At 54.8% G+C, this 55,764-nt stretch carries 53 protein-coding genes, 9 tRNA genes, 1 rRNA gene and 1 other annotated feature; of the genes, 55 read left to right on the top strand and 8 right to left on the bottom strand.

Annotation, left to right across the window (positions count from 1 at the left end):
• Positions 1–8 precede the first annotated feature (8 nt).
• From rrf to QOX26_RS12305, 10 genes are all read left to right on the top strand, one after another.
• Positions 9–125 (top strand): 5S ribosomal RNA (gene rrf / locus QOX26_RS12350).
• 29 nt (positions 126–154) lie between these two features.
• Positions 155–230 (top strand) — tRNA-Asn (locus QOX26_RS12345).
• A 61-nt stretch (positions 231–291) separates the two neighbouring features.
• Positions 292–368, top strand: a tRNA-Ile gene (locus tag QOX26_RS12340).
• 12 nt (positions 369–380) lie between these two features.
• Positions 381–456, top strand: a tRNA-Trp gene (locus QOX26_RS12335).
• A 5-nt stretch (positions 457–461) separates the two neighbouring features.
• Positions 462–538 (top strand) — tRNA-Asp (locus QOX26_RS12330).
• A gap of 4 nt (positions 539–542) precedes the next feature.
• Positions 543–618, top strand: a tRNA-Thr gene (locus QOX26_RS12325).
• A 275-nt stretch (positions 619–893) separates the two neighbouring features.
• Positions 894–1,082, top strand: coding sequence for a hypothetical protein (locus tag QOX26_RS12320; protein WP_283675283.1), 189 nt, complete (start codon positions 894–896; stop codon positions 1,080–1,082).
• Positions 1,083–1,091: 9 nt separating this feature from the next.
• A complete protein-coding gene (locus QOX26_RS12315) occupies positions 1,092–1,964 on the top strand; it encodes a DegV family protein (protein ID WP_283675282.1) in 873 nt (290 codons plus the stop codon).
• A gap of 149 nt (positions 1,965–2,113) precedes the next feature.
• The gene (locus QOX26_RS12310; RefSeq protein ID WP_283675281.1) at positions 2,114–3,841 is read left to right on the top strand and encodes a polysaccharide deacetylase family protein; all 1,728 of its coding nucleotides are present in this window, start codon (positions 2,114–2,116) and stop codon (positions 3,839–3,841) included.
• Positions 3,842–3,858: 17 nt separating this feature from the next.
• Positions 3,859–4,542 (top strand): TIGR00266 family protein, encoded by a 684-nt coding sequence (locus QOX26_RS12305; protein ID WP_283675280.1) that lies wholly within the window; start codon positions 3,859–3,861, stop codon positions 4,540–4,542.
• A 77-nt stretch (positions 4,543–4,619) separates the two neighbouring features.
• Here the strand turns inward: QOX26_RS12305 and QOX26_RS12300 are convergent, their stop codons facing one another.
• Positions 4,620–5,591 carry an RluA family pseudouridine synthase gene (locus QOX26_RS12300; protein ID WP_283675279.1) on the bottom strand — a complete coding sequence of 324 codons (972 nt, stop codon included), beginning with the start codon at positions 5,589–5,591 and terminating at the stop codon, positions 4,620–4,622.
• A 147-nt stretch (positions 5,592–5,738) separates the two neighbouring features.
• Between QOX26_RS12300 and QOX26_RS12295 the strand changes: the two genes are divergently transcribed.
• From QOX26_RS12295 to ymfI, 12 genes are all read left to right on the top strand, one after another.
• A complete protein-coding gene (locus tag QOX26_RS12295) occupies positions 5,739–6,254 on the top strand; it encodes a YceD family protein (protein WP_283675278.1) in 516 nt (171 codons plus the stop codon).
• Positions 6,255–6,302: 48 nt separating this feature from the next.
• On the top strand, positions 6,303–6,485 hold the full coding sequence (gene rpmF / locus QOX26_RS12290; RefSeq protein WP_283675277.1) for a 50S ribosomal protein L32: 183 nt from the start codon (positions 6,303–6,305) through the stop codon (positions 6,483–6,485).
• Between the two features lie 63 nt (positions 6,486–6,548).
• Entirely contained in the window at positions 6,549–7,850 is a 1,302-nt protein-coding gene (locus tag QOX26_RS12285) for a DUF512 domain-containing protein (protein ID WP_283675276.1), read from the top strand.
• Positions 7,851–7,873: 23 nt separating this feature from the next.
• Positions 7,874–9,202 (top strand): ribosome biogenesis GTPase Der, encoded by a 1,329-nt coding sequence (gene der / locus QOX26_RS12280; protein ID WP_283675275.1) that lies wholly within the window; start codon positions 7,874–7,876, stop codon positions 9,200–9,202.
• Between the two features lie 23 nt (positions 9,203–9,225).
• Positions 9,226–9,873, top strand: a complete 648-nt coding sequence (gene plsY / locus QOX26_RS12275; RefSeq protein ID WP_283675274.1) for a glycerol-3-phosphate 1-O-acyltransferase PlsY — start codon at positions 9,226–9,228, stop codon at positions 9,871–9,873.
• Positions 9,870–10,883 carry an NAD(P)H-dependent glycerol-3-phosphate dehydrogenase gene (locus tag QOX26_RS12270; RefSeq protein WP_283675273.1) on the top strand — a complete coding sequence of 338 codons (1,014 nt, stop codon included), beginning with the start codon at positions 9,870–9,872 and terminating at the stop codon, positions 10,881–10,883. Before plsY ends, QOX26_RS12270 begins: the two co-directional genes overlap by 4 nt.
• A gap of 124 nt (positions 10,884–11,007) precedes the next feature.
• Positions 11,008–11,919 (top strand): UDP-N-acetylmuramate dehydrogenase, encoded by a 912-nt coding sequence (murB, locus tag QOX26_RS12265; RefSeq protein WP_283675272.1) that lies wholly within the window; start codon positions 11,008–11,010, stop codon positions 11,917–11,919.
• 19 nt (positions 11,920–11,938) lie between these two features.
• The gene (gene rapZ, locus QOX26_RS12260; protein WP_283675271.1) at positions 11,939–12,796 is read left to right on the top strand and encodes an RNase adapter RapZ; all 858 of its coding nucleotides are present in this window, start codon (positions 11,939–11,941) and stop codon (positions 12,794–12,796) included.
• A gap of 22 nt (positions 12,797–12,818) precedes the next feature.
• Positions 12,819–13,715 (top strand): DNA-binding protein WhiA, encoded by an 897-nt coding sequence (gene whiA / locus QOX26_RS12255; RefSeq protein ID WP_283675270.1) that lies wholly within the window; start codon positions 12,819–12,821, stop codon positions 13,713–13,715.
• 5 nt (positions 13,716–13,720) lie between these two features.
• The gene (locus QOX26_RS12250; protein ID WP_283675269.1) at positions 13,721–17,236 is read left to right on the top strand and encodes a DNA polymerase III subunit alpha; all 3,516 of its coding nucleotides are present in this window, start codon (positions 13,721–13,723) and stop codon (positions 17,234–17,236) included.
• An 88-nt stretch (positions 17,237–17,324) separates the two neighbouring features.
• Positions 17,325–18,299, top strand: a complete 975-nt coding sequence (pfkA, locus tag QOX26_RS12245) for a 6-phosphofructokinase (protein ID WP_283675268.1) — start codon at positions 17,325–17,327, stop codon at positions 18,297–18,299.
• A 59-nt stretch (positions 18,300–18,358) separates the two neighbouring features.
• The gene (gene ymfI / locus QOX26_RS12240; RefSeq protein ID WP_283675267.1) at positions 18,359–19,078 is read left to right on the top strand and encodes an elongation factor P 5-aminopentanone reductase; all 720 of its coding nucleotides are present in this window, start codon (positions 18,359–18,361) and stop codon (positions 19,076–19,078) included.
• Between the two features lie 39 nt (positions 19,079–19,117).
• Here the strand turns inward: ymfI and QOX26_RS12235 are convergent, their stop codons facing one another.
• From QOX26_RS12235 to aroF, 7 genes are read right to left on the bottom strand one after another with little or no spacing between them, the layout of a single operon-like run.
• Complete coding sequence (locus tag QOX26_RS12235) at positions 19,118–22,111, bottom strand: phosphodiester glycosidase family protein (protein WP_283675266.1); 2,994 nt, start codon at positions 22,109–22,111, stop codon at positions 19,118–19,120.
• Positions 22,112–22,127: 16 nt separating this feature from the next.
• The gene (locus QOX26_RS12230; RefSeq protein WP_283675265.1) at positions 22,128–23,513 is read right to left on the bottom strand and encodes a shikimate kinase; all 1,386 of its coding nucleotides are present in this window, start codon (positions 23,511–23,513) and stop codon (positions 22,128–22,130) included.
• Between the two features lie 4 nt (positions 23,514–23,517).
• Positions 23,518–24,789, bottom strand: coding sequence for a 3-phosphoshikimate 1-carboxyvinyltransferase (gene aroA / locus QOX26_RS12225; RefSeq protein ID WP_283675264.1), 1,272 nt, complete (start codon positions 24,787–24,789; stop codon positions 23,518–23,520).
• Position 24,790: 1 nt separating this feature from the next.
• Entirely contained in the window at positions 24,791–25,930 is a 1,140-nt protein-coding gene (pheA, locus tag QOX26_RS12220) for a prephenate dehydratase (protein ID WP_283675263.1), read from the bottom strand.
• Entirely contained in the window at positions 25,923–27,014 is a 1,092-nt protein-coding gene (gene aroC, locus QOX26_RS12215; RefSeq protein ID WP_283675262.1) for a chorismate synthase, read from the bottom strand. The genes pheA and aroC overlap by 8 nt, the downstream gene beginning before the upstream one ends.
• Before the next feature lie 12 nt (positions 27,015–27,026).
• Positions 27,027–28,070 carry a 3-dehydroquinate synthase gene (aroB, locus tag QOX26_RS12210; protein WP_283675261.1) on the bottom strand — a complete coding sequence of 348 codons (1,044 nt, stop codon included), beginning with the start codon at positions 28,068–28,070 and terminating at the stop codon, positions 27,027–27,029.
• A gap of 30 nt (positions 28,071–28,100) precedes the next feature.
• Positions 28,101–29,117, bottom strand: coding sequence for a 3-deoxy-7-phosphoheptulonate synthase (gene aroF, locus QOX26_RS12205; protein ID WP_283675260.1), 1,017 nt, complete (start codon positions 29,115–29,117; stop codon positions 28,101–28,103).
• Positions 29,118–29,204: 87 nt separating this feature from the next.
• Positions 29,205–29,460, bottom strand: a binding site (T-box leader).
• Positions 29,461–29,580: 120 nt separating this feature from the next.
• Between aroF and QOX26_RS12200 the strand changes: the two genes are divergently transcribed.
• From QOX26_RS12200 to QOX26_RS12040, 33 genes are all read left to right on the top strand, one after another.
• On the top strand, positions 29,581–30,474 hold the full coding sequence (locus tag QOX26_RS12200) for a stage III sporulation protein AB (protein ID WP_283675259.1): 894 nt from the start codon (positions 29,581–29,583) through the stop codon (positions 30,472–30,474).
• The gene (locus QOX26_RS12195) at positions 30,468–30,986 is read left to right on the top strand and encodes a stage III sporulation protein AB (RefSeq protein WP_283675258.1); all 519 of its coding nucleotides are present in this window, start codon (positions 30,468–30,470) and stop codon (positions 30,984–30,986) included. The genes QOX26_RS12200 and QOX26_RS12195 overlap by 7 nt, the downstream gene beginning before the upstream one ends.
• Positions 30,987–30,999: 13 nt before the next feature.
• The gene (gene spoIIIAC, locus QOX26_RS12190) at positions 31,000–31,194 is read left to right on the top strand and encodes a stage III sporulation protein AC (protein ID WP_283675257.1); all 195 of its coding nucleotides are present in this window, start codon (positions 31,000–31,002) and stop codon (positions 31,192–31,194) included.
• Positions 31,191–31,580 (top strand): SpoIIIAC/SpoIIIAD family protein, encoded by a 390-nt coding sequence (locus QOX26_RS12185; protein ID WP_283675256.1) that lies wholly within the window; start codon positions 31,191–31,193, stop codon positions 31,578–31,580. Before spoIIIAC ends, QOX26_RS12185 begins: the two co-directional genes overlap by 4 nt.
• Before the next feature lie 13 nt (positions 31,581–31,593).
• A complete protein-coding gene (locus QOX26_RS12180) occupies positions 31,594–32,679 on the top strand; it encodes a stage III sporulation protein AE (protein ID WP_283675255.1) in 1,086 nt (361 codons plus the stop codon).
• Positions 32,676–33,152 (top strand): hypothetical protein, encoded by a 477-nt coding sequence (locus QOX26_RS12175; RefSeq protein ID WP_283675254.1) that lies wholly within the window; start codon positions 32,676–32,678, stop codon positions 33,150–33,152. The genes QOX26_RS12180 and QOX26_RS12175 overlap by 4 nt, the downstream gene beginning before the upstream one ends.
• Positions 33,149–33,700 carry a hypothetical protein gene (locus QOX26_RS12170; protein WP_283675253.1) on the top strand — a complete coding sequence of 184 codons (552 nt, stop codon included), beginning with the start codon at positions 33,149–33,151 and terminating at the stop codon, positions 33,698–33,700. Before QOX26_RS12175 ends, QOX26_RS12170 begins: the two co-directional genes overlap by 4 nt.
• A 34-nt stretch (positions 33,701–33,734) precedes the next feature.
• Complete coding sequence (locus QOX26_RS12165; RefSeq protein WP_283675252.1) at positions 33,735–34,262, top strand: SpoIIIAH-like family protein; 528 nt, start codon at positions 33,735–33,737, stop codon at positions 34,260–34,262.
• A gap of 68 nt (positions 34,263–34,330) precedes the next feature.
• Positions 34,331–34,741: an Asp23/Gls24 family envelope stress response protein gene (locus tag QOX26_RS12160; RefSeq protein WP_283675251.1), complete on the top strand. Its 411-nt coding sequence runs from the start codon at positions 34,331–34,333 to the stop codon at positions 34,739–34,741.
• A gap of 119 nt (positions 34,742–34,860) precedes the next feature.
• A complete protein-coding gene (gene nusB / locus QOX26_RS12155) occupies positions 34,861–35,343 on the top strand; it encodes a transcription antitermination factor NusB (protein WP_283675250.1) in 483 nt (160 codons plus the stop codon).
• On the top strand, positions 35,340–36,275 hold the full coding sequence (locus QOX26_RS12150; RefSeq protein ID WP_283675249.1) for a DNA-binding protein: 936 nt from the start codon (positions 35,340–35,342) through the stop codon (positions 36,273–36,275). The genes nusB and QOX26_RS12150 overlap by 4 nt, the downstream gene beginning before the upstream one ends.
• Complete coding sequence (gene xseA, locus QOX26_RS12145) at positions 36,272–37,537, top strand: exodeoxyribonuclease VII large subunit (RefSeq protein WP_283675248.1); 1,266 nt, start codon at positions 36,272–36,274, stop codon at positions 37,535–37,537. The genes QOX26_RS12150 and xseA overlap by 4 nt, the downstream gene beginning before the upstream one ends.
• A 6-nt stretch (positions 37,538–37,543) precedes the next feature.
• Positions 37,544–37,777, top strand: coding sequence for an exodeoxyribonuclease VII small subunit (gene xseB, locus QOX26_RS12140; protein WP_283675247.1), 234 nt, complete (start codon positions 37,544–37,546; stop codon positions 37,775–37,777).
• A gap of 1 nt (position 37,778) precedes the next feature.
• Entirely contained in the window at positions 37,779–38,666 is an 888-nt protein-coding gene (locus tag QOX26_RS12135) for a polyprenyl synthetase family protein (RefSeq protein WP_283675246.1), read from the top strand.
• Between the two features lie 727 nt (positions 38,667–39,393).
• Entirely contained in the window at positions 39,394–39,993 is a 600-nt protein-coding gene (locus QOX26_RS12130) for a hypothetical protein (RefSeq protein ID WP_283675245.1), read from the top strand.
• A 20-nt stretch (positions 39,994–40,013) separates the two neighbouring features.
• On the top strand, positions 40,014–41,879 hold the full coding sequence (gene dxs / locus QOX26_RS12125; RefSeq protein ID WP_283675244.1) for a 1-deoxy-D-xylulose-5-phosphate synthase: 1,866 nt from the start codon (positions 40,014–40,016) through the stop codon (positions 41,877–41,879).
• Positions 41,876–42,673 carry a TlyA family RNA methyltransferase gene (locus QOX26_RS12120; protein ID WP_283675243.1) on the top strand — a complete coding sequence of 266 codons (798 nt, stop codon included), beginning with the start codon at positions 41,876–41,878 and terminating at the stop codon, positions 42,671–42,673. The genes dxs and QOX26_RS12120 overlap by 4 nt, the downstream gene beginning before the upstream one ends.
• Positions 42,670–43,524, top strand: a complete 855-nt coding sequence (locus QOX26_RS12115) for an NAD(+)/NADH kinase (protein ID WP_283675242.1) — start codon at positions 42,670–42,672, stop codon at positions 43,522–43,524. Before QOX26_RS12120 ends, QOX26_RS12115 begins: the two co-directional genes overlap by 4 nt.
• A gap of 19 nt (positions 43,525–43,543) precedes the next feature.
• Positions 43,544–43,999 carry an arginine repressor gene (gene argR, locus QOX26_RS12110; protein ID WP_283675241.1) on the top strand — a complete coding sequence of 152 codons (456 nt, stop codon included), beginning with the start codon at positions 43,544–43,546 and terminating at the stop codon, positions 43,997–43,999.
• 17 nt (positions 44,000–44,016) lie between these two features.
• Positions 44,017–45,747, top strand: a complete 1,731-nt coding sequence (recN, locus tag QOX26_RS12105) for a DNA repair protein RecN (RefSeq protein WP_283675240.1) — start codon at positions 44,017–44,019, stop codon at positions 45,745–45,747.
• A gap of 58 nt (positions 45,748–45,805) precedes the next feature.
• The gene (gene tyrS / locus QOX26_RS12100; RefSeq protein ID WP_283675239.1) at positions 45,806–47,026 is read left to right on the top strand and encodes a tyrosine--tRNA ligase; all 1,221 of its coding nucleotides are present in this window, start codon (positions 45,806–45,808) and stop codon (positions 47,024–47,026) included.
• Positions 47,027–47,127: 101 nt separating this feature from the next.
• A tRNA-Asp gene (locus tag QOX26_RS12095) sits at positions 47,128–47,204 on the top strand.
• 5 nt (positions 47,205–47,209) lie between these two features.
• A tRNA-Phe gene (locus tag QOX26_RS12090) sits at positions 47,210–47,285 on the top strand.
• Positions 47,286–47,448: 163 nt separating this feature from the next.
• Positions 47,449–47,524: transfer RNA gene (locus QOX26_RS12085), tRNA-Gly, on the top strand.
• A gap of 3 nt (positions 47,525–47,527) precedes the next feature.
• Positions 47,528–47,601: transfer RNA gene (locus QOX26_RS12080), tRNA-Cys, on the top strand.
• A 131-nt stretch (positions 47,602–47,732) separates the two neighbouring features.
• Entirely contained in the window at positions 47,733–48,428 is a 696-nt protein-coding gene (locus tag QOX26_RS12075; protein ID WP_283675238.1) for a response regulator transcription factor, read from the top strand.
• A gap of 1 nt (position 48,429) precedes the next feature.
• Positions 48,430–50,517: a sensor histidine kinase gene (locus QOX26_RS12070; protein WP_283675237.1), complete on the top strand. Its 2,088-nt coding sequence runs from the start codon at positions 48,430–48,432 to the stop codon at positions 50,515–50,517.
• A 114-nt stretch (positions 50,518–50,631) separates the two neighbouring features.
• A complete protein-coding gene (locus QOX26_RS12065) occupies positions 50,632–51,006 on the top strand; it encodes a GntR family transcriptional regulator (RefSeq protein WP_283675236.1) in 375 nt (124 codons plus the stop codon).
• A 2-nt stretch (positions 51,007–51,008) separates the two neighbouring features.
• Entirely contained in the window at positions 51,009–51,854 is an 846-nt protein-coding gene (locus QOX26_RS12060) for an ABC transporter ATP-binding protein (protein ID WP_283675235.1), read from the top strand.
• A gap of 1 nt (position 51,855) precedes the next feature.
• Positions 51,856–52,506 (top strand): ABC-2 transporter permease, encoded by a 651-nt coding sequence (locus QOX26_RS12055; RefSeq protein WP_283675234.1) that lies wholly within the window; start codon positions 51,856–51,858, stop codon positions 52,504–52,506.
• A gap of 280 nt (positions 52,507–52,786) precedes the next feature.
• Entirely contained in the window at positions 52,787–53,635 is an 849-nt protein-coding gene (locus tag QOX26_RS12050; RefSeq protein WP_283675233.1) for an AraC family transcriptional regulator, read from the top strand.
• A 591-nt stretch (positions 53,636–54,226) separates the two neighbouring features.
• Positions 54,227–55,369: an acyl-CoA dehydrogenase gene (locus QOX26_RS12045; protein ID WP_283675232.1), complete on the top strand. Its 1,143-nt coding sequence runs from the start codon at positions 54,227–54,229 to the stop codon at positions 55,367–55,369.
• A 22-nt stretch (positions 55,370–55,391) separates the two neighbouring features.
• Positions 55,392–55,764, top strand: a 373-nt coding sequence (locus QOX26_RS12040; protein WP_442870233.1) for an electron transfer flavoprotein subunit beta/FixA family protein, incomplete at its 3' end; no start/stop codon positions are given.

Raw genomic sequence — 55,764 nt, 5'->3', positions numbered from 1 at the left:
TCAATATAGTGCGTGGCTATGGTGATGAGGGTACACCTGTTCCCATTCCGAACACAGTAGTTAAGCTCATTTACGGTGACAATACTTGGCTGGTGACGGCCCGGGAAGATAACTCGTCGCGCACACTGACGGATCTCTTTGATCCGTCCGATATTCCTCAATAGCTCAGTTGGTAGAGCATGCGGCTGTTAACCGCAGGGTCGTTGGTTCGAGTCCAACTTGAGGAGCCATATTTGATAAGGCTTTGCCGCCACCTTAATTCGTGGCGGCAAAGTGCTATCTATCAACTGTGGGCCTTTAGCTCAGTTGGTTAGAGCAACCGGCTCATAACCGGTCGGTCCCGGGTTCAAGTCCCCGAAGGCCCACCATCTTTTTTGCATAGGGGTATAGCTCAGCTGGTAGAGCAGCGGTCTCCAAAACCGCGTGCCGTGGGTTCGATCCCTACTGCCCCTGCCATATTAGGCCCGGTAGCTCAGTTGGTTAGAGCGCTAGCCTGTCACGCTAGAGGCCGTGGGTTCAAGTCCCATCCGGGTCGCCAATATGCTGTTGTAGCTCAGTCGGTAGAGTACATCCTTGGTAAGGATGAGGTCGTCAGTTCAATCCTGATCAACAGCTCCAATTTTAATACCGCTTAGATAATCATTTGATTGTTTAAGCGGTATTTTGGCGTTTCTGCTCCTTTTGCCAATGAAGTCATATATACGAAGAACCCATCGTGTCCCTGATAATATAGGAAAAACTTGAATAACTGGAAACTCAAAGCCGATATTCTCTAAAATTCAGAATGTTTAAGATACAAATTCGCAATGTGATTCGACTTTTTATCGTTCCTGTGATATACTATTACTGCTAGTAAGCAAGGGGAAACCCTGCATGAAAAAGGAAGCGTAGACATGACGATTTTGACCTGTCAGTGTGGCGAAGAAATTTACATCATGGACGAGGAAGAAGCGACGGCGTGGCAGTGTGACAGCTGCGGGCAGCGGTATGATTTCTTTGGATGTAAGGTGGCGCATCCCAATGAAGAGCGCCCTATGCCACCCCAGTTGATTAACTGGAGTGCAGGTGAGGATCTTGATTAGGTGAATGAAATGAATCAACAAAAAATTGCTATTTTAACAGACTCTTGCGCGGATGTTCCCGCGCACCTCTTGAAGAAGTATGATATTCACGTAGTGCCGCTCAAACTGATCTTTCGGGACGGCGAATATGCGGATGGCGTGGAAATTCAGGCCAGCGAAGTGTACGCCCGGCTGAAAACTGAAATTCCGAAGACGACGTTGCCGGACGGCGCGACGGTCGAGGCGGCTTTTGCACGCATTCGTGCTGCCGGATACACCAAGGTGCTGGCTATTAATTTAGCGGGCGTTTTGAGCGGCACGTACAACATGGTACGCGTGATTGGTGAACAGACGGTCGGTCTTGAGGTGGCCTCCTTTGATACCTGCAGTGGCTCTCTCGGTACCGGCTTGACGGTGCTGCAAGCGGCGCACTGGATTGAGGAAGGGCGCTCTTGGCCTGAAATTCTGCGTGCGCTGCCACGCCTGATTCGCAGAACATGGGCAATGTTCTGCGTTGATACATTGGAGTACCTGCAAAAGGGCGGACGCATCGGAAAGGCCACTGCAGTTGCCGGAACATTGTTGCAAATCAAGCCGATTCTCTCCTTCGCGCAGGATGGGGAGCTCATCAATGTGGCGAAGGTGCGCGGGCGCAAGCAGGCGATGGAAAAACTGGTGCACCTGATTGCACAGAAAATACCACGCGGCGTGCGGTTTAATCTGGCATTGGCGCACGGCAATTCGCCGGATGAATTGAAAGAGCTGCGCGCTCTCGTACAAAAAACGATGCCGGATTATGAAAATCTGGTCGAGGCCGATATTGGCAGTACACTTGGCGCATATACCGGACCGCATCTGCTCGGCGTGGGGGCGCAGATTTTAGATGACGATCTGTTTGCGTAAGCAGTAATGGGATTGTAACCCAATTGCTGCACGCATGTGCTATAATGTAAAACGTAATATAAAGGTATGGACGGAAGGATGAGTGACAAATGGCATATCAATCAAGGTACAGACGCCGCCGCAGACGCCGCAACAGTCATTATGGCGTCTTGGCTGCACTGATACTTTTGATCGTGTTGGCGATCCCTGTTGGGATTAAAGTGGTAAAAAGCGTGATCGGTGGTTCTGTTGGCACAGCTAATCAAGCAGTTTTTCAGGTATATAACAGCAAAGCGTTGATTGGCAAGGAAATTGTCGATCTGGGGGGCGCGGCGCCGTTTATCGACCAAAGCGGCAGCACGGTGATTCCGTTGCGCACACTGAGCCAGGGCCTGGGGATTGCGGATGATCAGGTGGGCTGGGAACAGGTCACAAAAACAGTACAGATTAAACAGAAAAAGAATACGATTCGTGTGCAGGTTGGAAGCAAGACGCTGCGCATCAATGATGAATCAAAAGAAATGTCGACGGCGCCCGTCATGGTAGACGGCACGACTTATGTGCCTGTTCGCGATATTTGTGAAGCGTTTTCATGGAAAGTCGGCTTCGTAGGCCCGGAACAAGGGCATATGATTGTTGTTTCTAAATCCAAAAAGGATTTGACTGAGGATGCGGTGAAGGCCGCGGCAGTAGAGGCACTGACAGTGCTCGGCCCATCTCGTCAGCAGTTGATGGATGGCAGCGTGCTGATGCGCGTGGATTCGGATAAGCTGTACATGAACGACAAGTCTGAGTCAATGAAGGATCAGAACAAAAAGACGAATTCGGTTATTGAGGTCGAGAATGTGCGTTATGTGCCGCTGGAAGCTGCAATGGCGACGCTTGGCGGCAAGGCTGAGTATGACGGCAAGACCAAGTGGACGGTGCAATATCAGGATTTGGAATCTACTGTAACGGAAGACGGCAAGGCTACGGTTTCCAAAAAGCACATAAAGGGTGACGGCATTTCGGCATATAGAGACACCGATAAGAATAGATTTTATGTGTCGGCACAGCTGTTTGGTGCGATGATTGGGAAAACCTACAGCGATTTGGGTGAAGGAGCGTTTGCATATACTTCACAGTCGCTGGATGGATTTGATAGCCAAAAAGCCTATTTGATTTCTTTTAGCAGCAAGCTGAGCACAGCGGTAGAGGTAAACGTGCCGGAGGCCGACGTCTATGTAGCGCTGACCTTTGACGACGGACCGACCGGCAAGACTAAGGATTTCTCAAATGGGCTGACCGTGGAGCTGCTTGATGGATTGAAGGAGCGCGGCGTGCATGCGACGTTCTTCATGTGCGGATACCGTCTGAAAGATTTCAATTCCCATTGTGCGCGTTATTTGGCAGAGGGGCATGAACTCGGCAATCATACGATGAATCATCCGAGCAGCACACTGACCGGCCTGACGGCAGACGGCATTCGTGAAGAGGTGGACTCAAACAGCACGCTGATTGAGCAGTACTGCGGTCAAAAGCCCACGGTGATGCGTCCGGTCGGCGGTGCGGTGAACGACGATGTGCGTGCGGTGATGAAGGAACTGGGTCTGCCGATTATCAACTGGGATGTTGATACACTCGACTGGAAGAAACGTGACGCAGAGAGTGTGAAAACCAATCTTTTGAATATGGTGCATGACGGTTCAATTGTGCTGATGCATGATATGTATCCCACCACCGTGCATGGCGTATTGGCTGCCATTGACGAGCTGCAGAAGCGCGAGGATAAAACCTATGCGTTTGTAACCGTATCCGAGCTTGCGGCAATCAAAGGCGTGACGCTGGAGCCGGGCGTCGTGTATAACAAAATTGATACAAGCATGGCGAGCAGTACAGATGATACAACCGCCTCATAATGGAAGGATGACCTGACATGAAATATAGTATTCAGGGCGAGACATTGCCGGTAGTAATCTGCGAACTGGAAAATGGCGAGAGTATGATAACCGAACGTGGCTCCATGTGCTGGATGAGTCCCAACATGCGCATGGAGACCACCTCAAACGGCGGAATTGGCAAAGCGCTGGGTCGTATGTTTGCGGGGGAGGCCTTGTTTCAGAATCGCTACACCGCGCAGGGCGGTCCAGGCATGATTGCGTTCGCATCCAGTTTCCCAGGGACGATTCGCAAGATGGATATCGCACCGGGCCGCGGAATGGTCGTGCAGAAGGCTGCATTTCTGGCGTCGGAGGCAGGGATTGAGATGTCTGTGTTCTTTCAGAAGAAGCTTGGCGCAGGCTTTTTCGGTGGAGAAGGGTTCATTATGCAGCGCCTGAGTGGGCAGGGAACCGCCTTCATTGAGATTGACGGGCATACGGTTGAATATACGTTAGCACCGGGGCAAAAAATTGTCGTGGATAACGGCTATGTTGCAGCCATGAGCGAGACCTGCTCGATTGATATCGTTTCCGTGCCGGGCGTGAAGAATATTCTGTTCGGCGGAGAGGGACTGTTCAACACTGTGGTTACCGGACCGGGGCAGTTGCTTTTGCAGACAATGCCGATCAGTGCGGTTGCAGGGACGCTGCGGCCGTATTTCCCCTCGAGCAATACATAAGAAAAAGGCTTCCGGCATTGCTGCCGGAAGCCTTTTTACATGGCGATGAGCATTGGCGCGTCGTAGCCACGAAACCCTTATTTAAAGGTATAACCCGGAAAATACTTGGTTACAAAAGGTATATTGCGCACAAGAAACGTTTTATCATTTAAATAGGACAGTACGCCTGCATCCTCTTCAAAGCGGAAGGTAAGCGAATAAGAGTAGAGCGCCTGTCCCTTTTCACGGTAGGGGCGGTTTTGTTCGTTGCTGCCATACTTGCCGTCACCAAGCAGGGGACAGCCGATGGATGCCATATGCGCACGGATTTGATGGGTGCGGCCGGTCAGCAGTTCGCACTCGACGAGCGATAGTGCGCCGCTTCGGGCAAGCGTGCGATAACGCGTATGCGCAGTTTTGCTGCCGGGAACTTGCGCCGCGTGAACGGTGACCTGCTTATTCTTCTCATCGCGCCGCAAAAAATTCTGTATTTCTCCTGCCCCCGGACGCGGTGCGCCGTGGACAACACAGAGATATTTCTTTTCGAGTTCCCGATCCTTAATTTTATCGTTTAAGATGCGCAGCGCTTCCGCGGTTTTTGCAGCAATGACAATGCCGCCCGTATTGCGGTCAATTCGGTTGCACAGGGCGGGAGCGAAGCTGGCGGCGTCATCCGGCTTCCATGCACCGGACTGAAACAGATATGCCTGAATATTGGCAATCAGCGTGTTTGCATCGCCGTGCTCGTCGGCATGAACCACCATGCCGGGCGATTTATCCACCAACAAAATATGCGCATCCTCGTAGACGATATTGAGTTTTGGTGTTATAATATATCGGTATGCTTCTTCTTCGCGCACATCGTCAAAGTACTCGTCGTTCAGATAAAGCTGAACGGCATCTCCTTCGGTAAGCTTATAAGCGGCTTCTGCACGTTTGCCGTTGACTTTGATTCGCTTGAGACGCAGATATTTGTGCATCATACCGCCGGACAGGCGGGGAACGGCCTTTTCGAGAAACTTGTTCAGCCGTTGGCCGCTGTCGTTTTTTGTGATTTGATATTCTTTCAAGGCGTTTTTCCTTCCGTTTGCTGATTCTATACTAATAACAGTATACCGCATAATTCTGCAAAAGAAAATACGCGTTTTTGCGCATTTTTTGGTTGACAAACGCTGATTCGATATAGTATACTATACCATGTACCATGTGAGGTTGACATGAAGATTGATTTAAAAAAATTAACCGGTGCAAAGGTCACGAGTGTTCCGTTTTCCGAAACCATCGACCTGAGCGGTGAAGCGCTCTATGGAGCGCATCCATTCCAAAGTCCGGTGCACCTAACCGGTGAAGTGACGAACGACTCCGGCGTGCTGCGCCTGAAGGGTACGGTCAAGACGATTTATTCCACGTGCTGTGCGCGTTGTCTCAAACCGCTTGATATTCTGCTGACTGCGGAAACCGACACCATCCTTTCCGACGACCCAACCGCCGAGGAGGAAGAAGATCTCTTCGTGCTGACTGAAGACAGCGTTGACCCCGCTGATATTTTGGTTCCGGCGCTTATTTTACAGGTGGAAATGACCTACCTCTGCGCGGAGGACTGCAAGGGTCTTTGTCCCCATTGCGGTGCTGACCGAAACGTGACCCAGTGCGACTGCGAAAGCCGTCAAATGGATCCGCGTTTTGCCGCGCTGCGCGCGCTGCTCGATTCCAATCGGGACGAGCAGTCCTAATTTTACGTTCGCAAGATAATAGAAGAAAGAGTAGGAGGTGTATCCACCATGGCAGTACCTAAGAGAAAAGTTTCGAAAGCCCGCCGCGACAAGCGTCGTAGCTCGCACTGGAAGCTCTCTCTGCCCGGCATGACCAAGTGCCCTAAGTGCGGCGAGATGAAGCTGTCCCACAGAATGTGCAAGGCTTGTGGCTACTACAACGGCCGCGAGGTCGTATCGACCGAAGCGTAAGCTTGCAAAATGGAGAAAGCGCTTGGCTTTCTCCATTTTTTTTATGGAAAGGAGGTCGTTTGCATGGCGTCAAAAATCACATTGGTCGACCAAGACAGTCCGGCTGACCGCGCGGGACTGCGCGCGGGACAAATATTGCTCTCAATTGATGGTACGTCAATTCGTGATGTATTAGATTATAAATTTTACTCTTATGACGCAAAATTAGTATTGAAGATACAGGACGAGGACGGCGCGGTCTGCGACATTCCCGTTCACAAACACGAGGGAGAGCCGCTTGGGCTGACGTTTGAGCATTATTTGATGGATGGCATGAAGCAATGTTCCAATAAATGCGTGTTCTGTTTCATCGATCAGCTGCCCAAGGGGATGCGCGAGACGCTATATGTCAAGGATGACGATGCGCGCATGTCCTTTCTGATGGGAAACTATATTTCCATGACCAATCTGTCCGAAGCGGATGTCGACCGTATTCTGCGGATGCACATTTCGCCTGTCAACATTTCGGTGCAGACGACCAATCCCGAACTGCGTGTCAAAATGCTGCAGAACAAGCGGGCGGGTGAGGCGCTGCAAATCATGAACCGCTTTGCCGAAGGCGGCATCACGATGAATTGTCAGCTGGTCGTGTGCAAGGGATTAAATGATGGCGAGGAGCTGCGCCGGTCGCTTCGTGACCTTAAAGCGCTGTATCCGGCGGTCAGCACGATTTCCGTCGTGCCGTTCGGTATGACCAACCATCGTGAGGGCCTGTATGCCCTCGAACCGACCACGTCTGAAAGCGCAGGCGAGGTGCTCGACATCGTCGAACCCTTTGCAGACGAATGCCTGCAGGAGCTCGGCACGCGGTTGGTTTGGTGCGGAGATGAACTGTATCTCAAGGCGGGACGTCCGCTTCGGGACACCGAATACTATGAGGATTTCACGCAGTTTGAAAACGGTATCGGCATGCTGCCGCTTTTTATGGAGGAGTTCCGCCTCGCGTTGCCTGATTACAAGGGTCGAACCGCGCGTCCCTTCACCATTGCGACCGGACAGGCCGCCGCGCCCTCATTGGCGCTTTTGCTTGACGAAGCGGCCGCAAAATGCGATAATTTAAGAGGACAAGTTGTGGCGATTCGCAATGATTTCTTTGGGCAGCTGGTCTCTGTCGCCGGCCTTGTGACGGGACAGGATTTGGTAAAGCAGCTCAAGGGACGAGAACTGGGCGAGCGCGTGCTGATCTCCGCCAATATGCTGCGCGACGGCGGGGATGTTTTCTTGGACGACATGACGCCGCAGCAGGTATCGGTCGAACTCGGTGTGCCGATTGTGCCCGTTGAGATAGACGGCGCCGATCTGCTCTGTAAGATATTCGAGGACTGACCCCCGAAAAGGAGGTAACTTTTATGTCAAAACCCATTGTTGCTATCGTTGGACGACCCAACGTAGGCAAAAGTCAGCTTTTTAACCGACTGGCAGGCAAGCGCCTGTCGATTGTAGAGGATACACCCGGCGTAACCCGTGACCGTCTGTATGCAGACAGCGACTGGCGCGGCCGTGATTTCACGGTGGTTGACACCGGCGGTATCGAGCCGTCAAATGACAATGAAATTCTGAAATTCATGCGTTTTCAGGCGGAAACGGCGATTTCTAATGCTGATGTGATCATCTTTATCACTGATTTGCGTACCGGCATCACTGCGGCCGATCAGGACGTGGCTGCTATGCTGCAGCGTTCCGGCAAGCCGATTGTGCTGGCGGTCAACAAGTGCGACCGACCCGGTCAGCCAGAGGCCGAATTCTATGAATTTTACAACCTCGGTCTGGGCGAGCCGTGGGGCATTTCCGCGCTGCATGGTTACGGCGTGGGCGATTTGCTTGATGTGTGCTACGATTATTTCCCGCCCGAAGAGGATGGGGAACAGGACGATGAGCGGATCCGCGTGGCGCTGATTGGCAAGCCGAACGTCGGCAAGTCGAGTCTGCTCAACCGCGTATTGGGTGAGGAGCGCGTCATTGTCTCCAATATCGCCGGCACGACGCGAGACAGTGTGGATGCCGAGCTTGACAACGCGCACGGTAAATTTACCTTCATCGACACGGCGGGTATCCGCAAGAAGAGCAAGGTGGATGAGAAAATTGAAAAGTATTCGGTCATGCGTTCGCTGCTCGCAGTGGAGCGTTCCGATGTCTGTGTCATCATGATTGACGCGACCGAGGGCGTGACCGAGCAGGACACCAAGGTCGCCGGCGAGGCGCACAATGCAGGCAAGGCCAGTATCATTGTGGTCAACAAGTGGGATTTGGTGGAAAAGGACGGAAAAACCATGCAGGAGTACACGCTCCGCGTGCGTGAGGGATTGGCTTATATGCCGTATGCCCCTGTGTTGTTCATTTCGGCGCAGACCGGTCAGCGTGTTGACAAGCTGTTTGAGCTGGTTAAGGATGTGTACGAGCAAAACCACATGCGTATTCCGACCGGTCAGCTCAACTCGATTCTGGCGGATGCGACCGCACGTGTGCAGCCGCCAACGGACAAAGGCCGCCGCCTGAAGATTTTCTATATGACGCAGCCGTCTACCTGCCCGCCGACCTTTGTCTGCTTCTGCAACGATGCGCGGCTGTTCCATTTTTCGTATCAGCGCTATCTGGAAAATCAGGTGCGTGAGGTATTTGGCCTGACGGGCACGCCGGTGCGCATGATCGTGCGTCAGCGTGGCGATAAGGAAAAGTGACAATACGGGGAGTGACACAATAGATGACTATAACAAACTTCGCCATTATCGCGATATGCGGCTATTTGCTCGGTTCGCTGAGTTTTGCCATCATTGTAAGCAAGCTGACGTTAGGTAAGGATATCCGCGACTATGGCTCGGGCAATGCGGGTCTGACCAATTCCTACCGCACGATGGGTGGCAAAAAAACGCTGCTTGTTCTGTTGGGTGACATTGGAAAGGGCGCAGCTGCGGTTGCGATTGGCGCGTTGCTGGGCGGGCCGGTCGGCAAACTGATTGGCGGCATCTTTGTCATTCTGGGTCATATGTTTCCACTGTATTTCGGCTTTCGCGGCGGCAAGGGCGTCTTGGTTGGCGCAACAATGCTCGCGCTGTTTGACTGGCGCGTGTTCTGCATTGCAATCGGTCTGTTTTTCGTATCGGTCATTCTAACGCGCTGGGTGTCGCTTGGCTCGATTCTGGGCGCAATCAGCTTTCCGATTACAACGTATCTCTTTTACCATGATCCGGTGCTGAGGGCAATGGCCTTTGGCATGGCGGCAGCAGTCATCTTTATGCACCGTGCAAACATTGGCCGCATTCTGACGGGAACAGAGAACAGGTTCTCGTTTAAGAGCAAAAAGACCATTGAGACAGATGAGAGCAAGACGAAAAGAGAGGGCAAAACATGAAGATTTTCGTATTGGGCACCGGCGGTTGGGGTATCGCATTGGCGAATTTGCTGCATACCAACGGTCATCAGGTGAGCTCGTGGACGTATCTGCAGACAGAGTGCGACATGCTGCGTGAAAAGCGCTGCCATGAAAAGCTGCTGCCCGGCGTAATGATTCCGGAGGACATTGAAATCACAACCGACATGTCGGGCGCGAAGGATGCGGATATCGTTCTGATGGCGGTGCCGAGCTTTGCGGTTGCCTCCACTGCGGCGCAGTTATCCGAAATTGTACCCGCGGGCACGGTTGTTGTAAACGTTGGCAAGGGACTGGATTCCAAGCACGGCTACTGCCGCTTTTCCGAGACCATTGAGCGCGAGATGCAGGGCAAAAACCCTGTTGTCGCACTGACCGGGCCGACACATGCCGAGGAAGTGGCACGCGGCATTCCGACCGCAATTGTTGCGGCTTCGGCCAGCAGGGATGCGGCGGAGTTGGTGCAGGCCGCCTTCATGAATGAAAACTTTTTCCGCGTTTACACCTCGGCCGATATTGTCGGTGCAGAGCTGGGCGGCGCGTTCAAGAACATTATCGCACTCGGCGCGGGCATCTCCGATGGTCTGGGATTGGGCGATAATTCGAAGGCCGCGTTCATGACCCGCGGATTGACTGAGATTGCGCGTCTGGGCGTCAAGCTTGGCGCACATCAGGAGACGTTCGCAGGTCTTTCCGGCGTAGGTGACTTGATCGTAACCTGCTGCTCGATGCATTCTCGTAATCGTCGGGCAGGCATCCTGATTGGACAGGGCAAGACCGCGGAAGAAGCCATGCGCGAAGTTGGCGCAACAGTAGAAGGCTATTACGCCACCGAGGCCGGCTATCACCTTGCACAGCAGCAGGGCGTTTCCATGCCGATTGTTGATGCGATGTATGACGTGCTGTATCGCGGCGCTTCGGCGCAGGATGCGATTAAGCTGCTGATTGGCCGTCCGCGTAAGGGCGAAAATGAGCAGGTTTGGGTGCATTGATTCAAAAATATACAGCCGTTGGGTTTTCTTGGACCTGCGGCTGTTTTTTTGCGCTTTGATTGCAGAGTGCCATGCGATTTGGTATAATAATAGCATACGTCCTTTGGACTTGCGGAGGAGAACAATGGAACAATACCATGATTTGATTTTGGCGCTGCAGCAGGCGGCGCACGAGATAGAAGTGCGGGAAAATGAGTGCATGGCACAGCATACGACGTTTGCGATCGGTGGGCCGGCGGATGTGTTCATCAGTCCCAAAACGCAGGAAGGTCTGCGGTACACGATTGCCTGTCTGCGCGAGCGGGAGTTACCGTACCTGATGCTAGGCAACGGCTCAAACATGCTGGTGGCGGATGCCGGTGTGCGCAGTGCGGTTGTGTGCACCACAGGCTTGGACGAGGTGCACATTGATGGGGACAAGGTGATTGCCGAGGCAGGTGCGCTGCTGTCCCGTGTGGCACGGTGCGCACAGCACGCGGGATTGACCGGTGCAGAATTTGCAGGCGGCATTCCGGGCAGTCTGGGCGGCGCGGTATTCATGAACGCGGGCGCATATGACGGTCAGATGCAGGCAATCGTTCAGCAGACCGAGTATCTGGATGCCGCGGGTGAGCTGCATCTGCTGGAGGGCGAAGCGCATCGGTTTGACTATCGCAGCAGCATCTTTCGGGAACAGCCCGATTGGATTGTGCTGCGCAGTGAACTCAAACTGCAAGCGGGTGATCCGACGGAAATTCTGAGTAAAATGAACGATTTTGCGCAGCGCCGCCGTACAAAACAGCCACTGAACTTTCCAAGCGCAGGCTCAACCTTCAAGCGGCCTCAAGGGCATTTTGCAGGTCAAATGATTGAAGAATGCGGTCTCAAGGGATTTGCCGTCGGCGCGGCGCAGGTATCGGAGAAGCATGCGGGCTTTCTGATTAACCGCGGTGGGGCGACGTGTGATGATATGCTGCGGCTGATTGAAACGGTCCAACAGCGCGTGCACGAGAAGTTTGGCGTAGAATTGGAATGCGAAGTCCGCATCATTAGATAAACAGAAAGCAGAGGAAAGCATGTATTTTTTAATTGTTTCGGGGATGTCAGGCGCGGGAAAGAGCCGTGCGGTCGCCACGCTGGAGGATTTGGGGTACTACTGCGTCGACAATCTGCCGATTGCACTGATTCCTCGTTTTGCTGAAATCTGCCTGGCGGCGACAGAACGGTACGAGCGTGTCGCGCTGGTGACCGATGTGCGCGCGGGCGGCGATTTTCAGCAGCTGTTTGATTCGTTGGATTCGATTAAAAATATGGGATGCGATTATCGCATCCTGTTTCTGGACACGGATTCGCCGACGCTCATTCGCCGCTTTAAAGAAACGCGCCGCAAGCATCCGCTGATGGAACGGGGAGAGAGCATGACTGCCGCAATCGAAAAGGAGCGGCAGCTGCTTTCTGCGTTGCGCAGCCGGGCGGATTTTGTCGTGGATACCACTTCGCTGTCGGCCGCGGGGTTGCGGGAACGACTGCTGAACCTCTTTTCCGGCACGGATAATTTGGGGCGGCTCGAGGTTATCGTGCAGTCCTTTGGATTTAAATACGGGATTCCGCCGGATGCCGATTTGGTGTTTGACGTGCGATTCCTGCCCAACCCTTATTATGAAATGAGCCTGCGTGAGAAAAACGGCACCGATCCCGATGTGCGGGACTACGTGTTCCGCGGCGGCACGGCCGATGCGCTGATGAGCCATCTGACCTCGCTGATTGATTTTCTGCTTCCGTGTTATGTGTCGGAGGGTAAGGCGAATGTCGTCATCGGTATTGGCTGCACGGGCGGTAAGCATCGCTCGGTGGCCATCACCGAAGCGCTGAGTTCGCACCTGCGAGGCAAAGAATATGGTGTTGTGACCATGCACCGCGATTATCAGCGCTGAAACAAATAGAAGGAGCGTTTTCATGTCCTTTTCCGCACAAGTAAAGACCGAATTGAGCCATGTCCCACTAACGCGCCCCTGCTGTATCCGTGCGGAGCTTTACGGTGTGCTGCTGTATGCCACGGTATTTACCCATCGGGAGATTCGTTTTGCAACCGAGAATGAAGCAATCGCCCGTCGTATCCGTACCATGCTGTTCCGCGCGTTCAGCGTGGACACGCAGCCGCAGCGCATCGGGCGCAAATTTCAGTTCTGCCTGACGGAGGAGGCTGCGCTGCGCCGTATTTTTGACCGGCTGGGTTATGATTATAAAAGCCATGTGACCTATCATCTGAACCGAAATGTGCTCGAAAACGACTGCTGTGCCGTAGCATTTCTGCGCGGCGTGTTTCTGCCGGCCGGAACGGTGGCAGGACCAGACAAAAAGAGTCATCTGGAAATCAAGACCGCGCACCAAAGCCTGAGTGGCGAGGTGATGAGTCTGATGCTTGATTTGCAGCTTTCTCCAAAGCTAACCGTGCGGCAGAACAGCCACGTGCTGTACTTCAAAGACAGCACCCGCGTTGAGGATTTTCTGACGCTGATCGGTGCACCTCGCGCCGCGCTGGAGCTGATGGAGGCAAAGGTCGAAAAAAATATTCGAAATACGATTAACCGACAGGTGAATTGCGAAACGGCAAATCTCGTCAAGGCGACCGATGCGTCGGCGCGGCAGATTGCAGCGATTCAGGCGGCACTTGCACGGCGGGGTGACACCTTTTTTCCGGACAAGCTGCGGGAAACCGTGCAGCTGCGCCTTGCCTACCCGACCGATAGTCTGGCCGAGCTTGCCGCGCGATTTGACCCGCCGATTTCCAAGCCCGGTCTGAGTCACCGGCTTCGCAAAATCACTGAACTCGCCCAAAAGGAGGCGCAATAAGCATTATGGAACCCTTTGTTCATCTACATGTACATAGTGAATACAGTCTGCTCGACGGCGCCTGCCGCATTGAGGGTCTGGTCGATCGCGTCGCCGAGCTGGGACAGACGGCAATCGCGCTGACCGACCACGGTGTGATGTACGGCGTAATTGATTTTTATAAGGCCTGTAAGGCCAAGGGCCTGCATCCGATTATCGGGTGTGAGGTATACGTAGCGCCGCGTTCTCGCTTTGAGCGCAGCTATGTGAATAACGAGTGGCACAGCCATCTGATTCTGCTCTGTGAAAACATGACTGGCTACCGCAACCTAATCCACATGGTCAGCCTTGGCTTTGCTGAGGGATTTTATATGAAGCCGCGTATCGATATGGAGCTGCTGCGTCAGCATAGTGAGGGGCTGATTTGCCTGTCGGCCTGTCTCGCGGGCGCGATTCCGCGGGCGCTCAATAATGGAGATATGGACGGCGCGTACGAACTGTGCGAGCAGTTTCTTGATATTTTCGATCGGGAGCACTTTTATCTGGAAGTGCAGGATCACGGCATCGAAGCGCAGCAGCGTGTTAACCAAGGCCTGTTCAAGCTCGCAGAGGAGCTGAATATCGGTCTAGTCGCAACGAATGACGCGCACTATCTCACGCGGAAGGATGCAAAGCTGCAGGATGTGCTGATGTCGATTCAAATGGGGAAGACGGTTGACGATCCGACCCGTATGAAGTTTGAGACCGAGGAATTTTACATCAAGGACGCAGATGAAATCGCCGCTCTGTTCCCCGGACATCCGGAGGCACTGGCGAACACCGTCAAAATCGCCGAGCGGTGTCAGGTGGAGTTTGAATTTGGAACATATCACCTGCCCGAATTTGATGTGCCCGCCGGCTATACCTCGCTTGCGTATTTGCAAAAGCTGTGCGAGGAGGGTTTTGCCGAACGTTATCCGAATGACGACGGCACCAACCGCGAGCGCTTGCAGTATGAAATCGACATGATTGCAAAGATGGGATTTGTCGATTACTTTTTGATTGTCTCTGACTTTATTGGATATGCCAAGAAAAATGATATTCCGGTCGGCCCTGGGCGCGGCTCTGCGGCGGGTTCGATTGTGTCCTACTGCCTTGGCATCACCGACCTCGACCCAATTCATTATTCGCTCTACTTTGAACGTTTTCTAAACCCGGAACGCGTTTCCATGCCCGATATCGATATCGATTTCTGCTACGTGCGCCGTCCTGAGGTCATTCAGTACGTCACGGAGAAGTACGGTAAGGATCGCGTGGCGCAGATTGTCACTTTTGGTACGATGGCGGCGCGCGGTGCGATTCGTGATGTCGGCCGCGCGCTGAATATTCCGTATAACGATGTGGATGCGGTCGCCAAGCAAGTGCCTAACGAACTGCATATCACAATTAGCAAAGCCGTGTCGGTCAATCCGGAACTGAAAAAAATGTATGACGAAAACCCGCAGACACGGGAGCTGATTGACACGGCTCGCGCGCTCGAGGGTATGCCGCGGCACGCATCAACACACGCCGCAGGCGTGGTCATCACGAAAAATCCGGTTGATACCTATGTGCCCCTTTCCCGCAACGATGACCAGATGGTCACCCAGTTCCCGATGACAACGATTGAGGAGCTCGGGCTGCTCAAAATGGATTTTCTGGGACTGCGCAACCTGACCGTTATCGCGGATGCGGAGAAAATGATTCGCCGCCATACACCGGATTTCAATATGGAAACCGTCTCGATGGAGGATGAGCAAACCTATGCAATGCTCGGCCGCGGTTCAACGATGGGTGTGTTCCAGTTGGAATCGGCGGGCATCACAAACGTCGTCACAGGTCTGCGTCCGCAGTCGATTGAAGATATTACGGCGGTCGTTGCGCTGTACCGACCCGGGCCGATGCAGTCCATCCCGCGCTATATTGAGTGTAAGCATCATCCTGAAAAGGTCACTTATAAGCATCCGCTGCTCGAGCCCATTCTTTCGGTCACCTACGGCTGTATGGTCTATCAGGAACAGGTTATGGAGGTTTTCCGTAAGCTTGCAGGCTACTCGCTCGGTAAGGCGGACATGGTGCGCCGCGCAATGAGTAAAAAGAAGATGAAGGAGCTGGAAAAAGAGCGCATCAGCTTCATTCATGGCAACGAGACGGAGGGGATTGACGGCGCGGTCAAGCGCGGCGTTCCCGAAGCGATTGCGGCCTCCATCTTCGACGAAATCATGGATTTTGCCAATTACGCCTTTAATAAGGCACATGCGGTCTGCTATGCGGTCGTATCTTACCGCACGGCATACCTCAAGTGCCATTATCCGCGCGAATATATGGCGGCATTACTGACCTCGGTGCTCGATTCGTCAGACAAAATTTCCGAGTATATTCAAGCCGCACGGGAAATGGGCATCTCGGTGCTGCCGCCTGATGTCAATGAGTCCTTCGACGGGTTTTCAGTTGCAGGGAATGACATTCGGTTCGGACTGGCAGCTGTTAAGGGCGTTGGACGCGGCTTTATGAAGCAGTTGGTTGACGAGCGGGAGCAGAACGGTTCATTCCATTCGTTTCAGCAGTTTTGCGAGCGAATGTTTGACCGGGAACTCAATCGGCGGGCACTGGAAAATCTAATCAAGGCGGGCGCGTTTGATTCGCTGGGGTATCGGCGCAGTCAACTGCTTAAGATTGCAGGTCTGGTGGTCGACGCTGTCTCACAAAGCCGGAAACGGAATATCGAGGGACAGATGGATTTGTTCGGCATGGGCAATCAGGAAGTGCAGGACAGCGAAATCGCACTGCCGAACATTCCGGAGCTGAGCAAGCGCGAGCTGCTTTCGATGGAAAAAGAAACAACAGGCTTGTACCTGTCCGGTCACCCGATGGATGAATACCGGGAAATCTCCCGAAAGGCGAGTGCCGCGTCAATTCGCGCCATTATCGACGATTTGTCCGGTGAAAGCGCAGCCCCGATCTATAAGGACGGCATGACGGTTCGGCTGGCCTGTGTCATTACGGCGGTGCGGCTGAAATCCACGAAGAACGGTTCAATGATGGCCTACGTCACGGTGGAGGATGAGTCGGCGCCAATTGAATTGGTCGTTTTTCCGCGTTCCCTGCAGCAGTGTGGCTCTTATCTGACGGAAGACAGTGCGGTACTGCTGACCGGTAAAATCGACGCGCGCGAAGATGAGGCACCCAAAGTGCTGCTCAATGAAGCGCAGCCGCTGACTGAGGCGGCGGTGAACAGCATGATGGATCATGAACACCCGCGGAAGTCCGTTTATACCGACCAACAGGCGGCCGGACTGTCTCAGCAGAAGCTGTATCTGCGCGTGCCGGACATGCGCGATGAAGTCAGCAGTGAAGCCAAGCGCCTGCTTTCGATGCAAAGCGGTGATATGCCGGTGGTATTCTGTCCGGCGGACACAGGCAAGCGGATGCTTGCGCCGCGCACCCTTTGGTGCCGTGCGGATATTGCGTTGCTGGAACGGCTGCGCGAGGTTCTGGGCGAACCCAATGTAGTTGTAAAATAGCACTTTACTATTGAACAAGAAAAATGCTATAATAGAATCAGAGATTTGGTTTTTTTGTTGATATATTGGGACATTAGGGAGGATCATTATGGACAAGCAAATTCGCAGAATCGGTGTGTTGACCAGCGGCGGTGATGCGCCCGGCATGAATGCGCTGATCCGTGCGGTGGTACGCACCGCGTCTGCGCATGATATTTCGGTGCTTGGCATTCGCCGCGGTTACAGCGGTCTGATTAACGGCGACATCATCGAGATGGGTTCCCGCAGTGTGGATGGCATTATCCGCAAGGGCGGTACCATGCTTTACACTGCACGCTGCAAGGAGATGATGACCGAGGAAGGCCTGCAGAAGGCGGCGGACACCTGCAAGTATCTTGGCATCGACGGCCTGATTTGCTGCGGCGGCGATGGTACGTTTCGCGGCGCACAGGCACTTTCCCACATGGGCGTGCCGTGCATCGGCGTACCCGGAACGATTGACAACGATATTGTGTGCACCGACTATACAATCGGCTTTGACACTGCCTGCAATACCGCGATTGAATGCATCGATAAGCTGCGCGACACGATGCAGTCTCACGAGCGCTGCTCCGTGGTAGAGGTCATGGGCCGCAGAGCTGGACATCTGGCGCTGCATGTCGGCTGCGCAGTCGGCGCGACAGCGATTTTGCTGCCCGAGCGTGAGATCAACTTTGACGTTGACGTGATTGAGAAAATGCGCACCGGCCGCATCAAGGGCCGTAATCACCATATTATCATTGTGGCAGAGGGCTATGGCGCAGCACAGGACGTGGCTGACCGTATTCATGAGTCGACCGGTCTGGATACCCGTGTCACCATTCTGGGACATATCCAGCGCGGCGGTTCGCCCACGGCGCGTGACCGCGTGATGGCGACTCGCATGGGATATGAGTCGGTTATGGCGTTGGAGTCTGGTAAAACCAACCGCGTTATCGTGTTTGACGACAACCGTGTCACCGATCTCGATATTGAGGAAGGCCTGTCGCGCAAGAAGGATTTGGAGCAGGATTTGTTCCAGGCCGAGCAGACGGTTGCCATCTGATTTAAACAGCATAAAAAGGGGACAGCTTCGCGCTGTCCCTCTTTGTTTCGGAGGAGTTTATGAAAACAGTATGGATTACAGGCGGCTCGCGCGGCATTGGCGCCGCCTGTGTGCGTGCCTTTGCGGCGGAAGGCTGGCAGGTGGCGTTCACCTATCGCAGCAGTGCTGAGCATGCTCAGCGGCTAACAGAGGAGCATGCTCACGTGTTTGCCCTGCAGGGTGATATGACGGTAAAAGCCGACGTGGAGCGCTGCTTTGACCTCGCACGGCAGACCTTTGGTCGCCCAGACGCACTGGTGTGCAACGTTGGTATTGCGCAGCAAAAGATGTTTTGTGACCTGACCGACACGGACTGGAACAACATGCTGAATGCAAATCTAATGAGTGCCGTCTATGCCATGCAGAGTGCTCTGCCGGATTTTGTACACCAGAAGGCGGGAAGTATTGTCACCGTATCCTCGGTGTGGGGCGTAACAGGGGCATCCTGCGAAAGCCATTACGCCGCGTCCAAGGCCGCGCTGATTGGTTTAACGAAGTCGCTGGCGCAGGAGCTTGGCCCATCGGGTATTCGCGTCAACTGTGTCGCTCCCGGTGTGATTGACACCGACATGAATGCGGCACATTCTGACGAAACGATGCGGCAGCTGGCTGATGAAACACCCCTCGGCCGCACCGGCAAGGCGGAGGAGGTGGCGCAGAGTATTGTTTATCTCTGCTCCGACAAAGCATCCTTTGTTACCGGCCAAACGCTCGCTGTGACAGGCGGGTTCTGCGTATAAAAAAGAACACCTGCAATGAGGCAGGTGTTCTTTTTTATGTTACAGAAGGGCAAGAATTTTCGCAATCTCACCGCGCGTGATATTGCCGAGCGGTTTGAGTGTATTATCTGCATAGCCGCCGATGATGCCGGCGGAAACGCAGGTCTTGACCTGCTCGGTCGCCCAGGAGGGCACCGAAGAAGCATCCGTATAGCTGAGCGAAGCCGCCGCAAAACCACGCGGCAGGCTGCGGCCGATTACGGTCATCACCTCAGCGCGGATCATGTCGGCGCTCGGGGCGAAGTAAACTTTGTCGCCCGATTTCTGACCGTTCATGATGCCGGCCTTAGACACAGCATAAACCGCGCCGCGTGCCCAGGAGGGAATGGAGGCATCGTCCGCAAAGTCAAGCTTGCCGGTGTACGAAGTATCCAGACCGAGCACGCGTGCCATGGTGACGGCAAATTCCATACGCCGCAGATTGCGGTCAGGGCTGAAATAAGTCTTGCCGTCCTGTGTTTCGCCCTTCATAATGCCGGTCGTATTCAGCAGAGAAGCGTAGCCGCCTGCCCAGTGCGAAGCGGTGTCGGAAAAAGGACTGGACGCGTTGCCCGCTGTGACGGTCACGCTTTTGCGGGTGCGGTTGCCTGCGTCGTCGGTCGCATCAATGGTGATACAATGCGTGCCTGCGGAGAGCGCACCTGTGGTGACCGTCAAGGCCGAGCCACTCATCTTTGCCGCACCGGTGACGGTCTTGCCGTCTACCTTGACGGTGATGTTGCCCGCCCGCACCGGATACTTGCCGCTTTCCATGGTGGCCGTGCCGGTAACGGTGGCCGAAGCACCCGCGCTGACGGTCAATGCATTCTTCGCGAGTGTCAGTGCCGGGGCATCGGTATTGGTGACCGCATGATGTGCGGAGACAAATATCTGATCGAGGTACAGTGCCGAATTCGCCGCGCCCGTGCCGGATTTCTGCACACGGATACCGACCAGCTTCGCCGCACCCTCAGGCACAGCCGTCGTCAGGTGCCGCCACGAGGTCGTCGTCGCAGCGGAGAGGGGAGCGGTCAACTCTTCGCCGTTCTCATCCGCAAAAACAGCGGTCAGATTGGACATCGTGCCCGCCGAACGAGCAGAGAGCGACAGATACTTCATCTCGGAAACGTCGGTCTCCGGCAGATGGATTGTGGCAGTCGCAACCTTCGTGCCGTCGTAAGCGGCCTTGAGCGAACGCGCACCGTATCCCACGAGCGTGTAGTCGCTGACCGTAGACAGGGTCACACCATCCGTTGCGGTGCAAGGCTGCGCGGATTCAAAATCGGCGATTTTGGACGACTGCTGTGCGTCACCCATGCCGACAGATACGTTAATCGTCTTTTTTGTTGCGCCGTAAGCACAGGTCAGCGTGCCCGAAGCCATGTTTTCGCCCGCCTGAAAGACGCCGTTTTTGTCCAGTGTGCCCACTGCACCCGAAACAGACCATGTGAACAGATCGTCGGTTGCGGACATTTTGGTGCCCTGATGATAGGCGGTTGCGTCCAGGTCAATCGACTTACCCGGGTCAAGCGATACCGAACTGATGCTGTTGCTGCCGCTGGACAGCGCGATGGAGTTGACATCTTCGGTGACAGACACCGTCATCTCACCGCTGACCGAGCCACTTGACGCCTTGATGGTCGCACTGCCGGTGTTGCTGCCTGCGGTAAATGTCTGTCCGCTGACCGTGCCCAAATCGCCGCTGACGGTATAGGACAAATCGGTCGGCGCTTCGGCAGGACCGTAGGAAGAATCCGCACCCTTCACGGAGAACCAGGTCGATGCACCGGGCAGCAGATAGCGATAACTCGGTGTGAGAATCGCATGTGCGGTCACGCCGTCCGAAGGCGCGTTGTTGATGAGGAAAATGTAGTTGGCGCACGAGCGCTGAGAGACGTCCGACGGCTTGGTGATGAGCGAAACATCACTGCTGCCGGGCTGACGAAGCGCCATGGCGGACGAGCCGCCGCCGTCGAGACAGATGGCACTGACGCAGCCGAGCGCCTTCAGCTCGTTTCCTAGCTCAGCCGCTGTCAGACCGGCGCTGTGCGTCGACTGCAGGCCGTCAACTTCGTAGAGGATAATCGTGCCGTCTGCTTTTACACCGATCGCGCTGCGGGCGGTTTTGCTGGAAGCAGCGTCAATGCCTGAGGTGGTGACTGTGCCGTTATCAAGCAGCAGCTTGCCGCCGACTGCGTAATCGACATCACGCCACGCGCTGTCGGCTGCCTGAACCGTAAGCGTTACCTCTTCGCCGACTGCAAAGTCAATCCAGTCACCCTTGGCGCCGTCCGACTGGGTCAGCACCATCTGATTCTCGGTGATGGTAAGCGGGCTTGCGCCTGTTCCCTTGTTAATGACCTTCATTTTAACCGTTCCGCCTACGGTAACCGGTGTATCATCGATGCGCTCGAGGATGATGTTTCGACCGTTCGCGGAAAAATGAGTCGAGGAGTCATAATTGCGGTCGAGCAGGTAGATGCCTGCCGTCGTGCGGGTCTTGTTAAAATAGGCGACCGAAACCGTGCCGGTTGTACCGGCGATCTTCATGCTCATGGTCGGCCGTCCGGTGACGGCGGTGCCGTCCGGTTTGAAGCCGACCGCGTACTGCCATGCATCGGACGAAATGAGTTCGCCTTCATCGATGACCAGGCCGATTGGGATACCGCTCGACATGACGAAAAAGTCAGCGTTCACACCGCCGATTACCTTGAGGTTTTTATTCGTCATATACTTTGCGGCGTTCATAATGGTGGCCTTTGCGCCGTATAGCTGTTCGCTGGCGTAAACAATACGCGGCGTGACAGTCGTATTCGGTGCATAGGTCAAAATATTGGCCTTTTGCAGGCCGGCACTGTTCTTGCCCTCAACACGGGTGTAGGTTGTGCCTTCACCGACCGGGTAAGAATAGGAAAACGCGCTGTCAAACGCCGCGCCCGCGCCTGCCGAGATAAGCTGGCAGACGACGAGCGCAGACGAGACTGCGCGTATGGATTTTTTGCTCAGGAATTTCATGCAGAACCTCGATTTCTCAGATGCTCTTGACGACCTTCTCCAAAACCTCGGAGATTTTGGGACTGCGCACCGAAACATCGGATACGCGGTGGTACAGACCCTTGCGCGCATTATAAAGACGGCGCGTTTCGGCCTGCTTGTCGGGTTTGTTGAGCAGGGGGCGGCTGTCCGAATAGGACAGGTTTTTCAAAATGCGGTAATAAGGCGTGTCCAGATGAATTAAAAAGCCGGTCTCGCGGATGGCTGCAACGTTCTCGTCGCGCAGCACCGCGCCGCCGCCGAGCGACAGCACGAGGCCTTCCTGCCGGCAGAGCTCCTTAATGTACTGGGTTTCCTTGTCTCGGAAATAGGCTTCACCATGTGCGGCGAAAATGTCCGGGATTTTTGTTTCCTCCTTGGCCTCCAGATACTGATCGGCATCTACAAAGGTAAGGCCGGTCAGGCGGGCAAGCTTGCGGCCGATTGTCGTCTTGCCGCTGCCCATAAAGCCGCACAGCACGATGTTCTGTTTGCCATACTTATCATGCAGGCGCTTGACCGCCATTTTACCATAGAGCCGACGCAGAATACTGTCGCAGGACTGCGGTGTAAAGGCCGCGCCCGACCAAATTGTCTGCGCGTGCGCCGCCTGCATGACCAGCATGTACAGACCGTCACGCGTTTTGATTTTCTTGGGGTTGGCAAGCTTCATGGTCGCGGTGACAGGCGGGTTGTAAATCGCATCGAATACATATTCTGTCTTGTGTGGAAGAAAATGCAGGGGAGATGTGGTTTCCTTAGGAAACATGCCGAGAGGCGTGGAATTTAAAACAATCTGGATATCGCGCGGAATGTGACGGCGGCTAAATACCGCAATCTTGGCGCGGGGCAGTGCTGCGGACAGCTGCTGTTGCAGGGCGACAGCCTTGTCCAGATTACGCCCGGTGATGGTAAGCGATGCGCCCTCGGACAGACAGTGGTACGCCATGACCGCGGCTGCGCCGCCATAGCCGAGCAGCAGAACCTTTTTGCCCTCAAGCGTCACGCCGTCCTTCTTGAGCGACTCGGCAAAGCCGAGAATGTCAGTGTTGTAGCCAATCGCCTTGCCATCCCGAAACGCGACGGTGTTGACCGAATGAAGATCGCGCGCGGCCGTATCCACCTCGTCAAGCAGCGGGATAACGGCCTTTTTGTGCGGAATCGTGCAGTTGATGCCGCGCAGCTTTTGCTTGGCAAGGGCAAAGGCCTCCTCAAGCTGTTCGGGCGGAACGGCAACGCCGATGTACTCTGCCTGTTGCCCGGAGGCCGCAAACAGCTGCGCGTGCAGCTCGGGGCTCATCGTGTGGCCGAGCGGCCAGCCGAACAGGGCGTAGGTGTCCTTGGTCGGCGTAAAGGCGCGGAATTCTTCAAGGGAAAGCAGCATGGAATCAGCCTCCCAGTTTCTGCAGCGTTTCAAAGAAGGTGGGGTACGAAATCGCCACGACCTCGGGGTCTAAAATGCGGCTTGCCCCTTCGCAGGCGAGTGCGCAGACGGCAAGGCTCATTGCAATGCGGTGATCCTTATAGGTTTCAAAGGTCGCGCCGTGCGGCTTTTTGCCGCCTCGGATAATCATGCCGTCCTCGGTTTCCTCCACGTCGACACCGGCCTTTTTCAGCTCGGTCACCATAGCGGCGATGCGGTTGGATTCCTTGACCTTCAGCTCCTGTGCGTCGCGGATAATAGTCTCGCCCTGGGCGAAGGCGGCCGCGACCGCAATGACGGGAAGCTCGTCAATCAGGCGGGGGATAATCTCTCCGCCGATCGTTGTGCCATGGAGCGCACTATATTTGACGATCAAATCGCAGACAGGTTCCGCATCATCCCGGAAATTTTTCTCGGTAATTTCTGCACCCATGTCGCGCAGCACATCGAGAATGCCGGTACGTGTCGGGTTTACACCGACGTTTTTGATGGTCAGTTCGCTGCCGGGCACAATCGCGCCCGCAACGAGGAAGAAGGCTGCCGATGAAATATCAGCCGGCACCGCAATGTCCAGTGCGTGCAACTCTTCGGGTGGGTCGAGAGTAATCACACCGTCGTGGGTCTCCACCTCGACGCCCAGTGCGCGGAACATACGCTCGGTGTGGTCGCGGGAGGGGGCCGGCTCAATGACGGTCGTCTGCCCCTCGGCATACAGGCCGGCGAGCAGAATCGCACTCTTGAGCTGCGCCGAAGCGACGGGCAGTGTGTATTCAATGCCGCACAGCTCGCTCGGATGGATGGTCAGCGGACAGAAATTGTCGTCCCGCCCATCGATTCGTGCGCCCATCTCGCGCAGCGGCTTGATGACACGGCCCATCGGACGTTTCTGGATAGACGGGTCGCCGCTCATCGTCACGGGGAAGGATTGTCCGGCAAGAATGCCGCACAGCAGGCGAGTGGTAGTGCCGCTGTTACCGGTGTAGAGCGCATCCTGAGGCGCGGAAAGGCCGTGCAGGCCGACGCCGTGCACAATGACCTCATCTTCGGTAATCCCGATTTCAACGCCCATTTTGCGGAAGCAGTCGATGGTGGACAGACAGTCCTCGCCCATCAGAAAGCCGGTGATGTGGGTCGTGCCCTTGGCCAGCGCGCCCAGCATGACCGCGCGGTGGGAAATGGATTTATCGCCCGGCACGGTGATTTCGCCGCGCAGCGGGCCGGATGTATTGACTTGCATGTTATTCCTCCGTTGCCTCGGCGACGCGGTAGCTGCCGATGACCTTGATGTAGGGAAGCTCCTCATGGAGCTGATAAAGAAGCGCCTGCACCGCGTGGTCGCGCATGTTGCCGGTAAAATCGATGTAGAACACATAGCACCACGGACTGTCCTTCATCGGGCGTGAATAGATTTCGGTCATGTCGACGCCGTAGTCCGAGAAAATGTTCAGCACCGCGCCCAGCGAGCCGGGTACGTTCGGAATGTGGAACGCGATTTCTATGCGGTTATCCTCGGGCCTACAGGTCAGCGTGCGGCTGACCGCGATAAAGCGCGTTTCGTTGTGCTTGAGGTCGTTGATGCCCTCGGCGAGCACATCTAAGCCATAGCGCTCGGCAGCTTCACGGGAGCAGATTGCGGCAAGCCCCTTATCCCCGCGTGCGGCGACGTTCTGCGCGGCCATCGCGGTATTGGCGACCTCAATGGCTTCAAAACTGTGCTCCTGTATGTAGGCGTGGCACTGGGGCAGCGCGTGCGGATGGGAGCAGACGCGCTCCACCTCGTCAATGCGGGTTCCGGGAACTGCCGCCAGACAGTGGCGAATCTTTTTAATGTAAGAATAGTTGATGGACAAATCGTATTCCAACAGCAGATCATACACCTCGCTCACCGTGCCCGCGGTCGTATTTTCGACCGGGACAACACCTGCATCCGCCGCGCCATCGCGCACCGACTGAAATACCTGCTCCCAGGTCGGCACATGCTGCGGCTCGGTCTGCGGAAAGAGTGCGCGGGCGGCCAGTTCCTGGTACGCACCAGGCACGCCTTGATAATAGACCGACTGCGGCGCCAGTGCGCTTTCGGCAGGATGGAAGGGGAACTTATCCGGATTCAGACGCAGGATTTCGCTGTACTGATATTCGCGGCTGGCGCAAATCATGTTCTGCAGCAGTGCGATGTACTTGAGCCGCAGCTCCTCCGGCATGCCGGTGGCGCGCTTTTCGATGATTTCGGCTTCTCGGTCAGGTTTGAAAATTTTATCGTTGGTCTGCGCTTTGGTCCGCGCGACTTCAAGCGCAAGCGACATTCGCAGCAAAAACAGCTCGCGAATCGCGGCGTCCACCGAGTTAATGTCCTGCCGGATGGAGGGAAGTTCACGCATAACCCTTTGCCTCCCTCAGTAAATCGGCGACTGCGATTGCCACTGCGGCCTCAATGACAGGCGCCGCGCGGGTAACGATACAGGGATCGTGCCGCCCGTGGATGGAAAGCGGCTCGACCGTGCCGCGCGACAGGCTGAGCGTCTGTTGCTGCATGCCGATTGACGGGGTGGGTTTAATCGCCGCGCGGACGAGCACGGGCATACCGCTGGTGATACCGCCGAGCACACCGCCGTTGTTGTTGGTGTCGGTTTTGACCGTGCCGTTTTCCTTATAAAACGTGTCATTTGCGTGCGAACCGCGCAGACCGGCAAAGCCGAAGCCTGCGCCGAACTCCACGCCCTTGACCGCCGGAACGGCAAACAGGATGGAGGACAGACGGCTCTCCACCGTGTCCATCATGGGACTGCCCAAGCCGGCTGGAAGGCCGATGGCCGCGCATTCAATCACGCCGCCGACCGAGTCCTGCTCGAGCCGCGCATCCTCGATAGCGGTGAGCATTGCGTCACGCACACGGTCGTTTTGAATGGGATATTCGGCAGTGCGCAGGCCTTCGAGCTGCGCTTCGGTCACGCAAACGTCGTCAAACGGCATGTCCTGAATCTGTGCAATCGACTGGATGTGCGAGCCGACCATGACGCCTTCGCTTTTCAAATACAGCTTGCACAGTGCACCTGCAAACACGAGAGGCGCGGTCAATCTGCCGGAGAAATGGCCGCCGCCGCGGGGGTCGTTGAAACCCTTGTAACGCAGCATGCCGGTATAATCGGCGTGGCCGGGGCGTGGCTGATCGGCAAGCTCGGCATAGTCGCCCGAGCGCTGATTGGTATTTTCAATGACCGCGCAAATCGGCGTGCCGGTCGTTTTGCCGTTCAAAATGCCGGAGAGCACGCGCGGTGCATCACTCTCCTTGCGGGCAGTCGACTGCTTGTTCTGACCGGGAGCGCGGCGCTTCATTTCAGAGAGGATGAACGCCTCATCGTATGCGATGCCGGACGGAAAACCGTCCAGTACTACGCCGATGCCGCCGCCATGCGACTCGCCGAAGATGGAAATTTTGATGCTGTTTCCCCAAGTGGAGCCCATTTGCGGTCCTCCTTACAGTTGTTTGATGAATTCGTGCAGCGCATCCGCTTCGATGGGCGTGATTTCCGCCCGTCCCGGCTCGCGCACGAGGATAAAATTGACCGTTGCGCCGAACTTCTTTTTGTCCGACAGAAGAGCGTTAAAAATCGCTTCGCGGTCGTATGTCAGCTCGGTCGGCAGACCAATCTGCTGCAGCAGGCGCACGAGCGGTGCGGACAAATCCGCGTCACCGCGCAGTGCGGACAGGTGCATCGCGCAGACCATGCCGATAGCGACCGCTTGTCCGTGTGTGAGCGCGGTGTAATTGCCCAGCTTTTCTGCCGCATGCCCGATGGTATGACCGAAGTTTAAAATCATGCGCAGTCCGGTATCATGCTCGTCAATGGCAACCACGTCACGCTTGATTTTAACACACTCATAAATAATGGTTTCGATGTTCTGCTTATAATCCGGCTGCGCGACGAGATCGAGAATCTCGCGGTTTGCGATATAACCGTATTTGACCACTTCGGCCATGCCGTCCGCAAAGGTTGCATCGGGCAGGGTGGAGAGAACATTGGGATCAATCAGTACCAGCCGGGGCTGATAAAACGCGCCGACGAGGTTTTTGCCCTCGGGCAGATCAACGCCGGTTTTGCCGCCGACTGAGGAATCCACCTGCGCCAGAAGCGTGGTCGGAATCTGGCAGAGCGACACACCGCGCAGAAAGGTAGCGGCGGCAAAGCCTGTGATATCGCCGGTCACACCGCCGCCGAGCGCGATAATTAGATCTTTCCGTGTCATGCCGCTCGCGAGCAGGTCATGATAGATGCCCTCAACAGCCGCAAGGCGCTTATATTCTTCGCCTGCGGGCAGCACAGTCTCGGAAACGGGCAGTGCAAACTGCTGTTTCAGTCGGTCGAGATATAGCGGCGCGACTGTCGAATCGGTCACGATATGAATGCGGCTTGGTGAAAATGTCTCACCGATGACGGCACCCGCCCGATCAAGCAGGCCGGCTTCAATGTGGATATCGGACACGCCGTTTGCGCCCGAAAGGGACAGAATCTGCGCCACAAATGCTCACTCCTTTATCGTAATTGTCTCTTACAGTTCGCGGCCAACCGCCTGAGCGACTGCGCGCAGGCTGCCCATAGTTTCAGCAAAAGAATCGTAGGTCAGCGACTGTGCACCGTCCGACAGGGCGTGCGCAGGGTCGTTGTGCACCTCAATCATCAGACCGTCCGCACCAGCGGCGACAGCGGCCTTGGCAAGCGGCTCGACCATCCAGTAGATGCCGCCCGCGTGTGACGGGTCGACGATAACCGGCAGGTGGCTCATACGCTTGAGCACCGGAACAGCCGAAATGTCCAGTGTGTTGCGGGTGTACTGCTCGTAGGTGCGGATGCCGCGCTCGCAGAGAATGACATCCTCGTTGCCGCCCGCCATCAGGTATTCGGCGGACATGAGGAACTCCTCCATCGTGTTTGCGAAGCCGCGCTTGAGCAGGACAGGCTTGTTGACCTGCCCCAGCTCCTTGAGCAGCTCGAAGTTCTGCATGTTGCGCGCGCCGACCTGGAAGCAGTCGCACTTTTCCATGAACAGATCGATATGCGCGGGATTGGTGATTTCGGTGACGACCGGCAGACCGGTGTCGAGGCTGGCTTCGTGCAGCAAATCCAGTCCCTCGGCCTTCATGCCCTGGAAAGAGTACGGGGACGAGCGGGGCTTCCAAGCACCGCCGCGCAGCACGGTTGCGCCGTCCGCCTTAACATGACGTGCAACATCAATGATTTGGTCATGACCCTCAACCGAGCAGGGGCCGGCCATAACGATGATTTTCTTGCCGCCGATGACAACGTCCTTGCCGATTGTGACCAGAGAATCCTGCGGGTGCATCTTGCGGTTGGCGAGCTTAAACGGCTCCTGCACCTTAATAATATTGTCGACCTGCGGATCGCGCAGCAGCGCGTCCTTATCGACAGCGCCCGTATCGCCTACCAGGCCGATAACAATCGTGCCCTCGCCGTAAATCGGGTTTGCTTTGACGTTCCAGCGTTCCATGAGTGCGGATAACTCCTCTACGTGTTCGCGTGTTGCAGTTGGCTTCATGATGATAATCATAATATTGTCTCCTTTTCTTTTCTGTAGGTGAATGTTGTTTACGTCTGTCAGCGGCGGAAAAGGTATAAAAAAAGCCCTTCATCCACAAAGAGGGACGAAAGACAAACGGTTCCGCGGTACCACCCACATTCGGCAAAAAAATTCTGCCGCACTTTTTCGGATACAAAAAATATCCTATCCCTGTAACGGAGGAGACCCGTCAGCGCCTACTAAACGAATGGTTCAGCGCCGCAGCTCAAGAGGGAACTTCATCATACCGGCGTCTGCGTCCGTTTACAGTCATGCCGGACACTCCCTGAAAGCCGCACTTGGGACAATTACTTTCCTCTGTCATCGCTTTGTGCAATATATGTGATTATTATAGGACGGTTTGTAGTTTTTGTCAATGGTTGTTTTATTGCAATTTTGTTTCTCTGTCATACCGGGGACAGGCAGACGCATAGAGTAGGACAGGTGATGAGACATGAAGACGGACAAAGCATTCCAGCAGGCGGCTGAGTGTATGCCGCCGCTGCTCAGGATGCAGCTGGAAGGAATGGAAGAGCAGACAGAAATCGAAGAATTGCGTCTGCGCGCAGGGCGGCCTCCGGGTGTGAAAGCAGCTTTGGAGGAGAGAGTGCTGGATTTGGAGCCGCTTTCTGCAGAGACGCTGCGCGATATCCTGAGCCGTGCGGCACGTTTTTCGGTACATAGCTATGCAGAAAGCCTGCGATACGGCTACATCACGCTCGCAGGGGGACATCGACTGGGCGTGTGCGGCACCGCGGTGGTCGAGAACGGTGAAGTGAGCGGCATCCGAAATATCTCCTCGCTCAACCTGCGCGTTGCTCGGCAGATTCGGGACGCAGGGGAAGGTTTGGAACTGGTGTCAGACGGACGGCTGCACTCAACACTGCTGATCTCTCCGCCGGGTCTTGGCAAAACAACGCTGCTGCGTGAGCTGATTCGCCGCACATCGGACGCGGGGTGGACGGTCGGCGTTGCGGACGAGCGGTGCGAAATTGCAGCACTGTCGGAAGGGGTACCGCAGTTTGATGTAGGGCGGTGCACCGATGTAATCGAAGGCTGTTCCAAGCAGCAGGCAGCGCTCATGCTGCTCAAAACCATGTCGCCCGCGCTCATTGCGCTCGATGAGATTACGTCACCCGGTGATGTACAGGCGGTGGGACTCTGTGCACACTGCGGCGTGTCGGTCGTTGCATCGGCGCATGCGAAGGATTTGGAGGATTTGCGGCGGCGGGCATTGTATCGCGAGCTGCTTGCGCTTCATTTGTTCGAGCGGGTGATAATTGTCTCGCTCGACGGGGAAAAACGGACGTATCACGTGGAGGACATCAAGGAGGAATCAGAATGCTGAAATTACTGGGGGCTGTGATGATTTTCGGTTCGTGCGCCGCGCTGGGACTGTCGGCAAGACAGCAGCTGCGACGGCGAGTGGCGGCAGCGGATGCGCTTTTGCTCGCGCTGACGCTGATTATGAGCGAAATTGAGTGTCGGCGCGCCACACTGCCGGACATCATCGCGGAATTGACCGAAAATGAGAACGAAGCGGTCGCAAGGGTGTTTCTTGCCCTGCAGCGGCGGCTGCGGGAGCAGAACGGTCTTTCGCTGGGCTATCTGTGGTGCGCCAATCTGCGGGATATGCGGGAGGAGATTGGACTTGGCAATCAGGAATGCGAGATTTTATGCCAGGCCTCAAATTTTCTGGGGCGTTATGATGCATCCGAACAGCTTGCCGGTTTGCGTCAGATTTCACGTCGACTGAGCACATCACGCGAGGTCGCTGCACAGGAGCTGACGAATAAAGGCAACCTGTACCGCACCTGCGGCATTGCAATGGGTATTCTGGTCGTGTTGGTGCTGATTTGAAGCGGAGGAAATTATGGACGTTGATCTGATTTTTAAAATCGCCGCGATCGGCATTCTGGTAGCGGTACTCAACCAGCTGCTGACGCGTTCGGGACGGGATGAACAGGCGCTCATGGTCGTTTTGGCCGCGTTAATTGTGGTCTTGATGATGATCGTGCAGGAGATCGGGCAGCTGTTCTCCATGATGAAGAGCGTATTCGGGTTTTGAGCGGACTCATGCCGCTGTGTGGTCTTGCACTGCTGGCCATCGTATTCACGCTGACGCTGAAAAAGGACAGCCCGGCCATTGCATTCCTGCTTGTGCTGGTGACGGGGCTTGTCATTTTGTTTCGCGTGTTTTCCGAAATCAGCGGTGCGGTGCAGACCTTTGAACAGGCGTTTGGGCAAGGCGGAATCGGGCAGTCGCTCTATCTGCCGGTGCTCAAGGTGGTGGGCATCGCGACGGTGATACGCGTGATGAGCGCACTGTGCAAGGATGCCGGGCAGTCAGCGCTTGCTGCAAAAGTCGAAATCGCGGGCGCAGTGCTGGCAATCTCAGCTTGCCTGCCGCTGTTTCAGCAGGTGCTGAGCTTGGTTGGCGACTGGGCGCGTTGAAAGGAAAACGAAAATGAAACGGATTTTTCTCTGCTGTCTGCTGCTGTTACTCTGTTTGACAAGCGCGGGCGCACTGGACCAAAGTGATGTGGGGGGACTGGCGGATGCACTGCCGAACGAGCAGCGCGGCTATTTGGATGGCATTACAGCGAGTGATGCGACTGACCTGAGCGGTTCGTTTACACGCCTAATTGAAAACATTTCGCAGGACGGTACGACCGCACTGCAAAATGCCTTTCGCAGTTTGCTGCGGGTTTCGGTCATCGTCATGCTGACCGCAATCGGGCGCGGTGTTTCCAGCGCGGTCGGCGGCGGGGCGGACAGTGCAATCGATATGGCGGGCGCACTCGGCTGCGCGGCCGTACTGCTGACTGATTTTTCCGGTGTGCTGACCATTTGCCGCGATGCGTTACAGCAAATCAGCGTCTTTTCGGGGGTACTGCAGCCGGTGCTTGCAACGGCGCTGTCGATTGGCGGGTGCACAACAACTGCGACGGTGCTGCAGGTCGCAACCATGCTGGTGTTTGACTTCGTCATCCGTCTGATAACAACGCTGCTTGTGCCCGCTGCCTGCGCCTATCTGGCGGTGGTGGCGGTCGATGCGGCAACAGGAAACGATATGCTGCGAGGATTGGCGGACGGCATCAAAAGTCTGACAACAGGCACACTCAAGCTGATTCTAACGCTGTTCATCGCTTACATAACAATTGCGGGCGGCGTTTCGGGCAGCGTGGATCGTATGGCGCTTAAGACGGCAAAATTTGCCGTGTCAGGCGCAGTGCCGGTCGTTGGCGGCATCATTTCGGATGCAACAGAAACCATGCTGACCGGCGCGATGCTTCTAAAAAACGCGGTTGGCGTATTCGGCATGCTGTGTATCACTGCCATCTGCATTGTGCCGTTTTTGCAGGCAGGGGCGTCCTATCTGTGCTTTCGAGCGGGGGCGGCAGTATTATCTCCGCTGTGCTCTAAGAGCATGGAGGGTCTGCTGTCAGGCGTGGGAACGGGGTTCGGTCTGCTACTCGGTATGCTTTCCACCTGCAGCATGATTCTGTATTTTGAACTGGTTTATGTGGTAGCGATGGTGAAGCCGATATGACAGAATTATTTCAGGCTATTTTAATGCGTGTTACGCTGGCGGGTATTGCGTCCGCCGCCGCGTTGTCGGTCGCGAAGGAGGGGGCGCTACGCGAAACCGTGCGTCTGGCAGCCGGCCTGCTCATGGTGTTGGCACTGGTGCAGCCGCTGGCGCAGGTGCGTCTGGGGTCGTTTGGCGATCTGATGAAGGGGAGCGGCGTCAACGTCTCCGATATTGAGATGCAAAATGCACAGACAACAATGGGTTCGGTAGGCGCGACGATTGCGAGCGTCGTAGAGGATCATGCCGCCGAACAGGGCATTAGCTGCTCGGTTACGATTACGATGAAAACCGATGAAAACGGCGTACTGCAGAGCGATAAAGCGACTGTATATTATCGTGCCTCAGACGAACCACGGCTTGACGAGCTGCGCACAATTCTGGAAAACGATTGCGGCATATCCGCAGACAGACAGGAGATGATCCGGAGATGAAAAACATAGACCTTGCATGGCTGAGGCCGGTGACGGAAAAAGTGGTGCCGGTGCTCAAAAAATATCGCGCGGTACTGATTGTACTGATTGCGGGCGTGCTGCTGCTTGCGTCGGGCGGGCTGTTCAAAGATACACAGCAGGTCAAGGCGCCCTCGGCAGAGGGGCTGGAGCCTGCGCTATTTGATCTGGATGAATTTGAGCAGAGCCTCAACGAGCAACTTTCCGCAATTGATGGAGTTGGGCGTGTATCACTCATGCTGTCGCTTGAGGAGACCGAGGAGTCGGTTTATGCGGTCAATGTGCGCCGCACGGAGAACGGCGCGAGCGTGCAGAGTTATGAAAGCAATCTGACGGTCGTTTCGGACGGCAGTTATGGCGAAAATCCGGTCACGGTCAAAAATCTGCTTCCAACCTTCCGCGGCGCGGTCGTGCTGTGCGATGGGGCGAACAATACGACCGTTCGGTATGCCGTGACACAGGCGGTTTCCACGCTGTGCGGCGTGGGGACGGACAAAGTAACCGTTCTAAAAATGGCAGCAGATTCATAAATAGTAGCAACAATGTTGGGAGGGCGAATTGGACATGAAAAAAATCAAAAAACGCGGGGCAATCTATGGCGTGATCGCGCTTATGCTGTGTGTGGCCATCTACTTGAACTGGAACTTCGTGGGCGCACCGGACGAACTGCTGGTCGCGGGACAAACGGACACAGGGGAGCCGGCAAGTGCTGACGCTGAGGGTGCGGCGGCAACCGGCGACGACTACTTTGCAACCTCTCGTCTCACACGCGAACAGGCGCGGGATGAAGCGATCAGCATCCTGAAGGAAACAACGGAGAGCGATAAGGCGGCAGACACGGCGAAGGACGACGCGGCCGCGCAGATTTCGGTACTGGCTGAAAACTCGGTGACAGAGGCGCGTGTCGAGAGCCTGATCCGTGCCAAGGGTTATGACGATGCAGTTGTCATGATGGGCGACGCAAGCGTAAATGTTGTTGTTGCACCACCTGAGGGCGGCCTGCAGGCAACGGACGCGACCGTCATCAAGGATATCGTAATCGAAGAGACCGGTGTGAGCGCCGATCAGATCAAAATCGTTGAAGCAGCGTGATGACTCATTTTTCCTTTGCTTTTTGCCGTGATTGTGCTATAATCCCACTATAAGGAGAGTGAAGCACTATGGCAGATCACAAGGATTATTGGTCGACCACGGGCGATCAGGGCACGATTAAAATTTCGGAGGACGTTGTTGCTTCGATTGCCGCGCTTTCCGCCTTGGAGACTGAGGGCGTCAGCGGTTTGTATTCCAGTCTGACGAATGACATCGTCAGCTTTTTGAGCAAAAAGAACCTGTCCAAGGGCGTACGCGTCGATTTGGGCGAGGATGATACCGTTAAGATTGAAATCGGATTCCTTGCACTGTTCGGACACAATATCTGTGAGGTTTCCAAAACCGTGCAGACGAGCGTCAAGTCCGCGATTGAATCGATGACCGGACTTAAAGTGGTTGAGGTCAACGTTCATGTCGGCGGCGTAACCTTTGCGCCTGCAGAGAATGAAGAACCTGCAGAGGCCACGGAAGAAGAATAATGTGAAACGCGAGTCGAAAGACTCGCGTTTTTCTTATATTCTCTTGCACTTTTGGCGAAAATACGATAAAATAAAACATACTTATGAGATTTACGAAATAAAGGGAGGAACTTCCGACCGTGAGTAGAAAAAAAGCAAGAGAAATCGCCCTGCATCTGATTTTTGAGATGGGGTTTTCCAATTTTGAGCCGGAGGAAAAACTGGCTGACCGTCTGGACGAAAGCATCATGGCCTCAATCAGCGGAGATATTGCGCTGTATGCCGGCAAGCTGACCGAGGGTCAGACCGCCTATATCATGGCAGTGGTCAAGGGCGTTGCGGCTTGCAAGGATGAGCTTGACCGCACAATCGAACAATATTCGCGCGGCTGGAAGCTGAATCGCCTGTCCCGCATCACGATTGCAATCCTGCGCCTGGCGTTGTTCGAAATGCGCACGATGGAGGATGTGCCGGTCGGCGTTGCGATCAATGAAGCCGTCGAGCTGGCCAAGGAGTATGATTCTGAGGAAGCGGCTTCCTTTATCAACGGCATTCTGGGGTCGGTTGCCCGTGCGGAGACCGGAGAGACGGTCGAACTCAAGGCCGACGAAAGCGCCGAATGAGCAGCCGCTTTTTAGGGGTCGACACCTCAAATTACCGCACCTCTGCCGCCGTGTATGATGCGGCAACCGGCGCGTGGTGCAACGAGGGCAGCCTGCTGACCGTGCCCGAGGGCGCGATTGGCCTGCGTCAGTCCGACGCGCTGTTTCAGCACACGGTACGCCTGCACGAAAAAATTGAAGCACTGCCGCAGGGCAAAGTGTCCGCCATCGGCGTGAGCACCCGCCCGCGTGCGGTCGAAGGTTCGTATATGCCCTGCTTTCTGGCGGGTATCAGCGCCGCGCGAAGCGCGGCGCATTTGCTTTGCGTACCGCTTTTTGAAAATTCGCATCAACAGGGTCATGTCGCCGCGGCGGCACTGTCTGCAGGACGGCTTGATTTACTGGACGCCCCCTTTCTCGCATGGCACCTGTCCGGTGGCACGAGTGAATTGCTGCTGGTCAGGCCTGATGCGCATGGCATGCCTGATTGCACCTGCATCGGCGGCACCACCGATCTCGCGGCGGGACAGCTAATTGATCGTGCGGGCGCACTGCTCGGACTGGCGTTTCCGTCCGGCGCGGAGTTGGACAGGCTCGCGTTGACGGCTGCGCCCGAAAAGGGGTATCGTCCCAAGGTGGAGGAGTGCTCGTTTTCCTTGTCCGGCATGCAGAATCAAATCGATACCCTGCATAAAAAAGGTGCGGAAGGCGCTGCTGTTGCGCGGTTTGCACTCGAAACGGTCGCGAATGCGGTCATAAAGGCGACCGAGCAGGCGCTGACGCAGTATCCGTATCCCGTGCTGTGCGCGGGCGGTGTGATGGCGAGTGAGGTCATCCGTTTGAGACTGCAGAAATTTGACGATATTTATTTTGCCGAACCCGTACTTTCGGGCGACAATGCAGTCGGTGCGGCAGTGCTTGCCGCACGGCAGTATGAAAGGAACCAAACGTGAGCGTAGTTTATTCCGTCACTCAACTGAATAACGAAATTAAAGATTTGCTGGATGCCGTCCCCGGTTATCGCAATCTGCTGGTGCAGGGCGAGCTGTCGAATTACAAGGCGCATTCTTCCGGACACCAGTACATGACGCTAAAAGATGAAGGCGCATCGATTAATGCCGTCATGTTTCGCTCGGACGCGATGCGGCTCAAATTCCGGCCGGAAAACGGCATGAAGGTCATTGCGCGCGGGCGCGTCAGTTCATTCCCCAAGTCGGGCCAGGTGCAGCTCTATCTGACCGAGCTGATGCCGGACGGTGCTGGTGCGCTCAATCTCGCGTTCGAGCAGCTCAAACGCAAGCTGCAGATAGAAGGGCTGTTTGACGAACACTATAAAAAGCCGATTCCGTACTGCCCGGAGCATGTCGCGCTTGTGACTTCGCCGACCGGCGCTGCGGCGCGGGACATGACTCGTATTCTGGGACGCCGCTGGCCGCTGGCCAAGGTGACGCTCTATCCGGCACAGGTGCAGGGGCAGGGCGCGGCAGAGAGTATCAGCCGTGCGATTGCACTTGCAAACGCGATTGGCGAAGCGGATGTCATTCTGTGCGGCCGCGGCGGCGGCTCAATCGAGGATTTGTGGGCGTTTAACGAGGAAGCGGTCGCGCGGGCGATTTTTGCAAGCGAGCTGCCGGTGATTTCGGCCGTTGGCCATGAGCCGGATGTCACGATTGCCGACTTTGTCGCCGATTTGCGCGCACCGACGCCGTCCGGAGCCGCCGAATTGGCCGTGCCCGACCGGATGGAATACCGGCAGACGGTGCGTCAGATGGATGCACGGCTGCATGTAGCGGCAAATCGGCGCACTGCAATGGCACGGCATCGGCTGGAGGGCTTGCAGGAGCGTCTGGCGCTCCGCACCCCCGCGAAGTATATTGATGAGAAACGACTGCTGCTTGACCATATATCCGAGCGTTTGCTGAGTGCGCTCCCCGCGCGTCTTGCGCGCGACCGGCAGAGTCTGAAACTGATGAACCACCGCCTGCTCACCGTTGGGAGAGGGATGACGCAGACACGCCGCCTGCGGTTTACGCGCACGGTGGCAACACTCGATGCAATCAGTCCGCTTAAGGTGCTCAGTCGCGGCTATGCGGTTGCAACAGGCAGCGCGGGCATTGTGACCGATGCCGCATCCCTCAACATAGGCGAGGAATTGCGCATCCAATTTGCAAAAGGCGCGGCGTGCTGCCGCGTGACGGATACCGAAAAGGAGTAAACGCACATGGCGATAGAAAAAACGTTTGAGGGCCAAATGGAGCGGTTGGAGGAAATTGTACGTCTGCTCGAAAAAGGCGAAGCGCCCCTGGCAGACAGCATGAAGCTGTTTGAAGAAGGAACCAAGCTTTCGGCCGCACTTGGTAAGCTGCTGGACAAGGCGGAGCAAAAGGTGACGGTCATGATGGAAAACGAGCAGGGCGAACTGCGGGAAGAGCCGTTTGAGGCGGAGGAAGTCTGATATGGATTTTGAAAAGCAGCTGTCGGACGATATTGCACGGATTGAACAGGCGCTTGAGGCCTATCTGTCGGGCGAGAACGGCGAAGGCTATGATGTGATTTTCAAGGCGGCAAAATACTCCGCGATGGCGGGCGGCAAGCGTCTACGTCCGGTCATTTTGCTGGCGTTCTGCCGCATGTGCGGCGGTGAAACGGAAAACGCGTTGCCCTTTGCGTGCGCACTGGAAATGATTCACACCTATTCGCTCATCCATGATGATCTGCCGTGTATGGACAACGATGATTTGCGCCGCGGACGTCCGACCAGCCACAAGGTGTTTGGTGAAGCGACTGCATTGCTCGCGGGTGACGCACTGCTGACGCGTGCCTTTGAGATTTCATCGGCAAACGCCGAAAAGCTGCCTGCCGAAACCGTGCTGCGCGCAATCGGTTACATGGCGCAGGCGGCAGGAATGACCGGCATGATCGGCGGACAGGTGCTCGACATGGAAAGCGAGCACAAGCAGATTGATTTGGAAACGCTCCAGCGCCTGCAGCGGCTGAAAACCGGCCGTCTGATTCGCATTGCGGCGGTGGTCGGCTGTCTGGCGGCAGGTAAAGACGATGCGGATACGCTTCGCGCCGCCGAAACCTACGGCGACAAGCTGGGGCTGGCGTTTCAGATTCAGGACGACATTCTTGATATTGAGGGCGACGCGGCAACACTTGGAAAATCGGTTGGCAAGGATGAGAAAAGCGAGAAATCGACCTTTCCGTCGCTGCTCGGCATGGAGGAGTGCAAGCGTCTTGTGACCGCGCTCAGCGGTGAGGCAATCGATGCAATTTCGACATTCCCGGACAGCGCTTTTCTGGGGAAATTGACCGGCAGTTTAATCGGGCGGGTCAAATAACGCGGTTTTTACTTGAATTTTTTCCATGCTTGTGGTAGAATACCTAGCAAAGTGACACAGTATCCTTAGTCAGCGCATGCGATTCCCAGGACGGGCCTAAAAATCCGTAGAAGGGCATATCGATGAAGTCTCTGGTGTTTGCTTCTTACGCCCAGTTTGGGGTGGATGCTGGAGGTTAAGGCTCGAGGGCGCGCTTCAATGGCATGAAGTACCGACCCTCCCGCCGTGGAGACCTGCATGCGTGGGACACCTATAGCATCCCTTCGGGGGTTGATGGATGTCCTACGGTGCAGGATGAAACCTGTATTGCGGTGCGGCGCTCCTTCGGGGGCAAAACGCTGTGTGCAGTGTAGCCTGCCTTGAGTGGTCATGGTGGATAGGGTATCCGCCCGCGGTTTCCCGGCCAGGAACCCGTGGGAATTGACGCTTGAAACCATGCCTGCAAAAGAGGCTAAGAATCGCGTTGCCTGTTGTGGAAATCACCTAGGCTGTTCTCACAGAGGCAGACAGAGGATTGCAGTACGGACTCAGTGGCAATTCGGTCCCGGTGATGGTAACATCCCGGCACGAACTTTAAAGGGAAACCGCCATGACGGCGACGCGTGGTAGTTCGCGGGGAAAACCAACCGAACCTCAAGCCGTAAGATTTACTCTGTCTGCTGTCACTTTATGATAAGCAGAACCGCCCGTATGGGCGTTATTTTTGATATAAAGGGGTTTTGATTCCTTGGACGGAACCGACAGACAACAGAAGAAAAAACAGCAGTCCGCACCGACTAAACCGCGGCTGGTTAACTGGCGCTGGGTCGGCACAATTATGCCGGTAAGCCTGGTGCTTTCGATGGCAATGTCCTACCTGTCAAACGAAGCGCTGAACAACGCCAATACGATTACGTCGTTCATTGTGCTGTTTGTGTTCATTGCGCTGGGCATCGTGTTCGACATGATCGGTGTGGCTTCGACCGCTGCGACGGAAAAGGAGTTTCACTCCATGGCCGCACGCAAGGTCAAGGGCGCGAAGGAAGCGGTTTGGATGACACGAAACGCCGAAAAGGTTTCTAGCATCTGCAACGACGTCATCGGCGATATCTCGGGTATTATCTCGGGTGCAACAGGTGCGCTGATTGTTGCCGGCATTTCGTCGGGCAAGAGCGCAATCCAGACGGTGGCACTTTCTCTGCTGATTACCGGTCTGATTTCAGCGCTGACCATCGGCGGCAAAGCTGCCGGCAAGGGACTTGCACTTGCATTCAGCGGACGAATCCTTGCGGTGTGCGGCCGCATCCTGTCGGTGCTGCCCCTTTCTCTGGACAAAAAGAGGCAATAGTCTCCTGGTTGGGAGTAGATATGAAAAAACGTTATGGTATTTTAGACAATATAACAGGACCGGCCGATTTGCGGGAACTGTCCTATGATTCGCTGGGCATGCTCTGTGCATCCCTGCGCGAATTCATTGTAGACAGCGTGTCCCGTACGGGCGGTCATTTGGCGTCCAATCTTGGCATTGTCGAACTGGCTGTCGCACTGGAGCGGGAGTTTGACTCTTCACTCGACCGCATCATTTATGATGTCGGACATCAGAGCTATGTGCACAAGATTCTGACCGGCCGCCGTGACCGCTTCGATTCCCTGCGCCAGTTCGGCGGTTTGTCTGGGTTTATGAAGCCTGAGGAAAGCATTGCCGACCCTTGCATTACCGGGCACGCTTCCAATTCGGTGTCGGTTGCGCTTGGCATGGCGCATGCACGCACACTGAAAAACCAAAAATATCATGTGGTCGCTGTGATTGGCGACGGCGCGATGACAGGCGGCATGGTGTATGAGGCGCTCAACAGCGCAGGTACGAGCGGTGAACCGCTGCTGGTTGTGCTGAACGACAATAATATGTCCATTGCACAGAATGTCGGCGGCCTGAGCCGGCATTTGTCGCGTTTACGCGTGCATCCCAAGTATCTGCGTGCGAAAACACGAATTAAGGACGGCCTCGCGCATATGCCGGGCGGCAAACGGATGACCGACTGCATTTCTCGCTTCAAGGCGCGCCTGAAACGGCTGCTGCTGCCTACGTCACTGTTTGAGCAGATGGGATTTGCCTATCTGGGACCGGTTGACGGACACGATTTAAAATCTGTGTGCGAGCTACTCTCGCAGGCGAAAAAAATGAAGAAGCCTGTTCTGTTGCATGTGATGACCCAAAAGGGGCGCGGCTATATGCCGAGCGAGCAGAGTCCTGAAAAGTTTCACGGCGTTTCTAAGTTCAATCCGATTACGGGCGAGAGCCTGTCGCCCTCGGCGGAGGATTTTTCGGCTTGCTTTGGCAAGGAATTGGGTGCGCTTGCGGCAAAGGACGGCCGGATTTGTGCAATCACGGCGGCAATGCCGTCCGGCACGGGTCTGACGCAGTTCGCGGAAACCTATAAGGATCGATTTTTCGACGTCGGCATTGCTGAGGAGCATGCGATCGCAATGGCGGCAGGCATGGCCAAGCAGGGATTGGTGCCCGTCGTTGCACTGTATTCTACCTTTTTGCAGCGAGGATACGATCAGCTGATTCACGATGTTGCAATTGACGGCAGCATTCATCTGGTGTTCGCTATTGACCGCGCGGGTATTGTCGGCGCGGATGGTGCAACCCACAACGGTGTGTTTGACGTGGCTTTTTTACGCCAAATTCCGGGAATTACGCTGTATGCGCCCTCCAATTTTGCTGAACTGCGCTCCATGCTCAGCCAGGCGATTTATCGGGACAGCGGCGCGGTTGCAATCCGCTATCCGCGCGGCGGAGAGGGAGGATTCCTCCAAAACACGGCTGGTGCGGCGCTGGTGCAGATTCGCCAAGGCGCAGATGCGGTGATTGTCAGCTACGGTGTGATGATTAACGAGGCCTTTGATGCTGCCGAACGGCTGGACAAGCAGGGCATTCGAACTGCCATATACAAAATCAACGATTTGACAGCGCCCTTTGAGGATGCGTTTCTGCAGCAGGTTGCATCCGCGCGCGCCGCACTGATTGCGGAGGATGTGGTGCAGCGAGGCGGCGTGGGCGAAGCGGTGGCAGCCGCGTTGGCGGAACACGGCCTAAAAGCCGACCATCTTCTGCTGTGCAATACGGGAGATCGGTTTCTGCCGCACGGCAGCGTACCGGAGTTATATGAATATTGCGGCCTGAATGCCGAGAGTATGGCGCAGGCTGTTTTGGAGGCACTGAATTGAGTAAACTGCGATTGGATGTCGCGCTGTTTGAGCGCGGGCTTGTACCCTCGCGCGAGCGTGCCAAGACCACCATTATGGCGGGACTGGTCTATGTCAACGGTCAGAAGGCGGATAAGGCAGGCATGACGATCCCGGAGGACGCGGAAATTGAGGTGCGGGACATGGGCAAGGCCTTTGTTTCGCGCGGCGGACATAAAATTGAAAAGGCGCTGGACTATTTCGGCATCGACCCGAAGGATTTGGTCGTGATGGACGTGGGCGCTTCGACCGGCGGCTTTACCGATTGCCTGCTGCGCCGCGGTGCGCAGAAGGTGTATTCAATTGACGTGGGCTATGGGCAGCTGGCGTGGAGCCTGCGGCAGGACCCGCGCGTCGTCTGCATGGAGCGCACGAATATTCGTTACGTCACGCCCGAGCAGCTGACGGAAATCCCCTCGCTGTGCGTGATTGACGTATCGTTCATCTCCCTCAAGCTGGTGCTGCCGGTGGTGTCGAGCCTGCTGTCCGAGGACGGACGGGTCGCGTGCCTGATTAAGCCGCAGTTTGAAGCAGGTAAGGGCAAGGTCGGCAAAAAAGGCGTTGTGCGCGAGCCGGAAATCCATCTGGAAGTGCTGGAGAATTTCATTGAAAACGCCCATGAGGCGGGCTTTGCCGTGCAAAACGTTACTTTCTCGCCAATCAAGGGCCCGGAAGGCAATATTGAATTTCTGGGATACTTAAGCAAGTGCGCGGCTGAAACCATACCTGAACTGGCAGCAGTTGTTCACGCGGCGCATGAGGAACTGGACAAATGAACATGAACAACTTTTTCATCTATCCCAATATGCGAAAAGACGGGGTGCCGAGCGTTGTCGGACAGGTGTGCAGGCTGATGGAGGCGCAGGGTGCGCATCTGATGCTGCCGCTGCGCTGCCGCGGCATGCAGCTGCCATCGGACGATGTAGCGTTTCTGGAGGACGAAGCCGCAGTTGCTTCTGCGGATGCGGCGATCGTTTTGGGCGGAGACGGCACAATGCTTCGCCTTGCGCGGGAAGCGGCGCTTCATGAGGTACCGCTTTTGGGCGTTAATTTGGGACATGTCGGGTTTATGACCGAACTCGAGTGTGACGAATTGGAAGAGATGAACAAGCTGTTCACCGGCGATTATACAATTGACAGCCGTATGATGCTGCATGTTTCAATCATCAGAGACGGCCGTCTTGTTTATGAAAACGACGCACTCAACGATGTGGTCGTTGCCAAGGGCACTGCTTTTCGCGTGCTCTGCGTGCGCATTGAATCAGACGGCGCACCCGTCACCGCCTTTAACGGCGATGGCGTCATTGTTTCCACCCCGACCGGAACGACGGCATATGCACTGTCTGCGGGCGGACCGATTATTGAACCGAGCGCGGAAAATATCGCGGTCACACCGATCTGTGCGCATGCGCTGCGGGCCAAAGCCTTTGTTTTTGGGCCGGAGCGGAGGATCACCGTTTCGGTTTCCTGTGAGGACGGCAGTGAGATGTTTGTGTCCTCGGATGGCGGACAGGGGTTTGCGGTACGGCCGGACGACCGCATTGAAATCACAAAATCCAACCTGGTCAGCCGCTTGATTCGGCTGAAAGGCAACAGTTTTTATAGCATTTTGCAGCAGAAGTTGTAATGCAGAGGAGGCGCATGCGATGAAGTTTCAGCGACAAGCGAAAATTCTTGAACTGATCGACCGTTTTGAGATCGAAACCCAAGAAGAACTGACCGAGCAGCTGCGCGTACTCGGCTATTCGACCACGCAGGCCACGGTGTCACGCGACATCAAAGAACTGCGCCTGATTAAAATCCTGTCACGAGAGACGGGAAAATATAAATATGCGGTCGCATCCTCGGGCGTGGAAAACAGCTTCACGACTCGACTGCGCAATATCTTCCGCGAATGCGTGACCGATATTCAGGCGGCGCAGAACATGGTGGTCATCAAAACGCTGCCCGGACTGGGGCAGGCGGCTGCAATGGCAATCGACGCCATGCGCGCGCCCGAGGTGGTTGGCACGCTGGGCGGAGACGATACCGTGTTCGCTGTGATGAAGGACAACGAAAGTGCGGCGCGCTTTTGTGAGAGCGCCCATGAGATTCTGAAGTAAAAGGGGAGATACCTGCTGTGCTACAGCTGCTTCACATCGAGAATATTGCCGTTATTGAACAAGCGGATATCGAGCTCGAGCAGGGGCTGACCGTGATGAGCGGTGAGACCGGCGCGGGCAAATCGATCGTGATCGACTCTGTCGGGGCCATTCTGGGGTACCGCGTGAGCCGGGATTTGATTCGCTCGGGCGCGAAAAAAGGGTTTGTCAGCGCGGTTTTCACCGAGCTTTCCCCCGGCTTGACCGCGCTGCTCGACGAATTACAGCTGTCAGGCGATGAGCCGGATACGCTGCACATTCAGCGCCAAATTACGGCGGACGGCAAGAGCACCTGCCGCGTGAACATGAAACCGGTCACGGCGTCGGTGCTCAAGAGCCTTGCGCCGTTTTTAATCAATATTCACGGGCAGAACGACGGCCAAAAGCTGCTCGATGAGCAGTATCACATTGATTATCTGGATGGTTTTGCAGAGAATCAGGCGCTGCTGGAAGAATATCGGCCGCACTATCAGGCGCTGCTGGCGCTCAAACGTGAGATCACTGCGTTGGAAACCGGCGAGCAGGAGCGGCTGCAGCGTGTCGATATGCTCTCTTTCCATCAGCAAGAGATTGAGCAGGCAGCGCTTCGCCCGGGTGAGGACGAGGAGCTGCAGCAGCGCAAAGCTTTTTTCGATCACGCGGGCAAAATTATCGCGTCGCTCGGACAGGCGCAGCAGGCGCTTGCGGGAGATGACGAACTGGACGGCGCTTGCACATTGCTTGACCGTGCGGCGGATGCGCTGGCGGCGGCAAGCGATGTGTCGGACGCTTTTGCCTCCATTGCGGATAAGGCGCAGGAGCTGCGATATCTCGCGGCGGACTTGCGTGATATGGTGTCGGGACAGTTTGTAAACAGCGAATTTTCGCAGGCAGAGCGCGAGTTGACCGAGCAGCGGCTGGATGACATTTTTCGTCTGAAGCAAAAATACGGCGGCACAATCGAGGAGATTCTCGCCTATCAGGAGAAGATTACGGCTGAATTGGATAGTATGCAGCATGCGGACACACGGCGGGACGAGCTGCGCGAGCAATATCGCGCAAAGCTTGCGGAAGCGAAAGCAGTCGCCGCAAGGCTGACGGATGCACGCCGACAGGCTGCCAACAAATTAGAGCAAAGCATCATAGCGGAATTGGCCGAGCTGGACATGGAGCGTGTGCGCATGCGCATTGCGGTGCAGACCGGCACGAAACTGACAGTGCACGGCTTTGATACCGTGGCTTTTGAGATTTCGGTTAACCCCGGCGAGCCTGAGAAGCCGCTGTCCAAGGTCGCATCCGGTGGCGAACTTTCTCGCATTATGCTGGCAATGAAAAATGTGTTGACAGCGGGCGAGGATGTGGGAATGCTGATCTTCGATGAGATTGATACCGGCGTGAGCGGTCACGCCGCGCAGCAGATTGCCCGCAAGCTGGCGGCGATATCCAAAAAGAAGCAAACGCTGTGCGTGACCCATTTGCCGCAGATTGCCGCGATGGGCGAACACCATTTGCTGATTCGCAAATCGGTGCGCGGTGAACGCAGCTATACCGATGTCAGTCCGATGGATTACGAGAAGCGTGTGTGCGAAATTGCGCGCATGATATCGGGCGAGCAGATTACAGAAGCATCCAAAAACAACGCGGCCGAACTCCTCGGCGCGGCGGAGCAGCATAAAACGGGCAGCGCCACGGTGATTATCGACGAAAGACGTAAGGAACGCGCACCGTGACTCTGACGGCTTGTATGAAACTGATTTGAAACACGGATAGATAGAAGGAGATAACAGAATGGGAGTATTTCAGGAGCTCAAGGAGCGCGGCCTGCTGGCGCAGGTTACCAATGAAGAAGAAATCCAGAAGATGATTGATAACGGAAAAGCCACCTTTTACATCGGCTTTGACCCGACGGCAGACAGTCTGCACGTCGGTCACTTCATGGCACTGTGCCTGATGAAGCGTTTGCAGATGGCGGGCAACCGTCCGATTGCACTGATTGGCGGCGGCACCGGCATGGTGGGCGACCCGTCCGGACGCTCGGATATGCGCTCTGTGATGACGGTGGAGACCATTCAGCACAACTGTGATTGCTTTAAGAAGCAGATGGAGCGTTTTATCGAGTTTGGCGAGGGAAAAGCACAGATGGTCAACAACGCCGACTGGCTGATGAACCTCAATTATATCGAGCTGCTGCGCGACGTAGGCTCATGCTTCTCGGTTAACAATATGCTGCGCGCGGAGTGCTACAAGCAGCGTATGGAGAAGGGTCTGAGCTTCCTCGAGTTTAACTACATGATTATGCAGTCCTACGACTTCTACTACCTCTTCCAGCACTACGGCTGCAACATGCAGTTCGGCGGAAACGACCAGTGGAGCAACATGCTGGGCGGCACCGAGCTGATTCGCCGCAAGCTGGGCAAGGACGCGCACGCAATGACCATCACCCTACTGCTCAATTCGGAAGGCAAGAAAATGGGCAAGACAGCGGCAGGCGCCGTCTGGCTCGACCCCAACAAGACCAGCCCCTATGAGTTCTTCCAGTACTGGCGTAATATCGACGATGCGGACGTGCTCAAATGCATCCGCATGCTGACCTTCCTGCCGATGGAGCAGATTCGCGAGATGGACAGCTGGGAGGGTGCACAGCTCAATCGCGCCAAGGAAATCTTGGCCTACGAGCTGACCGATCTGGTGCACGGCAAGGAAGAGGCCGATAAGGCGATGGAAGCTGCAAAAAGTATTTTTGTCGGCGGCGGCACAAGCGAGAATATGCCGACCACACAGCTGACGGAGGAAGACTTTACAGACGGCCAAATTGGCGTGCTGACGCTGCTGGTGAAGTGCGGTCTCGCAGGCTCGAACGGCGAAGCGCGCAAGCTAGTGCAGGGTGGCGGCGTGACAGTCAACAATGAGAAGGTTGCGGATATCAAGCAGATGCTTGACAAGGAGCTTTTCGCGCAGGAATGCATCCTTAAAAAGGGAAAGAAAACCTTTCATAAGGTCATGCTTTGATTTAATTTCTCAGAATAGCGAAAAAGTTTAAAAAAGGTGTTGACACAGCGGCAGTTTTTCGATATAATAATCACTGTCGCTGGTGGTCAACACCACGAGATGGCCCGGTAGCTCAGTTGGTTAGAGCGCTAGCCTGTCACGCTAGAGGCCGTGGGTTCAAGTCCCATCCGGGTCGCCAATTTTGCCTCTGTAGCTCAGTCGGTAGAGCAGGGGACTGAAAATCCCCGTGTCGATGGTTCGATTCCGTCCGGAGGCACCATTTATATCTTGTGTGTCTTTCGAATCGAAAGGCGGCTCTTGAGAACAGCCCAGTGGACTGTTTGAACTGCCGTGGCTTTTCCGTAGAAAAGCGATTCCATCCGGAGGCATCACTTATATCATTAAGAGCCTTCAGAAAAGTCGGAGACACCAAATTCCCATATGCGGCTGTAGCTCATCTGGTAGAGCGCCACCTTGCCAAGGTGGAGGTAGCGAGTTCGAGCCTCGTCAGCCGCTCCATATGGTACCATAGCCAAGCGGTAAGGCGTGGGACTGCAACTCCCTGATCCCCAGTTCGATTCTGGGTGGTACCTCCAAAAAGAAAAGACGCCTTTTGGGCGTCTTTTTTGTTATATGCAGAAAATTTGTATCACAATAAAATCTTAAGAATTTTCTGAAAGGTTTCAAAAGAATGCTTTGGTAGGATAGAGCTATGAGGAGGGGGAACATGGAGCAATTAAAGATTCTGGTGGTCGATGACGATCACGAAATTGTTGACAGCATTGCGATTTTCTTGCAGGCTGACGGATATGCGGTTGAAAAGGCGTATAACGGGTTAGAAGCGCTTGATATCATCATGACGCAGACGGTACATTTGCTGCTGTTGGATATTATGATGCCGGAGCTCGACGGGATTAAAACGCTTTTGAAGGTGCGGGAAAGCAAAAACATTCCGATTATTCTGATTTCGGCGAAATCGGAGGACGCTGATAAAATCCTCGGATTGACCGCCGGTGCGGATGATTACATCACAAAACCGTTCAATCCATCGGAACTGGTCGCACGCGTGAAAAGTCAGCTGCGCCGCTATACACAGTTGGGGTCGATGCAGGTGCGGGAGACACAGATTGCGATTCGCGGACTGGTGCTTGACACGGAGAGTAAGGTGGTTTCGGTCGACGGTGAGGAGGTGCGACTGACACCACTTGAGTACAAGATATTGGAATTGCTGTGCCACCATCCGGGTAAGGTTTTTTCGACTGAGGCAATTTACCGACAGGTTTGGAATGACGAAGCGGTATCCGATAATGCAATTGCGGTGCACATCCGGCATATTAGAGAAAAAATTGAAATCAATCCGAAGGAACCCAGATATCTGAAAGTGGTCTGGGGGGTAGGCTATAAGATAGAAAGGAACGAATGAAATGAAGAAAGTGATGCGTTCACCGCTCCTGAAAGCGACAGCCTTCCTGCTGTGCATACTGTGCATCGGAGCCGCGGTTCTGGTGGCCGGAAACGGCGTGAACACTGTGACACAAGGCGGTCGCACCGGGGCAATTATCTATCAATTTGAAGGTGATTTTGCAAACTCATGGTACATCAGATCGGAGCTGCGAAATGCGGCAAGTATTCTGGATAATTATATTGCCAACACGGAACCGGATGCTCCGCTGCCGACCCGTGATGGGATTCGTGGTTTGTCCGATTTTATCGGTGGATATGAAGTGCGTCACAATGGAACTACTTATTCGGGTGGTGCGGCAGAATTGGACAAGGCGGCGTACTATCTGCGTATTTCACCCGGTGGCTATGAGGGAACCTCCGATTATTGGGTGAGTTATCAGATGATGGATGGTTCGTATTACCAGTCGGATGTGACGGACACAGAGGGCGGTGCAGATGAGTCCGTACCGACCTACGCAGAGGACGATTATATTCTGGTCACGATTACAGACGAACAGGCAGCCTCAGCCAAAGCACAGTGGGAGCAGAGTCGGCAGGTGGTGGATCAGCTGCTGATACGTATCCTGGGCTTGTTTGTACTGGCACTGGCAATGTTCGTTTATCTGCTTTGTGTGACGGGTCGACGCGCCGAGGACGATGAAATTCATCTAATTTTGATTGACCGGATGTACGTTGAGTTCAATGTGGCACTGATTGTTGGCGTTGGACTGGGTGTTGGTGCGCTGGTTATAGTTAGCTTTGACGCGATATTCAGCAATGGGCTTGTAAGTTCGCTGCTATGGGCGATTGCGGTCGCTGCGACGCTGGGCGGTGCGCTTCTGATGGAATTGCTGCTTTCACTGACACGTCTGCTTAAAAATCGCTCGTTTGTATTACGATCCTTCATCCTGTGCGCTTGCCGCTGGTGCTGGAATGTGGTGAAAAGAGTATGGAGACGGATGTTTGGCGGCTGCAAGGGCCTGTATGGCCGTATCGCGCAAAGAGAGCGTAAGTACACGCTGCGCCATATGCTGTTTGGACAGTATGCGGATCGAAAGACAGTGCTACTCCTCTTGGCCTATTCTGCGACGCTGGTCTTCTGCGCGACGCTGTTTGGCGCGTTTCTATACGAGGGCGACGGACTGATGCTGCTCTTTTTCCTGCTGATATTGGGCGCCTGTGCTGCCGGTGTGCTGTTTCTGTATAAGCGGGTGTTCGGCTTTGAAACAATCGTTCAGAGCATTCAGAAAATACGTGCAGGCGATTTGACACACAAAATCAATATCGAAGGCTACCCGCAGGGTGTGCTGCGCGGCGTGGCACAGGATATCAACTCTTTGGGCGATGGCCTGCAGGCTGCATTGCAGAACGAAATCCGAGCAGAACGGATGAAGTCGGAACTGATTACCAATGTCAGCCACGATTTGAAAACACCGCTCACTTCGATTATCAACTACTCCGACCTGCTGTGTAAGGAACATCTCAGTCCGGAGGAGGCAAATGATTATGCCAAAATCATTTATCAAAAATCCAACCGACTGAAAAACCTGACCAGCGATTTGTTTGACATCTCCAAGGTGCAGTCGGGGGCAGAGACCATCCTGTCCGAACGTCTTGACGTTTGCACGCTTGTGCGGCAGGCGCTGGGCGAACAGGATCAGGCGATTGAGGCTGGCGGGTTGTCCCTCAAGGTGACCATGCCGGATCATGAGATCCCTATCTGGGCGGACGGAAAAAAACTGTCCCGCGTGCTCGAAAACCTGATTGGCAATTGTGCGAAGTATTCTATGCAGGGCACGCGTGTATTTGTCACGGCGTTCGAGGACGAGCAACGCGCAATCATCGAAATAAAAAATATTGCAAATTATGCAATGGATTTTGATGCAGAGGAAATTACCGAGCGCTTTGTGCGCGGTGATGCGGCGCGTACCACGGAAGGAAGCGGACTCGGCTTGGCAATTGCGAAAAGCTATGTTGTCGCTTGCGGCGGTGAACTGCGGGTCGATGTGGATGGAGACCTGTTCAAGGTGACCATTGAGTTTCCCATTTACGGACTGACCGTTTCTTAACCCAAAACTCCGGCTTCGTGCCGGAGTTTTTTTCCGTAAAATTGCAGATAAGGGTTGACAGAATGTGATAGGTGTATATAATGGATATATACAATATTTCAAGGAGACAGAAGAATGGACATTATCATTTCCAATGTCGACGGAACACCGATTTATGAGCAGATTGTCCGGCAAATCAAGGGACTGATTGTCTCGGACGGCCTAAAGTCGGGGGAGGCGCTGCCGTCCATGCGGCTGCTTGCAAAGGAGCTGCGCATCAGCGTCATCACGACCAAACGGGCGTATGAAGAATTGGAACGAGACGGGTTTATCACAACACAAACTGGTCGCGGAAGCTTCGTTGCTCCGCGCAACGCCGAACTAATGCGGGAAGAAGTGCTGCGCACCGTGGAAGGGCATTTGACCCGCGCGGTTGAAGCGGCACATATGGGGGCACTGTGCAAGGATGAATTCCTTGATATGGCGGCAACCTTGTTTGAGGAGGAGTAGAGATGGAAAACGCACTGGAGATTCAGGGACTGTCAAAAAAATATGCACAGTTTGCGCTGCAAGACGTGAGCTTTGCCGTGCCGTGCGGCTGCGTGATGGGTCTGATTGGTGAAAACGGCGCGGGCAAGACGACGACAATCAAGGCAATTTTAAACTTGCTGCATCGCGATGCAGGCGAGATTCATGTTTTTGGGATGGATACGATTGCAGAGGAACGTGCGGTTAAGGAACAAATCGGCGTTGTACTGGAGGATGGCAATTTTCCGCAGTTTTTCACCGCGGCGCAGGCGGATGGCTTTATGTCGCGTGCATACAAAAACTGGGATAAGGATGCGTTTTATCGCTATCTCTCCCGATTTGGGATTGAAACGAATAAGAAAATTAAGGATTATTCCAAAGGCATGCGGATGAAGCTGTCGATTGCGGCGGCGTTGTCGCACCATGCGCGATTGCTGATTTTAGACGAACCGACCAGCGGGCTGGACCCGGTTGTGCGGGATGAGGTACTTGATTTATTTTGGGAGTTTCTGCAGGACGACGATCACTCGGTACTGATGTCCACGCACATCACAAGCGATTTGGACAAAATCGCGGATTACATCACCTTCATTCATGAAGGCCGCGTGCTGTTTAGCGAGCCGAGGGATGAACTGCTTGAGACTTACGGTGTGCTCAAATGTACGTCCGCGCAGCTCGATGCGCTTGACCCGAAGGCGGTGCGTGCAAGCAGGCGCGGGGCATTCGGCGCGGAGGCGCTTGTCCGGCGCGGTATGGTGCCGCAGGGTTGGCCGGTTGAATCGGTGAATATTGAGCAGATTATGCTGTTTTGCACCAAGGGGGAAAACTAAGATGAAAGCTATGCTATATGCGGACTGGGCAGTACTCAAGCAAACCATGCGGCAAATGCTGATTGTGTTCATTGTGCTCACCCTGGCGGCGGTGACAATGGAATCGATTTCATTTATCTACATGCTGACAATCATGCTGATGATTATGGTGCCGATGACCTTGTTCGCACCTGATCCTACCGTAGGTTGGGAGCGGTACTCGCTGTCTATGCCGGTGTGCCGCAAGGATATTGTTTGGAGCAAATTCGCAATGAGTGCACTGTTCGCCGGTGTGCTAACGGTGTTAGCAGTATTGGTGACAATCGCCTTTGCTGTGTTTGGCCTCGACAAAGATTTTGTATTCAATATTGCGGGACTGTTGTTTTGCCAAGGCATTGGACTGCTGCTCAGCGGAGTGGTGATGTGCATGACGGTTCGTTGGGGTACGGAAAAGGCACGCTATCTGTTTATGGCAGTTGTTTGGACGCCTATCCTGATTGGTTTTGTCATTTCTAAAATGGATTTGCCGGAAATTGCGTTGGTGGAGACGATTCAGCAGGCGAGCGATATACAAATTTTGGGCGCATCGGTGATTGCATTGGTGGTCGGCGTTTTACTGGATTTAATGTTTGGTGCAATCACAGTGCGCATTTACAAGAAAAAAGAGTTCTGACAACGCCTGTTTTAGTAAGAAAAATGCAGCCTGCCCTGAGGGGGGCAGACTGCAAAAGGAGAAAGGAATGAGCATAGTTATTGCTTGAGATGTTCCTGAACGCTATGGTGTTGCCCTTATTATAAGCGCGCTATCGTCCCTTTGAAATGCGCGAATTTGCTCTTCCAATTAGATTTCTTGCTTTTTTCCAGCGGTCTAAATTTGACAGTCTTTGCACCAAACGGTATAATTAGTACAGAAATCAAAATCGGGAGAAAGACCATCAAAGGAGGAGCGCCTTATGCTGGGACAGGAGCGCGGCACCTGCTCGGGTTCGGATCTGTATTTTCAAACCCCATCGGTCAGTGCACAGCACCTGCTGTATTACATGACATCATGCGGGTATTATTATACGGACTATGACTATCGAATCGAGCGGCAGGACTATTTCAGTTATCTGGTCTGTTACATTAGCGAGGGTCGCTTGTCGGTCACCAGTGGTGGCCGCACCATGGTGGCAGTACCGGGGCAGATTGTCTTTCTCAATTGCCATGAACCGCATGAATACCATACAATCGGCAACAGCGAATTCGTTTGGATTCATCTCGATGGTGTAAATACGGGAGATTTTTTCAAGCAGGTTGAACAGCAGCAGGAGGGATTCGTATTTGATACACCGTGCGCCAATGAAATCAAGGATCGAATCTATGAGATTGTTTTTGCCTGCCGAAACGACCAACTGCCCGGAGAGACGCGGCTGTCGCACAAACTGAACGGAATTTTGACCGCGCTGCTCGACGGAGCAGGGGAACGGGAAGAACGGCAGGGAGCAGATTCTCCGATCGTCACTGCAATTCAGTTCATTCGGGATCATTACAGCCAGCAGATTTCGCTGATTGATGTTGCGTCGAGCGTAAATATGAGTCAGTACCATTTTTCGCGTCTGTTCAAAAAGGCCTGCGGGTACTCGCCGCACGAATATCTGATTCTGACACGGCTCAACCGCGCAAAACACCTGCTGAAAACCACTGAGCTGCCAATCAAAACCATTGCGCAGTCGGTCGGCTATCAGAATGTGACGACCTTTACAAATGCTTTTACCGGTCGCGTCGGCCTGTCGCCGACCCTGTTTCGTAAGTATCCGATTTAGTAAAAAAAGTATCAGGGAGCATCCACGTTGGTGGGTGCTCCTTTTTAGTAAAAACAGACTTGGCCGTACGGAGCAAAACGGAGTTGCAATCCGCGGCCCGACAGGCAATGCAAGGTCAAAAAGCATATGGAAATTTGTGCCCCTAGACATATATCCTATATTTTTTTGGAGCGGTTTGGTGATTTTATCTGATTGGTAGATTTTTGTTAGGGAATCAACCAAAAATATGGATGAATTACGAAATAAATTGTGCAGATACTGATGCTTTTGTGGTTGACGAATGTATGTCAATGTGGTATATTGAAGTACGAAAAAACAAAACTTAACACGAATGTGTGCAAAAAATAACGTTAACCAGACCACAGAGATGACAAAACCTTTGTGTTTATCTGGCTTCGGTTTTGTACATCTGTACAGCTACTTACAAATGGCACAGTGGAATACTCCTCTGACGGACAAGAGGGACGTCAGCGGTTTTTTTATGTGCCAAAGCGCGGCGCCGCGCCAAAAGGCGGTGCTTTTAAGAATGGCAGGAAGCCGGCTTCGTCGGCATCGGCATAATAATATTCAATATCAAAAGGAGACTTGAACATGGATTTCCATCTGACCCGTGAGCAGGATTTGATCCGCCAGATGATGCAAGACTTCACCGAAACCGAAGTTAAGCCCATCGCTGCTGAAACCGATCGTACCTGTGCATACCCCCGTGAAAACATTGAGAAGCTGTTTGACCTCGGTGTTATGGGCATGATCGTTCCCAAGGAGTACGGCGGTGCCGGTGCTGATGACCTCAGCTCTGCAATCGCTATTGAGGAGCTGTCCAAGCAGTGCGCCTCCACCGGCGACATTCTGGCGACACACAACGGCCTGTGCTGCGGTCCGATCATCCAGCACGGCACGCCCGAGCAGAAGGAAAAGTATCTGCGTATGCTGACCGAAGGTCACAAGGTAGGCGCTTTCGCACTGACTGAGCCGGATGCTGGCTCTGACGCTGCCAAGGGCACCTGCGTGGCTGAGCTGGACGGCGACCACTACGTCCTCAACGGCTCCAAGATTTTCATCACCAACGGCTATGTTGCTGATGTTTTCGTTGTTTTTGCCATGACCGACAAGTCCAAGGGCACCAAGGGCATCTCTGCGTTCATCGTAGAAAGCTCTTTCCCAGGCTTCTCCGTAGGCAAGCACGAGGAAAAGCTCGGCCTGCACGGCTCGCCCACGGCTGAGATCGTGTTCACCGACTGCATCGTTCCCAAGGAAAACATGCTGGGCCGCGAAGGCAAGGGCTTTGCCATCGCAATGCAGACGCTGGACGGCGGCCGTATTGGTATCGCTGCTCAGTCGCTCGGCATCGCAGAGGGCGCTATGGCTGAGGCAATGAGCTTCACCAAGACCCGTGAGCAGTTCGGCCGTCCGATTTCCAAGTTCCAGAATACGCAGTTCGTATTTGCTGATATGCACGTTGCGATTGAAGCTGCACGTCTGCTGACCTACAAGGCTGCTGCTCTCAAGACTGAGGGCGCGCGCTTTACGCTTGACGCTGCTACCGCGAAGCTGTTTGCTTCCGAAGCATGCATGAAGATTACCACCCAGGCTGTTCAGCTGCACGGCGGCTACGGCTACACCAAGGATTACCCGGTTGAGCGCATGATGCGTGATGCAAAGATCACCGAGATCTACGAGGGCACCTCTGAGATCCAGCGCGTCGTCATTTCCGGCAACATTCTCGGCAAGTAAGGAATAAGGAGGATAACTGAACATGAAAGCTATTGTTTGTGTAAAGCAGGTTCCGGATACCTCTGGCAAGGTTGCCGTTAATCCGGATGGCACGCTGAACCGTGCCTCTATGGCTACCATCATCAACCCGGACGATAAGAACGCGGTTGAAGCTGCACTGGCTCTGAAGGACGCAACCGGCTGCAAGGTCGTTGTTGTCACCATGGGTCCCCCTCCGGCACAGGGCATGCTGCGTGAGCTGATTGCAATGGGCGCTGATGAAGGCGTGCTGGTTTCCGCTCGTGAATTCGGCGGTTCCGATACCTTCGCAACCTCTCAGATCCTCGCTGCTGCCATCAAGAAGATTGGCCTCGAGGACGACGACGTCGTATTCTGCGGCCGTCAGGCAATCGACG

This window comes from Butyricicoccus sp. Marseille-Q5471, from assembly GCF_951230135.1.
Taxonomy (GTDB): Bacteria; Bacillota; Clostridia; order Oscillospirales; family Butyricicoccaceae; genus Agathobaculum.
This window is presented reverse-complemented; position numbering and strand designations above follow the sequence as displayed.

Excerpts from the sequence above, each read along its gene's own strand:
- QOX26_RS12170 (WP_283675253.1), top strand. The coding sequence starts at position 33,149 with ATGAAAAACATAGACCTTGCATGGCTGAGGCCGGTGACGGAAAAAGTG.
- argR (WP_283675241.1), top strand. The coding sequence starts at position 43,544 with ATGAAGTTTCAGCGACAAGCGAAAATTCTTGAACTGATCGACCGTTTT.
- whiA (WP_283675270.1), top strand. The coding sequence starts at position 12,819 with ATGTCCTTTTCCGCACAAGTAAAGACCGAATTGAGCCATGTCCCACTA.
- QOX26_RS12180 (WP_283675255.1), top strand. The coding sequence starts at position 31,594 with ATGAAACGGATTTTTCTCTGCTGTCTGCTGCTGTTACTCTGTTTGACA.
- QOX26_RS12320 (WP_283675283.1), top strand. The coding sequence starts at position 894 with ATGACGATTTTGACCTGTCAGTGTGGCGAAGAAATTTACATCATGGAC.
- spoIIIAC (WP_283675257.1), top strand. The coding sequence starts at position 31,000 with ATGGACGTTGATCTGATTTTTAAAATCGCCGCGATCGGCATTCTGGTA.
- QOX26_RS12200 (WP_283675259.1), top strand. The coding sequence starts at position 29,581 with ATGAAGACGGACAAAGCATTCCAGCAGGCGGCTGAGTGTATGCCGCCG.
- rapZ (WP_283675271.1), top strand. The coding sequence starts at position 11,939 with ATGTATTTTTTAATTGTTTCGGGGATGTCAGGCGCGGGAAAGAGCCGT.
- QOX26_RS12250 (WP_283675269.1), top strand. The coding sequence starts at position 13,721 with ATGGAACCCTTTGTTCATCTACATGTACATAGTGAATACAGTCTGCTC.
- pfkA (WP_283675268.1), top strand. The coding sequence starts at position 17,325 with ATGGACAAGCAAATTCGCAGAATCGGTGTGTTGACCAGCGGCGGTGAT.
- QOX26_RS12230 (WP_283675265.1), bottom strand. The coding sequence starts at position 23,513 with ATGCTGCTTTCCCTTGAAGAATTCCGCGCCTTTACGCCGACCAAGGAC.
- pheA (WP_283675263.1), bottom strand. The coding sequence starts at position 25,930 with ATGCGTGAACTTCCCTCCATCCGGCAGGACATTAACTCGGTGGACGCC.
- ymfI (WP_283675267.1), top strand. The coding sequence starts at position 18,359 with ATGAAAACAGTATGGATTACAGGCGGCTCGCGCGGCATTGGCGCCGCC.
- QOX26_RS12160 (WP_283675251.1), top strand. The coding sequence starts at position 34,331 with ATGGCAGATCACAAGGATTATTGGTCGACCACGGGCGATCAGGGCACG.
- dxs (WP_283675244.1), top strand. The coding sequence starts at position 40,014 with ATGAAAAAACGTTATGGTATTTTAGACAATATAACAGGACCGGCCGAT.
- QOX26_RS12065 (WP_283675236.1), top strand. The coding sequence starts at position 50,632 with ATGGACATTATCATTTCCAATGTCGACGGAACACCGATTTATGAGCAG.
- plsY (WP_283675274.1), top strand. The coding sequence starts at position 9,226 with ATGACTATAACAAACTTCGCCATTATCGCGATATGCGGCTATTTGCTC.
- QOX26_RS12150 (WP_283675249.1), top strand. The coding sequence starts at position 35,340 with ATGAGCAGCCGCTTTTTAGGGGTCGACACCTCAAATTACCGCACCTCT.
- QOX26_RS12195 (WP_283675258.1), top strand. The coding sequence starts at position 30,468 with ATGCTGAAATTACTGGGGGCTGTGATGATTTTCGGTTCGTGCGCCGCG.
- aroF (WP_283675260.1), bottom strand. The coding sequence starts at position 29,117 with ATGATTATCATCATGAAGCCAACTGCAACACGCGAACACGTAGAGGAG.
- QOX26_RS12165 (WP_283675252.1), top strand. The coding sequence starts at position 33,735 with ATGAAAAAAATCAAAAAACGCGGGGCAATCTATGGCGTGATCGCGCTT.
- aroA (WP_283675264.1), bottom strand. The coding sequence starts at position 24,789 with ATGCAAGTCAATACATCCGGCCCGCTGCGCGGCGAAATCACCGTGCCG.
- QOX26_RS12115 (WP_283675242.1), top strand. The coding sequence starts at position 42,670 with ATGAACATGAACAACTTTTTCATCTATCCCAATATGCGAAAAGACGGG.
- QOX26_RS12285 (WP_283675276.1), top strand. The coding sequence starts at position 6,549 with ATGGCGTCAAAAATCACATTGGTCGACCAAGACAGTCCGGCTGACCGC.
- aroC (WP_283675262.1), bottom strand. The coding sequence starts at position 27,014 with ATGGGCTCCACTTGGGGAAACAGCATCAAAATTTCCATCTTCGGCGAG.
- der (WP_283675275.1), top strand. The coding sequence starts at position 7,874 with ATGTCAAAACCCATTGTTGCTATCGTTGGACGACCCAACGTAGGCAAA.
- QOX26_RS12075 (WP_283675238.1), top strand. The coding sequence starts at position 47,733 with ATGGAGCAATTAAAGATTCTGGTGGTCGATGACGATCACGAAATTGTT.
- QOX26_RS12055 (WP_283675234.1), top strand. The coding sequence starts at position 51,856 with ATGAAAGCTATGCTATATGCGGACTGGGCAGTACTCAAGCAAACCATG.
- murB (WP_283675272.1), top strand. The coding sequence starts at position 11,008 with ATGGAACAATACCATGATTTGATTTTGGCGCTGCAGCAGGCGGCGCAC.
- QOX26_RS12070 (WP_283675237.1), top strand. The coding sequence starts at position 48,430 with ATGAAGAAAGTGATGCGTTCACCGCTCCTGAAAGCGACAGCCTTCCTG.
- QOX26_RS12315 (WP_283675282.1), top strand. The coding sequence starts at position 1,092 with ATGAATCAACAAAAAATTGCTATTTTAACAGACTCTTGCGCGGATGTT.
- QOX26_RS12045 (WP_283675232.1), top strand. The coding sequence starts at position 54,227 with ATGGATTTCCATCTGACCCGTGAGCAGGATTTGATCCGCCAGATGATG.
- QOX26_RS12295 (WP_283675278.1), top strand. The coding sequence starts at position 5,739 with ATGAAGATTGATTTAAAAAAATTAACCGGTGCAAAGGTCACGAGTGTT.
- QOX26_RS12235 (WP_283675266.1), bottom strand. The coding sequence starts at position 22,111 with ATGAAATTCCTGAGCAAAAAATCCATACGCGCAGTCTCGTCTGCGCTC.
- QOX26_RS12175 (WP_283675254.1), top strand. The coding sequence starts at position 32,676 with ATGACAGAATTATTTCAGGCTATTTTAATGCGTGTTACGCTGGCGGGT.
- rpmF (WP_283675277.1), top strand. The coding sequence starts at position 6,303 with ATGGCAGTACCTAAGAGAAAAGTTTCGAAAGCCCGCCGCGACAAGCGT.
- QOX26_RS12270 (WP_283675273.1), top strand. The coding sequence starts at position 9,870 with ATGAAGATTTTCGTATTGGGCACCGGCGGTTGGGGTATCGCATTGGCG.
- QOX26_RS12135 (WP_283675246.1), top strand. The coding sequence starts at position 37,779 with ATGGATTTTGAAAAGCAGCTGTCGGACGATATTGCACGGATTGAACAG.
- QOX26_RS12305 (WP_283675280.1), top strand. The coding sequence starts at position 3,859 with ATGAAATATAGTATTCAGGGCGAGACATTGCCGGTAGTAATCTGCGAA.
- tyrS (WP_283675239.1), top strand. The coding sequence starts at position 45,806 with ATGGGAGTATTTCAGGAGCTCAAGGAGCGCGGCCTGCTGGCGCAGGTT.
- xseB (WP_283675247.1), top strand. The coding sequence starts at position 37,544 with ATGGCGATAGAAAAAACGTTTGAGGGCCAAATGGAGCGGTTGGAGGAA.
- QOX26_RS12060 (WP_283675235.1), top strand. The coding sequence starts at position 51,009 with ATGGAAAACGCACTGGAGATTCAGGGACTGTCAAAAAAATATGCACAG.
- QOX26_RS12050 (WP_283675233.1), top strand. The coding sequence starts at position 52,787 with ATGCTGGGACAGGAGCGCGGCACCTGCTCGGGTTCGGATCTGTATTTT.